The 57,671-nt window shown below is 68.3% G+C and carries 44 protein-coding genes (1 of these 44 running past the window's edge); 18 read left to right on the forward strand and 26 right to left on the reverse strand.

From position 1 onward, the window contains the following. From nuoL to ACE3SG_RS12135, 6 genes are all read left to right on the forward strand, one after another. Positions 1-1,504: NADH-quinone oxidoreductase subunit L (gene nuoL, locus ACE3SG_RS12110; RefSeq protein ID WP_374565270.1), on the forward strand; the 1,504-nt coding region annotated here is incomplete at its 5' end. A gap of 22 nt (positions 1,505-1,526) precedes the next feature. Then, positions 1,527-3,011, forward strand: a complete 1,485-nt coding sequence (locus ACE3SG_RS12115) for an NADH-quinone oxidoreductase subunit M (protein WP_374565271.1) — start codon at positions 1,527-1,529, stop codon at positions 3,009-3,011. A 22-nt stretch (positions 3,012-3,033) separates the two neighbouring features. Next, positions 3,034-4,539, forward strand: a complete 1,506-nt coding sequence (gene nuoN, locus ACE3SG_RS12120) for an NADH-quinone oxidoreductase subunit NuoN (RefSeq protein ID WP_374565272.1) — start codon at positions 3,034-3,036, stop codon at positions 4,537-4,539. A gap of 32 nt (positions 4,540-4,571) precedes the next feature. Beyond that, positions 4,572-4,892, forward strand: coding sequence for a DUF2818 family protein (locus tag ACE3SG_RS12125; protein WP_374565273.1), 321 nt, complete (start codon positions 4,572-4,574; stop codon positions 4,890-4,892). Beyond that, positions 4,885-5,502, forward strand: coding sequence for an NUDIX domain-containing protein (locus ACE3SG_RS12130; RefSeq protein WP_374565274.1), 618 nt, complete (start codon positions 4,885-4,887; stop codon positions 5,500-5,502). Before ACE3SG_RS12125 ends, ACE3SG_RS12130 begins: the two co-directional genes overlap by 8 nt. A 7-nt stretch (positions 5,503-5,509) precedes the next feature. Continuing rightward, positions 5,510-5,974 carry a DUF1178 family protein gene (locus tag ACE3SG_RS12135; RefSeq protein WP_374565275.1) on the forward strand — a complete coding sequence of 155 codons (465 nt, stop codon included), beginning with the start codon at positions 5,510-5,512 and terminating at the stop codon, positions 5,972-5,974. Between the two features lie 24 nt (positions 5,975-5,998). On the opposite strand, the gene ACE3SG_RS12140 is transcribed toward ACE3SG_RS12135, so the two are convergent. Next, positions 5,999-7,405 carry an FAD-binding oxidoreductase gene (locus ACE3SG_RS12140; protein ID WP_374565276.1) on the reverse strand — a complete coding sequence of 469 codons (1,407 nt, stop codon included), beginning with the start codon at positions 7,403-7,405 and terminating at the stop codon, positions 5,999-6,001. Continuing rightward, the gene (locus ACE3SG_RS12145) at positions 7,402-7,809 is read right to left on the reverse strand and encodes a DUF2069 domain-containing protein (protein ID WP_374565278.1); all 408 of its coding nucleotides are present in this window, start codon (positions 7,807-7,809) and stop codon (positions 7,402-7,404) included. Before ACE3SG_RS12145 ends, ACE3SG_RS12140 begins: the two co-directional genes overlap by 4 nt. A 19-nt stretch (positions 7,810-7,828) precedes the next feature. Here ACE3SG_RS12145 and ACE3SG_RS12150 point away from each other — a divergent pair, with 19 nt between their 5' ends. Further along, entirely contained in the window at positions 7,829-9,061 is a 1,233-nt protein-coding gene (locus tag ACE3SG_RS12150; protein WP_374565281.1) for a YihY family inner membrane protein, read from the forward strand. Positions 9,062-9,073: 12 nt separating this feature from the next. Here the strand turns inward: ACE3SG_RS12150 and ACE3SG_RS12155 are convergent, their stop codons facing one another. Next, the gene (locus tag ACE3SG_RS12155; protein ID WP_374565282.1) at positions 9,074-9,649 is read right to left on the reverse strand and encodes a helix-turn-helix domain-containing protein; all 576 of its coding nucleotides are present in this window, start codon (positions 9,647-9,649) and stop codon (positions 9,074-9,076) included. 137 nt (positions 9,650-9,786) lie between these two features. Between ACE3SG_RS12155 and kbl the strand changes: the two genes are divergently transcribed. Together kbl and ACE3SG_RS12165 are read left to right on the forward strand one after the other, a co-directional pair. Beyond that, positions 9,787-10,989 carry a glycine C-acetyltransferase gene (gene kbl, locus ACE3SG_RS12160; protein WP_374565283.1) on the forward strand — a complete coding sequence of 401 codons (1,203 nt, stop codon included), beginning with the start codon at positions 9,787-9,789 and terminating at the stop codon, positions 10,987-10,989. Then, complete coding sequence (locus ACE3SG_RS12165) at positions 10,986-11,942, forward strand: NAD-dependent epimerase/dehydratase family protein (RefSeq protein ID WP_374565284.1); 957 nt, start codon at positions 10,986-10,988, stop codon at positions 11,940-11,942. The genes kbl and ACE3SG_RS12165 overlap by 4 nt, the downstream gene beginning before the upstream one ends. Positions 11,943-12,354: 412 nt before the next feature. On the opposite strand, the gene ACE3SG_RS12170 is transcribed toward ACE3SG_RS12165, so the two are convergent. From ACE3SG_RS12170 to ACE3SG_RS12185, 4 genes are read right to left on the reverse strand one after another with little or no spacing between them, the layout of a single operon-like run. Beyond that, positions 12,355-12,687: an Mpo1-like protein gene (locus ACE3SG_RS12170; RefSeq protein WP_374565285.1), complete on the reverse strand. Its 333-nt coding sequence runs from the start codon at positions 12,685-12,687 to the stop codon at positions 12,355-12,357. A gap of 31 nt (positions 12,688-12,718) precedes the next feature. Beyond that, entirely contained in the window at positions 12,719-13,840 is a 1,122-nt protein-coding gene (locus ACE3SG_RS12175) for an alpha/beta fold hydrolase (protein ID WP_374565286.1), read from the reverse strand. A 29-nt stretch (positions 13,841-13,869) separates the two neighbouring features. Further along, a complete protein-coding gene (locus tag ACE3SG_RS12180; RefSeq protein ID WP_374565287.1) occupies positions 13,870-14,670 on the reverse strand; it encodes an alpha/beta fold hydrolase in 801 nt (266 codons plus the stop codon). Beyond that, positions 14,667-15,968 carry an O-acetylhomoserine aminocarboxypropyltransferase gene (locus ACE3SG_RS12185; protein WP_374565289.1) on the reverse strand — a complete coding sequence of 434 codons (1,302 nt, stop codon included), beginning with the start codon at positions 15,966-15,968 and terminating at the stop codon, positions 14,667-14,669. Before ACE3SG_RS12185 ends, ACE3SG_RS12180 begins: the two co-directional genes overlap by 4 nt. Positions 15,969-16,102: 134 nt before the next feature. Here ACE3SG_RS12185 and ACE3SG_RS12190 point away from each other — a divergent pair, with 134 nt between their 5' ends. Beyond that, the gene (locus ACE3SG_RS12190) at positions 16,103-16,567 is read left to right on the forward strand and encodes a CBS domain-containing protein (RefSeq protein ID WP_374565290.1); all 465 of its coding nucleotides are present in this window, start codon (positions 16,103-16,105) and stop codon (positions 16,565-16,567) included. A gap of 61 nt (positions 16,568-16,628) precedes the next feature. Here the strand turns inward: ACE3SG_RS12190 and ACE3SG_RS12195 are convergent, their stop codons facing one another. Further along, entirely contained in the window at positions 16,629-18,815 is a 2,187-nt protein-coding gene (locus ACE3SG_RS12195) for a putative bifunctional diguanylate cyclase/phosphodiesterase (protein ID WP_374565292.1), read from the reverse strand. Positions 18,816-19,048: 233 nt separating this feature from the next. On the opposite strand from ACE3SG_RS12195, the gene aroC reads away from it, so the two are divergent. After that, on the forward strand, positions 19,049-20,146 hold the full coding sequence (aroC, locus tag ACE3SG_RS12200) for a chorismate synthase (protein WP_374565293.1): 1,098 nt from the start codon (positions 19,049-19,051) through the stop codon (positions 20,144-20,146). Positions 20,147-20,208: 62 nt separating this feature from the next. On the opposite strand, the gene ACE3SG_RS12205 is transcribed toward aroC, so the two are convergent. Continuing rightward, positions 20,209-23,307 carry an efflux RND transporter permease subunit gene (locus tag ACE3SG_RS12205; protein ID WP_374565295.1) on the reverse strand — a complete coding sequence of 1,033 codons (3,099 nt, stop codon included), beginning with the start codon at positions 23,305-23,307 and terminating at the stop codon, positions 20,209-20,211. A gap of 3 nt (positions 23,308-23,310) precedes the next feature. Beyond that, positions 23,311-24,522, reverse strand: a complete 1,212-nt coding sequence (locus ACE3SG_RS12210) for an efflux RND transporter periplasmic adaptor subunit (protein ID WP_374565296.1) — start codon at positions 24,520-24,522, stop codon at positions 23,311-23,313. 351 nt (positions 24,523-24,873) lie between these two features. Here ACE3SG_RS12210 and ACE3SG_RS12215 point away from each other — a divergent pair, with 351 nt between their 5' ends. Beyond that, positions 24,874-26,058, forward strand: coding sequence for an efflux RND transporter periplasmic adaptor subunit (locus ACE3SG_RS12215; RefSeq protein ID WP_374565298.1), 1,185 nt, complete (start codon positions 24,874-24,876; stop codon positions 26,056-26,058). Positions 26,059-26,100: 42 nt separating this feature from the next. Continuing rightward, the gene (locus tag ACE3SG_RS12220; protein ID WP_374565299.1) at positions 26,101-29,355 is read left to right on the forward strand and encodes an efflux RND transporter permease subunit; all 3,255 of its coding nucleotides are present in this window, start codon (positions 26,101-26,103) and stop codon (positions 29,353-29,355) included. A gap of 76 nt (positions 29,356-29,431) precedes the next feature. Here the strand turns inward: ACE3SG_RS12220 and ACE3SG_RS12225 are convergent, their stop codons facing one another. Then, positions 29,432-31,780 (reverse strand): methyl-accepting chemotaxis protein, encoded by a 2,349-nt coding sequence (locus ACE3SG_RS12225; protein WP_374565301.1) that lies wholly within the window; start codon positions 31,778-31,780, stop codon positions 29,432-29,434. 313 nt (positions 31,781-32,093) lie between these two features. Between ACE3SG_RS12225 and ACE3SG_RS12230 the strand changes: the two genes are divergently transcribed. Next, positions 32,094-33,356 (forward strand): sorbosone dehydrogenase family protein, encoded by a 1,263-nt coding sequence (locus ACE3SG_RS12230; protein WP_374565302.1) that lies wholly within the window; start codon positions 32,094-32,096, stop codon positions 33,354-33,356. A 102-nt stretch (positions 33,357-33,458) separates the two neighbouring features. On the opposite strand, the gene ACE3SG_RS12235 is transcribed toward ACE3SG_RS12230, so the two are convergent. The 10 genes from ACE3SG_RS12235 to ACE3SG_RS12280 all read right to left on the reverse strand — a co-directional run bounded on the left by ACE3SG_RS12235 (position 33,459) and on the right by ACE3SG_RS12280 (position 46,544). After that, positions 33,459-35,885: a penicillin acylase family protein gene (locus ACE3SG_RS12235; RefSeq protein WP_374565303.1), complete on the reverse strand. Its 2,427-nt coding sequence runs from the start codon at positions 35,883-35,885 to the stop codon at positions 33,459-33,461. A 69-nt stretch (positions 35,886-35,954) separates the two neighbouring features. Then, positions 35,955-37,235 (reverse strand): AGE family epimerase/isomerase, encoded by a 1,281-nt coding sequence (locus ACE3SG_RS12240; RefSeq protein WP_374565305.1) that lies wholly within the window; start codon positions 37,233-37,235, stop codon positions 35,955-35,957. Positions 37,236-37,276: 41 nt separating this feature from the next. After that, on the reverse strand, positions 37,277-38,350 hold the full coding sequence (locus ACE3SG_RS12245; RefSeq protein WP_374565307.1) for an ABC transporter ATP-binding protein: 1,074 nt from the start codon (positions 38,348-38,350) through the stop codon (positions 37,277-37,279). Positions 38,351-38,377: 27 nt separating this feature from the next. Continuing rightward, positions 38,378-39,514, reverse strand: coding sequence for an ABC transporter substrate-binding protein (locus ACE3SG_RS12250; protein ID WP_374565309.1), 1,137 nt, complete (start codon positions 39,512-39,514; stop codon positions 38,378-38,380). A 12-nt stretch (positions 39,515-39,526) separates the two neighbouring features. Then, positions 39,527-40,384 (reverse strand): carbohydrate ABC transporter permease, encoded by an 858-nt coding sequence (locus tag ACE3SG_RS12255; RefSeq protein ID WP_374565310.1) that lies wholly within the window; start codon positions 40,382-40,384, stop codon positions 39,527-39,529. 8 nt (positions 40,385-40,392) lie between these two features. Further along, positions 40,393-41,271 carry a carbohydrate ABC transporter permease gene (locus tag ACE3SG_RS12260; protein ID WP_374565312.1) on the reverse strand — a complete coding sequence of 293 codons (879 nt, stop codon included), beginning with the start codon at positions 41,269-41,271 and terminating at the stop codon, positions 40,393-40,395. 163 nt (positions 41,272-41,434) lie between these two features. Next, positions 41,435-42,676 (reverse strand): ABC transporter substrate-binding protein, encoded by a 1,242-nt coding sequence (locus tag ACE3SG_RS12265; protein ID WP_374565313.1) that lies wholly within the window; start codon positions 42,674-42,676, stop codon positions 41,435-41,437. Between the two features lie 154 nt (positions 42,677-42,830). Further along, entirely contained in the window at positions 42,831-44,009 is a 1,179-nt protein-coding gene (locus tag ACE3SG_RS12270; RefSeq protein ID WP_374565315.1) for a maltoporin, read from the reverse strand. A 286-nt stretch (positions 44,010-44,295) separates the two neighbouring features. After that, entirely contained in the window at positions 44,296-45,840 is a 1,545-nt protein-coding gene (locus ACE3SG_RS12275) for a sensor histidine kinase (RefSeq protein WP_374565316.1), read from the reverse strand. A gap of 20 nt (positions 45,841-45,860) precedes the next feature. After that, positions 45,861-46,544 carry a response regulator transcription factor gene (locus ACE3SG_RS12280; RefSeq protein ID WP_374565317.1) on the reverse strand — a complete coding sequence of 228 codons (684 nt, stop codon included), beginning with the start codon at positions 46,542-46,544 and terminating at the stop codon, positions 45,861-45,863. Between the two features lie 137 nt (positions 46,545-46,681). Between ACE3SG_RS12280 and ACE3SG_RS12285 the strand changes: the two genes are divergently transcribed. Continuing rightward, positions 46,682-48,115 (forward strand): sensor histidine kinase, encoded by a 1,434-nt coding sequence (locus ACE3SG_RS12285; RefSeq protein ID WP_374565318.1) that lies wholly within the window; start codon positions 46,682-46,684, stop codon positions 48,113-48,115. Here ACE3SG_RS12285 and ACE3SG_RS12290 read toward each other — a convergent pair whose 3' ends face one another. After that, positions 48,116-48,823, reverse strand: a complete 708-nt coding sequence (locus tag ACE3SG_RS12290; protein WP_374565319.1) for a response regulator transcription factor — start codon at positions 48,821-48,823, stop codon at positions 48,116-48,118. A gap of 189 nt (positions 48,824-49,012) precedes the next feature. Here ACE3SG_RS12290 and ACE3SG_RS12295 point away from each other — a divergent pair, with 189 nt between their 5' ends. Together ACE3SG_RS12295 and ACE3SG_RS12300 are read left to right on the forward strand one after the other, a co-directional pair. Then, entirely contained in the window at positions 49,013-50,521 is a 1,509-nt protein-coding gene (locus ACE3SG_RS12295) for a PAS domain-containing sensor histidine kinase (RefSeq protein WP_374565321.1), read from the forward strand. Continuing rightward, the gene (locus ACE3SG_RS12300) at positions 50,518-51,339 is read left to right on the forward strand and encodes a response regulator (protein ID WP_374565323.1); all 822 of its coding nucleotides are present in this window, start codon (positions 50,518-50,520) and stop codon (positions 51,337-51,339) included. Before ACE3SG_RS12295 ends, ACE3SG_RS12300 begins: the two co-directional genes overlap by 4 nt. Here ACE3SG_RS12300 and ACE3SG_RS12305 read toward each other — a convergent pair whose 3' ends face one another. Next, complete coding sequence (locus ACE3SG_RS12305; protein WP_374565325.1) at positions 51,340-52,731, reverse strand: L-serine ammonia-lyase; 1,392 nt, start codon at positions 52,729-52,731, stop codon at positions 51,340-51,342. Between the two features lie 124 nt (positions 52,732-52,855). On the opposite strand from ACE3SG_RS12305, the gene ACE3SG_RS12310 reads away from it, so the two are divergent. Next, complete coding sequence (locus ACE3SG_RS12310) at positions 52,856-53,371, forward strand: hypothetical protein (protein ID WP_374565326.1); 516 nt, start codon at positions 52,856-52,858, stop codon at positions 53,369-53,371. Between the two features lie 37 nt (positions 53,372-53,408). Here the strand turns inward: ACE3SG_RS12310 and gcvP are convergent, their stop codons facing one another. The 3 genes from gcvP to gcvT form a co-directional block, all read right to left on the reverse strand. Then, positions 53,409-56,315, reverse strand: coding sequence for an aminomethyl-transferring glycine dehydrogenase (gcvP, locus tag ACE3SG_RS12315; protein ID WP_374565328.1), 2,907 nt, complete (start codon positions 56,313-56,315; stop codon positions 53,409-53,411). Positions 56,316-56,396: 81 nt separating this feature from the next. After that, positions 56,397-56,771 carry a glycine cleavage system protein GcvH gene (gene gcvH, locus ACE3SG_RS12320; protein ID WP_374565329.1) on the reverse strand — a complete coding sequence of 125 codons (375 nt, stop codon included), beginning with the start codon at positions 56,769-56,771 and terminating at the stop codon, positions 56,397-56,399. 105 nt (positions 56,772-56,876) lie between these two features. Beyond that, a protein-coding gene (gene gcvT / locus ACE3SG_RS12325) for a glycine cleavage system aminomethyltransferase GcvT (RefSeq protein ID WP_374565330.1) crosses the window boundary here: on the reverse strand, positions 56,877-57,671 show its 3' portion. 357 nt of this gene lie beyond the right edge of the window; the window shows 795 of its 1,152 coding nt (coding positions 358-1,152); its start codon lies off the right edge, out of view; the stop codon is at positions 56,877-56,879.

Below are 57,671 nucleotides of genomic sequence, written 5' to 3' on the forward strand. Positions count from 1 at the left end.
CCTGGTCAACCGGGTCGGCGACTTCGGCTTCATCCTCGGCATCGGCCTGATCGTCGCCTTCACCGGCTCGCTCAGCTACACCGAGGTCTTCGGCAAGGCCGAAGAGCTGTCCAAGCTGCCGTTCCCGCTGCCGCTGTTCGGCGGCGAGTGGATGCTGTTGTCGGTAACCTGCATCTGCCTGTTCATCGGCGCGATGGGCAAGAGCGCGCAGTTCCCGCTGCACGTGTGGCTGCCCGACTCGATGGAAGGCCCGACCCCGATCTCGGCGCTGATCCACGCGGCGACGATGGTGACCGCCGGCATCTTCATGGTCACGCGCATGTCGCCGCTGTTCGAGCTGTCGGACACCGCGCTGAACTTCGTGATGGTCATCGGTGCCATCACCGCGCTGTTCATGGGTTTCCTGGGCGTGATCCAGAACGACATCAAGCGCGTGGTCGCCTACTCGACGCTGTCGCAGCTGGGCTACATGACGGTGGCGCTCGGCGCCTCGGCCTACTCAGTGGCCGTGTTCCACCTGATGACGCACGCGTTCTTCAAGGCGCTGCTGTTCCTGGGCGCGGGCTCGGTGATCATCGGCATGCACCACGACCAGGACATCCGCAACATGGGCGGCCTGCGCAAGTACATGCCCATCACCTGGATCACCTCGCTGCTGGGCTCGCTGGCACTGATCGGCACGCCGTTCTTCTCGGGCTTCTACTCGAAGGACTCGATCATCGAGGCGGTGCATGCCAGCCATCTGCCGGGCGCGAGCTTCGCCTACTTCGCGGTGGTCGCGGGCGTGTTCGTGACGGCGTTCTATTCGTTCCGGATGTACTTCCTGGTCTTCCATGGCAAGGAGCGCTTCCATCACAAGCCGTTCCCGGGCGAACACGACCACCATGACGACCATGGCGAGCACCACGACCCGCACGAGTCGCCGTGGGTGGTGACCGCGCCGCTGCTGCTGCTGGCGATCCCGTCGGTGGTGATCGGCTTCCTGACGATCCAGCCGATGCTGTTCGGCGACTTCTTCAAGGACGCGATCACGGTCCACGGCGAGCACCACCACGCGATGGCGGAGCTGGCTGAAGAGTTCCACGGTGCCACCGCGATGGCGGTGCATGCGTTGACCTCGCTGCCGTTCTGGCTGGCGCTGGCCGGTGTGGTCGTCGCCTACGTGTTCTACCTGGTCAAGCCGGGCATCCCGGCGGCCTTCGCACGCACCTTCGCGCCGGTCATCAAACTGCTCGAGAACAAGTACTACATGGACTGGATCAACGAGAACATCCTCGCCGCCGCGGCGCGCGGCCTGGGCCGTGGCCTGTGGAAGGGCGGTGATGTGGCGGTGATCGACGGCATCGTCAACGGCACGGCCAGCACGGTCGGCGCCTTCTCGCGCGTCGTGCGCACCATGCAGACCGGTTACCTCTCGTGGTATGCGCTGGTCATGGTGCTGGGCGTGTTCGGGCTGATGACATGGCAACTGTGGCCCTACCTGCTGGGCTTGATCGCTCACTGACGAATAAGAGCGGAGAACAAGAATGGGTCTTTTGAGCGTTGCCATCTGGCTGCCGATCGCCTTTGGCGCGGTGCTGCTGGCTTTCGGGCGGGACAGCAACCCCGGCGCATCGCGCTGGCTGGCGCTGGTCGGTGCCCTGGTCAGTTTTCTCGTCACGTTGCCGCTGATCTCGGGCTTCGACCCCGGCACGGCCGCGATGCAGTTCCAGGAGAACATGGCCTGGATCGAGCGCTTCAACGTGCGCTACCACCTCGGCGTGGACGGCATCTCGGTCTGGTTCGTGCTGCTGACCGCCTTCATCACGGTGATCGTCGTGATCGCCGGCTGGGAGGTGATCACCGAGCGTGCGCACCAGTACATGGGCGCCTTCCTGATCCTGTCGGGCCTGATGGTCGGCGTGTTCTCGGCCTGCGACGGCCTGCTGTTCTACGTCTTCTTCGAGGCCACGCTGATCCCGATGTACATCATCATCGGGGTCTGGGGCGGGCCGCGGCGCGTCTACGCGGCGTTCAAATTCTTCCTCTACACGCTGCTCGGCTCGCTGCTGATGCTGGTGGCGCTGATCTACCTGTACTACAAGTCGGGTGGCAGCTTCGACATCCTGGCCTGGCACAAGCTGCCGCTGCCGATGAACGCCCAGGCGCTGCTGTTCTTCGCCTTCTTCGCCGCCTTCTCGGTCAAGGTGCCGATGTGGCCGGTGCACACCTGGCTGCCCGACGCCCACGTCGAGGCGCCCACCGGCGGCTCGGTGGTGCTGGCGGCGATCATGCTGAAGCTCGGCGCCTACGGTTTCCTGCGGTTCTCGATGCCGATCGCGCCGGACGCCAGCCGCGAGTACGCCTGGTTCATCATCGCGCTCAGCCTGATCGCGGTGATCTACATCGGCTTGGTGGCCCTGGTCCAGCAGGACATGAAGAAGCTGGTGGCCTATTCGTCGATCGCCCACATGGGTTTCGTGACGCTGGGCTTCTTCATCTTCAACGAGCTCGGCGTCTCGGGCGGCCTGGTGCAGATGATCTCGCACGGCTTCGTCTCGGGTGCGATGTTCCTGAGCATCGGCGTGTTGTACGACCGCGTGCACTCGCGTGAGATCGCCAGCTACGGCGGTGTCGTCAACACGATGCCCAAGTTCGCCGCGTTTGCGCTGTTGTTCGCAATGGCCAACTGCGGCCTGCCGGGCACCGCCGGTTTCATCGGCGAGTGGATGGTGATCCTGGGCACCGTGAAGGTCAATTTCTGGCTCGGAGCGCTGGCCGCCACCGCGCTGATCTTCGGCGCTGCCTACACGCTGTGGATGTACAAGCGCGTCTACTTCGGCGACGTGGCCAACGATCACGTCAAGACGCTGCAGGACTTGAACGCCCGCGAATTCCTGATGATGGCGTTGCTGGCCGTGGCGGTGCTGGCCATGGGCCTGTACCCGAAACCTTTCACCGATGTGATGCACGTGTCCGTGAACGAGCTGCTGCAGCACGTGGCCAACTCCAAACTGCCAAAGCTGCCTTGAGGCCGACGCCGGAGTGCACCCCATGAACCAAATGAACTGGCTCGTCGCCTACCCCGAGATCCTGCTGCTGGTGGCCGCCTGCGTGGTGGCGCTGGTCGACCTGTCGGTCACCGACCCGAAGCGCCGTGTCACCTTCTGGCTGACGCAGGCGTCGCTCGCCGCGGTGGCCTTGATGCACGGCATGGCGCTGCAAACCGGCCTCGGTGCCGAAGGCGCCGCCGCGTCGGTCTACGGCATGCAAGGCCTGGTGGTCTCTGACCCGATGGGCCACATGCTGGCCCTGTGCGCTGCGCTGGCGATGATGCTCACGCTGGCCTACTCGAGCCCCTACGTCGGCGACCGCGAGTTGCTGAAGGGCGAGTTCTTCACGCTGGCGATGTTCGTGCTGCTGGGCATCTCGGTGATGATCTCGGCCAACAACTTCCTGGTCATCTACGTCGGCCTCGAGTTGATGAGCCTGTCGCTGTATGCGCTGGCGGCCCTGCGGCGCGACCATGCGCTGGCCACTGAGGCGGCGATGAAGTATTTCGTGCTCGGCGCGCTGGCCAGCGGCTTCCTGCTCTACGGCATGTCGATGATGTACGGCGCCACCGGCTCGCTCGACCTGTCCGAGGTGCTGTCGGCCATCGCCAAGGGCCAGGTCAACCCGACCGTGCTCACGTTTGGCGTCGTCTTCATCGTCGCCGGCCTGGGTTTCAAGCTGGGTGTCGTGCCGTTCCACATGTGGGTGCCCGATGTCTACCAGGGCTCGCCCACCGCGGTGACGCTGATGATCGCCGGCGCGCCGAAACTGGCGGCGTTCGCGATCGCGATCCGCCTGCTGGTCGAAGGCCTGTCCGGCCTGGCCCACGACTGGCAGCAGATGCTGATTGTGTTGTCGGTGCTGTCGATGGTGATCGGCAACCTGGCCGCCATCGCGCAGACCAACCTGAAGCGCATGCTGGCCTTCTCGGCGATCGCGCAACTCGGCTTCATGCTGCTCGGCCTGACCCCGACGGTGATCGATTCGAACACCTTGCCGGCCGCCAACGGCTACAGCTCGGCGATGTTCTATGTGGTCACCTATGTGCTGACCACGCTGGGCACTTTCGGCCTGGTGATGTACCTGTCGCGCGCCGGTTTCGAAAGCGACGAGATCTCGGACCTGGCCGGCCTGGCCAAGCGCAGCCCTTGGCTCGCCGGCGTGATGACGGTGTTCATGTTCTCGCTGGCCGGTGTGCCGCCGATGGTCGGCTTCTACGCCAAGTTCGCGGTGCTGCAAGCCCTGGTCGTGACGAACGATCCGAGCTACATCACGCTGGCGGTCATCGCCGTGCTGCTGTCGATGATCGGCGCGTACTACTACCTTCGCCTGGTCAAGGTGATGTACTTCGACGAGCCCGCGGGCGGCGCCGTGCCGGTCGAGTCTCGTGGCGGGGTCGGGGTCCTGCTGGCCTGTAACGGTGCCGCGGCGCTGGTGCTGGGGTTGCTGCCCGATGGCCTGATGGCGCTGTGCCGCGACGTCGTCGTGCGCGCGCTCGCCGGTTGAGCGCTCGACAGAGCGCCGGGCAGAAGTAGTTCGTGTCGCAGGCCGCGTCGGTCTGGCTCGTGCTGGTGGTGGCGGTGATGACCGCCAACCTGCCGTTCGTCAACGAGCGTTTGTTCGTCGTCGGGCCACGGCTGCGGCCCGACAAGGCCTTCGGCTGGCGCCTGCTGGAGCTGGCGTCCTACGCGGTGCTGACCTGGGGGCTGGGCAGTGGCCTGGAGGCCTCGATCGGCCAGCGCGCGCCGCAAGGGTGGGAGTTCTACGCCGCCGGCGCCTGCCTGTTCATCACGCTGGCTTCACCGGGCTTCGTCTGGCGCTACCTGCGGCGAGGCAAGCTCGAAACGCCGCATGGCTGATCGCGACTCCCCGGCCGGCGAAGAGAGCCACCTGGTGGAAACCGCCACCGAACGGCGGCAACTGCTGCGCGGCAATTTCCTCGATGTCCGTGGCGACATCGTTCGGCTGCCCGATGGTGACCTGGCCAGCCGCGAATACATCGTGCACCCCGGGGCGGTGGTGGTGGTGCCCATCCTCGACGATGGCCGCCTCGTGCTCGAGCGCCAGTACCGCTACCCGTTGGCGCAGGTGCTGCTGGAGTTTCCCGCCGGCAAGATCGACCCCGGCGAGCCGAGCAGCCGCTGCGCGGTGCGCGAACTGGCCGAAGAGACTGGCTACCGCGCCCGCGAGTGGGCCCTGGCCGCGCGCATGCACAACGCCCCGGCCTATTCGACCGAATTCATCGAAATCTGGTTCGCCCGCGGCCTGACGCTGGGCGAGCGGCAACTCGACCACGGTGAGCTGATCGACATCTGCCTGATGGCCGAAGCCGAATTGGAGTCGCTGGCCGCGCGCGGCGAACTGACCGACGCGAAGACGCTGATTTCGCTGATGTGGCTGCAAAAGTGGCGCTCCGGCGCGTGGGCGCTCGATTGGCGGCCTGCAGAAGCCTGGGCCGGCGGCCGATAATCGGGCCATGAAGGTGCTCGATCTGCGCTGCGCGCACGGCCACGGTTTCGAAGGCTGGTTCGCCTCTGAAGCCGAGTTCGTGCAACAGCACGAGAGCGGGCTGGTCGAGTGCCCGCTGTGCGGCGACAAGTCGGTCGACCGGCTGCCGAGCGCCCCGCGCCTGAACTTCGGCGCCAGCCCGCCGGCCGAGCGCAGCAGCCCGTCGTCGGCCCCGGGCCCCGCCCAGCCACCCAGCCCAGAAGCCGTGACGCTGCAGAACCTGTGGGTCGAGGCAGTCAAGCACGTGATGGAGCGCACCGAGGACGTCGGCGAGCGTTTTTCTGAAGAGGCCCGCCGCATCCACTACGGTGAATCCGAGTCTCGCGGCATCCGCGGCCAGGCCACGCCCGAGCAGCGGGCCGAGCTGGCCGACGAGGGCATCGAGGTGGTGTCGCTGCCGGTGCCGCCAGCCCTCAAGGGCCCCGCCCACTGAGACGGGGCCGCAGGCCCCACCCGTTCAGACCACGCGACCCGGGTTCATCAGCCCGGCCGGATCGAGCGCCGCCTTGATCGCGCGCATCATGCCCAGTACCACCGGCGAGCCACGGCGGGCCAGTTCGTCGCGCTTCAGGGCGCCGATGCCATGCTCGGCCGAGAACGAGCCGCCCAGGCGAAGCACCTCGTCGTAGACCAGCTCGTTGATGTGCGCCTCGTGCGCTGCCAAAAATTCGTCGGCGACGGCGCCTTCGGGTGCCTGCAGGTTGTAGTGCAGGTTGCCGTCGCCCAGGTGGCCGAAGCAGACGATGCGCGCGCCGGGGGTGGCCTGTTGCAGCCGCTTGGCCATGCGGGGCACGAAGCCGGCGATGGCCGACACCGGCAGCGCGATGTCGTGCTTGATGTTCAAGCCTTCTTCGCTCTGCGCCAGCGGGATCGACTCACGCAAATGCCACAGCGCATGCGACTGCGCGATGCTGGCGGCGACCACCGCGTCGTTGACCAGCGCCTGCTCCATCGCCAGTTCCAGCAAGACCGCGAGGCGTTCCCGCTCGGCTTCTTCGGTGTCCGTGCCGGCCAGCTCCAGCAGCACCGTCCAGGGCGCCTCGGGCAGTGGCTTGGGCAACTGCGGGAAATGCCGCTCGACCAGCGACAGCGCAAATCGCTGCATCAGCTCGAAGCCCGTCAGGCCGGGCCCCAGCCGCGCGCGCGCCAGGTTCAGCAGGCCCACCGCCGCCTCGACCGAGTCGCACGCGGCCAGCGCGGTGACGGTTGCGGCCGGTCTCGGAAACAGCTTCAAGGTCGCGGCGGTGATGATGCCCAGCGTGCCTTCGCTGCCCACGAACAAGTCACGCAGGTCGTAGCCGGTGTTGTTCTTGCGCAGCCCGCTCAGGCCAGACCACAGCTCGCCCTGCGGCGTGACCACCTCCAGCCCCAGGCACAGTTCGCGCGCATTGCCATAACGCAGCACCTGTGTGCCACCGGCGTTGCAGGCCAGGTTGCCGCCAATCGTGCAGCTGCCTTCGGCGGCCAAGCTCAGCGGGAACAGCAGCCCACGATCGTCGGCCGCCTGTTGCACGGCCTGCAGCACGCAGCCGGCCTCGGCGGTGAGCGTCAGGTTGTCGGCATCGATTTCGCGGATGCGGTTCAGGCGGGTGAGGCTCAGCAGCACTTGCTGACCGCTGCCGTCTGGCACGCCGCCGCCGACCAGGCCGGTGTTGCCCCCCTGCGGCACCACGGCCACGCCCGCTGCCGCGCAGGCGCGAACGACCGCGGCCACTTCGGCCGCGTCGGCGGGCCGCACCACGGCCAGGGCATGGCCGCGATAGCGCTTGCGCCAGTCGACCTCGTAAGCGTCGAGCCCGTCGCCTTGCAAGACCTGTGCGGCGCCGACCAGCGTGCGCAGCGTGTCGACCAGTGTGGCGCTCATGTTGCTTCCTTGATCGGTGCGCCGCGCTTCAGGCGCCAGCGCACATGCGCGGCGCAGGCCAGGAACAGCGCGATCGACAGCAGCACCTCGCCCAGCGCGAGCCATCGCCCGGTGCCTTGTTCACTGCCCACACGCACCAGGCCTTCGGTGGCGTACAGCCACACGGCCAGGCTCAACCAGCGGTAGGTGTACATGCGCATGCGCAACAGGCCGGGCAGGGCGGGCAGCAGGGGCAACACCTTGATCGCCAGCGTGCCACGCCCGGTGGGGGCGAGCCAAAGTTCCCACGCCAGGCACAGCGCCACCAGCGTCGCCCACAACGCGATGGCGGCGGCGCGCGAGGCCAGCGTCGGCCCGTCGGGCGCGAGCGAAGCCGGCGCAGCGAGAGGGGTCGGTGCGGACATGGATGGCATGATATCCGCCATGATTTCGACTCACGCCCTGCGAAAGGGCTGGCAGCAGATGGTGGCCGAAGCGCTGGACACACTGCGCACCTGGCCCTGGTTCGACACCCTGCGCACGCTGCGGCTGCGCTTTCGCGAAGACAGCCTCGGCCAGACGGCCGGCAGCCTGACCTTCACCACGCTGATCGCGCTGGTGCCGTTGCTGACGGTGATGCTGGCGATCTTCAGCGCGTTCCCGATGTTCTCGAGCTTTCAGGACGCGCTGCAAAAGTACTTCCTGCAAAGCCTGGTGCCCGACACGATCGCCAAGCCGGTGCTTGGGGCGCTGACCCAGTTCTCCAACAAGGCGCACAAGCTGGGCAGCGCGGGCCTGGTCGCGCTGGTCATCAGCGCGTTGGCCTTGATGCTGACGATCGACCGTGCGCTCAATGCGATCTGGCGGGTGCGCAAGCCGCGCCCGATCGCCCAGCGTGTGCTGGTGTACTGGGCGGCCATCACGCTCGGCCCGCTGGTGCTCGGCGTGTCACTGAGTCTGACCAGTTATGCCATCTCGGCTTCGCGCGGGCTGGTGGGTGACATGCCTGGCGGCGTGCGCTTCGTGCTCGACGTGCTGGAGTTCAGCATGCTCGCCGCCACGATGGCCGGCCTTTTTCATTACGTGCCCAACACCCATGTGCGCTGGCGCCATGCGCTGGCCGGCGCGGTGTTCGTGGCGGCCGGCTTCGAGGTCGCGAAGAAGGTGCTCGGCTGGTATGTCTCGTCGGTGGGCTCGTTCTCGGCCGTCTACGGTGCCTTTGCCACTGCGCCGATCTTTCTGCTGTGGATGTACACCGGCTGGGTCATCGTGCTGCTCGGCGCGGTGATCGCCGCCTACGCGCCCAGCCTGCAGATGCGCGTGGTGCGCCACGGCAACACCCCGGGCTACCGCTTCAGCCTGGCTCTGGCCGTGCTGCGCGCACTGGCCGATGCGCGGGCCAGCGAAAGGCATGGCCTGGACGCCGGCCAGATCGCGGCGCAGTTGCGCATCGACCCTCTGCAGATCGAGCCGATCCTCGAAACGCTGACCCAGCGCGACTGGCTGGCGCGCCTGGACGAGGAGGGCGTGCAACGCCATGTGCTGCTGTGCGACCCTGCCACCACCCCCGCCGCACCGCTGATCGACGCGCTGCTGCTGCACCCCGACGCGCGCACCGCGGCCCTGCGCGCGCGCATGCGGCTGGACGCCCTGACGCTGGCAGACGTGCTGGCCTGATCGGCCCCGCGTTCAGGCCGGGTGCACCACCACCAGCAGTGCCTGGGCCGTGGACTTGGCCGGGTTGCGGATCGCGTGCGGCTGGTCCACCGCATAGCGCGCGGTCTCGCCCGCTTTCAGGCGGGTGACGGCCTCGGCCGACTGAACCTCGAGCGTGCCGCTGAGCACGCTCAGGTGCTCGCGCGAGCCCGGCTCGTGCGGCTCTGATTCGAGCGCGCCGCCGGGCTGCACCGTCAACTCGTACCACTCGAACTGGCCGGCCAGCTCGATCGGGCCGAGGATGCGCAGCTCGCAGTGCCCGTCCGGGCTGCGCAGCGACGGCGTGGCGTGCGACGGCACGGTGGCGATCTGCGGCTGCGAAGGCTTGTCGGCCCCCAGCAGCTCAGCCATCGGCACGCCCAGCGCATTGGCCAGGCGCCAGACCACGGCGACGGTGGGGTTGGCCTGGTTGCGCTCTATTTGCGAGAGCATCGACTTCGACACGCCCGCCTGGCGCGACAGCTCGTCCAGCGACAACGCGCGGTCCTGCCGCAGGGCGGCCAGGGTTTCGCCGACGCGGGGCGGTTCGTGAGCGGCAGGGCGGTTCATCGTAAAAGTTGGTGCGGGGGTCTTGACCGGCAATGGCTTGTTTACGATACTGTACGAAATTTCGATATATCGAACTTCGAAAAAAGCATCGAACATCGATTGTGCCCGAAGACGAGCAACAGAAGGACTTTTCACCGATGGCCAGCACCGACGATTTCTACGCCCACCTGCGCACCGAGCTGGACGGCATCCGCGAAGCGGGCCTGTACAAGTCTGAGCGCATCATCGCCACGCCGCAGGGCGCCCACGTGCGCACCGCCGACGGCCGCGAGGTGATCAACCTGTGCGCCAACAACTACCTGGGCCTGTCCAGCCACCCGGCCGTGATCGAGGCCGCGCACGAGGCGCTGCGCACCCACGGCTACGGCCTCAGCTCGGTGCGCTTCATCTGCGGCACGCAAGACATCCACAAGACGCTCGAAGCCCGCATCGCCAGGTTCCTGGGCACCGAAGACGCGATCCTCTACGCCGCGGCGTTCGACGCCAACGGTGGCCTGTTCGAGCCGCTGCTGGGTGAGGCCGACGCGATCATCAGCGACGAGCTGAACCACGCCTCGATCATCGACGGCATCCGCCTGTGCAAGGCGCAGCGCTGGCGCTACAAGCACAACGACCTGGCCGACCTCGAGCGTTGCCTGAAGGAGGCCGAAGAGAAGGGCGCCCGCTTCAAGCTGGTGTTCACCGACGGCGTGTTCTCGATGGACGGCACCATCGCCCAGCTCGACAAGATCCGCGAGATCTGCGACCGTTTCGGCGCGCTGCTGGGCATCGACGAATGCCATGCCAGCGGCTTCATGGGCGCACGGGGCCGCGGCACCCACGAACACCGCGGCGTGTTCGGCAAGATCGACATCATCACCGGCACGCTGGGCAAGGCCCTGGGCGGTGCGTCGGGTGGTTTCACCGCGGCGCGCAAAGAGGTGGTCGAGCTGCTGCGCCAGCGTTCACGCCCCTATCTGTTCTCGAACACCGTCGCGCCGAGCATCGTCGGTGCGTCGATTGCGGTGCTCGACTTGCTGGAAGGCTCGACCGCGCTGCGCGACAAGCTCGAAGCCAACACCAAGTATTTCCGCAAGGCCATCACCGAGGCGGGCTTCGAGATCAAGCCGGGTGAGCACCCGATCGTGCCGATCATGGTGTACGACGCGGTCAAGGCGCAGCAGCTGGCAGCCCGCTTGCTGGAGCTGGGCGTCTACGTGGTCGGCTTCTTCTTCCCGGTCGTTCCCAAGGGCCAGGCGCGCATTCGGGTGCAGATGAGCGCCGGCCATGAGCAGGCCGACTTGGAGCGTGCGGTGGCGGCCTTCCGTCAAGCGGGTGTGGAACTGGGGCTGGTGAAATGACGACGATACCGAAAATCCTGATCATCGGGGCCAACGGCCAGATCGGCACCGAGCTGGCCGAAGAGCTGGCCCGCCGCTATGGCAACAGCGCGGTCGTGACGAGCGACCTGGCGCCCAAGGGCCGCGTGCCTGGCCTGGCGCACGAGGCGCTGGACGTGACCGACGCCGCTGCCCTGATCGCCGTGGCCGAGCGCCATGGCATCACGCAGATCTACCACCTCGCGGCGGCCTTGTCGGCGCGCGGCGAGCAGCACCCGATGTGGGCCTGGGACCTGAACATGAAGGGTCTGCTGAACGTGCTGGAACTGGCCCGCACGCACAAGCTGGACAAGGTGTTCTGGCCCAGCTCGATCGCCGCTTTTGGCCCGACCACGCCGCGCGACCACACGCCGCAGAAGACGGTGATGGAGCCGACCACGGTCTACGGCATCTCGAAGCTGGCGGGTGAGGGCTGGTGCACCTGGTACCACCGCATGCACGGCGTCGATGTGCGCAGCATTCGCTACCCGGGCCTGATCAGTTGGAAGACGCCGCCCGGTGGTGGCACCACCGACTATGCGGTCGAGATCTTCCACGAGGCGCTCAAGTCGCGCCGCTACACGAGCTTTCTGGGCCCGCAGTCGGCGCTGCCGATGATGTACATGCCCGATGCCATTCGCGCGACGCTGGAGCTGATGGACGCACCGGCCGACAAGATCCGCGAGCGCCATGGCTACAACCTGGCAGGTGTGAGCTTCACGCCGGCCGAGATTGCAGCCGCGATCGCCGAGGAACTGCCGGGCTTCTCGATCGACTATGCGCCCGACTTCCGCCAGGCCATTGCCGATTCGTGGCCCCGCTCGATCGACGACTCAGCAGCCCGCGCCGATTGGGGCTGGAAGCTGGAATACGACCTGCGCGCGATGGTGCGGGACATGCTGGCCAATCTGGCGCCGGCGTTGGCTGCGGCGTAAGACGACCAATACGGGTGCCCTGCCAGGGGAATCGCGAGGGGTGGAAGGCCCGGGGCGTTTTCTGCGGCCGGCTCGCGGGGAGCCGTTTGCAGCATGCGGGCCGCGTCTCGGTCTGCTCCGTGTTCTCTTGCCGAGGTTGGGGCGACCGCGAATGAGGCCTCCGAAAACGCCCCGAACCTCCCACCCCAGGCACGACCGTGGCATGCAACGGCGTGCCACGCAACGGGCGGTGCCAGCAGGGCGGTGGTGGTGCCCCCGGCCGTAGGCTTCATTCGCGGTCGCCCCCACGCATCTCAGGCACCTACGGTGTAGATGGGTAGCCCGTGGCTCGCCGAATACAGTGGCCCGCGAGCGTCCGGAGGACGGGGGCACCGCCGCCGCCCTGCCGCCACAACCTCAGCAGGTCAGAGCATCAGAACGGCACCTTCCCCCGCCAGATCTGCCCGTACATCACCCAGTCGCCCATGAAGCTGTAGAGCGGGCGCTTGAAGCTGGCCGGCTTGTTCTTCTCGAAGCCGAAGTGGCCGATCCACGCGAAGCCGTAACCGCACAGCAGGCCGTAGAGCAGGTATGGCCACCGGCCCGTGTACAGCAGCAGCCCCAGGCACACCAGCGACAGCGTCGAGCCCACGAAATGCAGCCGCCGGCAGGTGCGGTTGCTGTGCTCGCCCAGGTAGAAGGGGTAGAACTCGGCAAAGCTGTGAAAGCTCTTCGGGTCGACCAAGGGCGCGGCGGCAGTGTTCATGCGAGGCTCCTGTGCAACGCGCCTGCCAGGGTCAATGGCCGAGTGGATCCGGCGCGGCGGGGGCGGCCAGCGGGCGCACGTATTTCAGCAGGCTGACCAGCATCTTGCCAGGCTCTTCCCACGGAATCATGTGGGAAGAACGCTCGAACCAGACCGCCTGCTTGTACGGCGCCTTCACCGCGTCCAGCCACTTGGCAGTCGGCTCCGAAGGCGTGGTGTAGTCGTGCCGGCCCATGAACATCACCACCGGAATCGGGAAGGTGCGCACCCCGGTGAAGTCGACGTTCAGGAACTCCGGCAAGATCTTGCCCAGCGTGAACAGGTTGCCCTGGTCGACAGCCAAACGGTCCTTGTAGTCGTACTCGGGTGACAGCAGCGGCGCGTCGTAGAAATACGGCGACTCTGCGCGGTAGGCGCTCAAGCCACCGTAGAACTGCGGCCACTTGCGGGCAATGAGGATCCGCTCGCGGGTGATCGGCTGGTCGCCTGGGTAGGGCGCGATCGACTCCAGCTCTTTCACCGCCTCGGCATTGCCGTGCGCCTTGGCCTGCGCCAGCCCGAACTCGAAGCTGACGCGCTCGTTCTCGCGGGTGTTGATGTTCTGCCCGACGCCGACATAGGCGTAGAACAGGTCCGGCCGCTTCAGCACCGCGCCCATGCCGACGACCGTGCCCCAGCTGTGCCCCATCAGGATGATCTTGCGCTGGCCATACTTGGCGCGGATGTGCTCGGCCACCTCGATCGCATCGTCGACATAACGCGGGATGTGGATCGTGTCACTGATCGATTCGGGGTCGGTCTCGCCCAGCGTCTTGCCGGCACCGCGCTGGTCCCAGTTGACGACGGTGAAGAACTCTTCGATGGGCCGCTGGAACTGCCACATCGTCGGCATCAGAGGTGAGGCGGGGCCGCCGTGCACGAACAGGATGATCGGGTTGCTGCGGTCTTGGCCACGCACGCTGAGCCACTGGTCGATGCCGCCGATCCTGGTCTTGTAGGTCTCCTGGACGCCCGTCGGGGCGACGATGCGGCCCAGGTCTTTCACCACCTCACGGGCGGCGCGGTAGCGGGCGGCGTCCTTGGCGTCGTCTTGGGCTGCAGCCGGCAGACCCATCGCCACCAGGGCGGCGAGGGTCGCGAGTCTTGCTTTCAAAGGCAGGGCGGTTCCGGGTTGGGTTGAACTCATGCGAGTGCGGCGCGCAGCGCAGCGAGCGTCGCATCCGGCGCTTCGGCCATCAGCACATGCCCGGCATCCACCGTTTCGACGCGGGCCTTCAAGGCAGCGCCGATTTCGGCCGCGGCCTTGGGGGGCGTCATCTGGTCGCGCCGGCCCAGGATCAGCGTGGCCGGGGCCGTGACCTTTGCCGCGGCGTCGAGTGCACCGGCGTAGGCATTGCAGGCGACGAAATCCTGGTGGTAGAGCTGGTCGTTGCCCTGCTTGGCCAGCACCAGCCGGCACAGCGCCTTGCCGCCACCGCGCACCCACACGCCAGGGCCGGGGTAGCCGGGCTTCTGGGCGATGGACGAATACGACAAGGTGGTGACCAGGTCGATGGCGGCCAGCGGGTCGTTCTTGGACATCTCCAGCAGCGCCGGCGACACCTTCATCGGGTACGCGGTGCCAACCATCACCAGCTTGCTCACACGGCCTGGCGCGCGGCCGGCGGCCTCCAGCGCGATCAGCGAGCCCATGCTGTGGCCGACGAGGGCCGCTTGCTTGACCTCGGCCGCATCCAGCAGCGCCAGCACCCAGTCGGCCATCGCCTCGACGCTGTCCAGCGCCGGGCCGGCGCTCTTCATGTGGCCGGGCAGGTCGACCGCCAGCACCGAGTAGCCGTGGTGCGCGCACCAGCGGGCCAGCAGCGTCCAGACCGTGTGGTCGTGCAGCGCGCCGTGGATGAAGACGACGCAGGGCAGGGCCGGGTCGAATGCCTTGCCGCCGGTGTATGCATAGGCCTCGCGGCCATTGACCGTGAGCTTCATGCTGCGGCCCTCTCTGCCGCCTTCAGCGCGCGCTTCAAGTCGTCGATCAGGTCGTCGGCGTCTTCCAGCCCGATCGACAGCCGAATCGTGCCGGGGGTGATGCCGGCGTGCGCCAGCGCGGCGTCGTCCATCCGGAAATGGGTGGTTGACGCGGGGTGGATCACCAGCGAGCGGCAGTCGCCCACGTTGGCCAGGTGCGAGAAGATTTTCAGTGCCTCGATGAACACCTGGCCCTGCTTGCGCGAGCCCTTCAGGTCGAAGCTGAAGACCGAGCCGCAGCCCCGCGGCAACAGCTTTTGCGCCAGTGCGTGGTCGGGGTGCGATTCGAGCTCCGGGTAGCCGACGCCGGCCACCATCGGGTGGCTGGCCAGGAAGGCGACGACCTTGCGCGTGTTCTCGATGTGCCGCGCCATGCGCAGTGGCAGCGTCTCGACACCCTGCAGGATCAGCCACGCGGTGTGCGGGCTCATGCAGGCGCCGAAGTCGCGCAGCCCCTCGCGGCGGGCGCGCAGCAAGAAGGCGCCGTCGGTGCTCTCCTCGGTGAACACCATGCCGTGGAAGCCGGCATACGGCTCGGTCAGCTCGGGGAAGCGCTGGCTCGCAGTCCAGTCGAAGCGGCCACCGTCGACCAGCACGCCGCCGACCACCGTGCCGTGGCCCGACAGGAACTTGGTAGCCGAGTGGAACACCAGGTCGGCGCCGTGCTCGACCGGCTTCATCAGCCAGGGGGTGGTGAAGGTCGAATCGACCAGCAGCGGCAGCCCGGCCTCGTGGGCGATGGCGCTGATGGTCGGGATGTCCAGCACGTCCAGCCCTGGGTTGCCCAGCGTTTCGCCGAACAGCAGCTTGGTGTTCGGGCGGATCGCGTTGCGCCAACCGTCGACATCTCGCGTCTTGACAAACGTGGTTTCGATGCCGAAACGGGCCAAGGTGTAGTGCAACAGGTTATGCGAACCGCCGTACAAGGCCGAGCTCGCCACGATGTGGGAGCCGGCGCCTGCCAGCGTGGCAATGGCCAGGTGCAGCGCCGCCTGGCCACTGGCTGTGGCGATGGCGCCCACGCCACCGTCCAGCGCGGCCACCCGCTCTTCCAGCACCGCGTTGGTGGGGTTGGAAATGCGGCTGTAGACGTGGCCCGAGCGCTCCAGGTTGAACAGCGACGCCGCATGCTCGCTGGACTCGAAAACGAACGAGGTCGTCAAGTGGATCGGCACCGCCCGCGCGCCGGTGGCGGGGTCGGGTGCGGCGCCGGCATGCAGCGCCAAAGTATCGAAACCGGGGTCAGAGGCACCAGGCATGGCTGTTACCGGGTCTACGGCATCTGTGTGGGGCCACGATTGTGTGCTATGTTGGCCGCATGGGCAGCGCTGCCCATGCCCCCGTTGGGAGTTCGCGAACCCGTGCCAAACCTCGAGCCGAAGGAGTGCCAGCCATGAAAGTCAGCGACATTCTGAGAGTGAAGGGCAATACGCTCTTCACGGTTGGCCCAGACAGCCCGCTGGCTGGCGCCGTGACCACGATGGCCGAGCACGACATCGGTTCGCTGGTGGTGATGACCCACGGCGACCTGATCGGCATGCTGACCTTCCGCGAGGTGATCCGCGCGGTGGTCAAGAACGGCGGCATCATCGGCAGCACCCTGGTGCGCAGCGTGATGGACGACGCGCCGCTGACCTGCACGCCAGAGACCGACATCAACGAAGTGCGCCGCATGATGCTCGGCCGCCACGCCCGCTACATGCCGGTGCTGGACGGCAAGACGCTGATGGGCGTGATCTCGTTCTACGACGTGGCGAAGTCGGTGGTGGAAGCGCAGGACTTCGAAAACCGCATGCTCAAGGCCTACATCCGCGACTGGCCGGTCGAAGAAGAGGCGCCCGGCGAACAAGCCGGCTGAACGCCAAGAGGGGGCCCGCTCGCGGGCCCTCGGTCATTTCGGGGCGCCGTGGCGCCGTTGCTCAGGCGTCGAGCGCCTGCAGCGCCGCGCGGCGCTTGTTCATCCACTCTGCCGCGGCGGCGGCGTCCAGCGGCCGGCAGAAGCGGTAGCCCTGCATCGCATCGCAGCCCTGGGCACGCAGGAACGTGGCCTGCTCGTCGGTTTCCACGCCCTCGGCGATGGTGGTCAGGTTCAGCGCATGGGCCATCTGCACGATGGCCTGCACGATCGCGCGGTCGTCGGCGTCGCTGCCGATGTCGCGCACGAAGCTCTGGTCGATCTTCAGCGTGTGGATGCGAAAGCGCTTCAGGTAGTTCAGCGACGAATACCCGGTGCCGAAATCGTCGATCGACAGGCGCACACCCAGCGCGTGCAGCCGGTCCATCATCGCGATCGCGGCGGTCGGGTTGCCGGTGGCCACGCTTTCGGTCAGCTCCAGCTCCAGGCAATGGGGCGGCAGCTGGGCCTCGTGCAGGATGGCGCTGACCAGCTCGGGCAGGCCCGGGTCGCGGAACTGGATCGCCGACAGGTTGACCGCCACCACCAGCTCGCCCAGGCCGGCGTCGAGCCAGGCCTTGGCCTGGCGCACGGCGGTGCGCATCACCCATTCGCCGATCGCCAGGATCTGGCCGCTGCTTTCGGCCAGCGGGATGAACTCGCCCGGCGACACCATGCCCAGCTCGGGGTGCTTCCAGCGCACCAGCGCCTCGACGCCCAGCACCGCGCCGGAGCGCGCGTCGAGCTGCGGCTGGTAGTGCAGCAGCAGTTCGTCGCGCTCGGTGGCGCGGCGCAAGGCCGCTTCGAGCTGCATCTGGCGCACCGAGCGCTGCTGCATGCCGGCGGTGAAGAACTGGTAGGTGCCGCGGCCTTCGAGCTTGGCGCGGTACATCGCGGTGTCGGCGCAGCGGGTCAGCTCGTCGACCGTGTCGCCGTCGGACGGGTACATCGCCACGCCGACCGACAGTGTCAGGCTCAGCTCATGCTCGCTCACCGTGCAGGGCTGGGCCACGCGCTCCAGCAGCTTGGTGGCGACCTGGGCGGCGCCATCGGCCTGGGTGTTGGGCAGCAGCACGGCAAACTCGTCGCCGCCGATGCGCGCGACCACGTCGGTGTCGCGCAGGTTGTCGCGCAGCCGGTGGGCCATCTGCAGCAGCACGGCGTCGCCGGTGCGGTGGCCGAAGTTGTCGTTGATGTGGCGAAACTGGTTCAGGTCGACGAACAGCAGCGCCAGCGACTCTTTCTGCCGCTGTGCGGCGGCCAGCGCCACGCCGAGCCGGTCTTCCAGCAGGTGGCGGTTGGGCAGCTCGGTCAATGCGTCGAAATGGGCCTGGCGCAGCAGTTTCTGCTCGGCGTCTTTCGAGCGGGTGATGTCGTTGACGATGCCGATCAGGTGGCTGATGTTGCCGTTGGCGTCGCGCCGGCGGTTCAACGACACCCAGGCGGTGAAGAACTCGCCGTTCTTGCGGGCGCTGCGCAGCTCGCCGTGCCACTGGCCGCCACGCAGCAGCGCACGCCGTATGCGGCGCGGCAGGGCGCTGTCTTCGAGCAAGGTGGTCAGCATGGCCGGGTACTGGCCGACCACCTCGTCGGCCTCGAAGCCGGTGATGTTGCTGAAGGCCTGGTTGACGGTGACGATCACGCCGCGAGGGTCGGTGATCATGATGCCTTCGCGGGCCTGCTCGAACACCGCGGCGGCCAGGCGCATCTTGTCTTCGGCGAGCCGGCGCATCGTCACGTCGCGGGCCTCGATCAGCAGGTGGTCGGCGGGAAGGTCGCCGCCCAAGTCCGGCGGGCGGTCGGTTCGGCGGCGCATCGGCCGCACCGACAGCTCCATCCGGCGTGCGCCCACGCCGAGCTCGATGTGCTGGGGGCGGCCGTCGGCGGCGCGGGCCACGGCCAGGCGCAGCTTGTCGGCGTCGGCCGGCGCCTGCAGCCAGGCGGGCAGGTCCCACAAGGCCTGGCCGGCAGCCGCCTCGGCCGCGGGGCCCAGCCATTCCTGGGCGGCGTGGTTCAGCCGCAGCACCCGACCCTGCGTGGACAGCAGGCCGATCAGCTGCGAGCTGTGGTCGAGCATCTCCTCGGTCAGGCTGCCGCCCGCGACGGCCAGCTGGGCCTCGCGGCGCGTGCGCTGATAGGCCCGCCAGCTGGCACTGGCCAGCGCGGCCACGGCTGCGGCCGCCACGGCGAGCCAGGGCCAGGCAGGCAGCAAGGGCGCGGCAAGGACGGGCGATGAAATCAAGGCGGCACGGCAAAAACGGCAGGTCACCACTGTGCCGGCGATCGATCAAGACCATTGCCCGAAGGCGCGCCATAAACACCGGCTTTTTCACGCCTCTGTCACGAACACCCGACAAAAACGGGGTCGCCGATAAAATCAGGCGCGACTTTTCCGCAGCATTGGCGCGCGCCGAACCCTGGCGCAGCGTCGCCACAAGGGTCTTCATGTCCGGCAGCAGCTTTGGCGAGCTTTTCACCGTCACCAACTTCGGCGAAAGCCACGGCCCGGCCATCGGCTGCGTGATCGATGGCTGCCCGCCCGGCATGGTGCTGTCCGAAGCCGACATCCAGCCCGACCTGGACAAGCGCCGGCCCGGCACCTCGCGCCATGTGACCCAGCGCAACGAGCCGGACGCGGTCGAGATCCTGTCCGGCGTCTACGAAGGCAAGACCACCGGCACGCCGATCTGCCTGCTGATCCGCAACACCGACCAGCGCAGCAAGGACTACGGCAACATCGCCCAGACCTTCCGCCCCGGCCACGCCGACTACACCTACTGGCACAAATACGGCATTCGCGACCCGCGCGGCGGTGGCCGCAGTTCGGCCCGGCTGACGGCGCCAATGGTCGGCGCCGGCGCCGTGGCCAAGAAGTGGCTGCACGAGCACCACGGCATCTCGATCCGCGGCTGCATGACGGCGCTGGGTGAGCTCGAGATCCCGGTCGAAGACTGGTCGCAGGTCGGCCAGAACCCCTTCTTTGCGGCCACGGCCAGCGGCATCGCCGAGCTCGAAGACTACATGGACGCGCTGCGCAAGGCCGGCGACTCGGTCGGCGCACGGCTGTATGTCGAGGCGTCGGGCCTGCCGCCGGGGTGGGGCGAGCCGCTGTTCGACAAGCTCGACGCCGACATCGCCTACGCGATGATGGGCATCAACGCGGTCAAGGGCGTCGAGATCGGCGCCGGCTTCGGCGCGGTGCGCCAGCGCGGCAGCGAGCATGGCGACGAGCTGACACCCGAAGGGTTTGCCAGCAACCACGCCGGCGGCGTGCTGGGTGGCATCTCCACCGGGCAGGACATCCGCGTCTCGATCGCGATCAAGCCGACCAGCTCGATCCGCACGCCGCGCCAGTCGATCGACCTGGATGGGCAGCCGGCGACGGTCGAGACCTTCGGCCGCCACGACCCTTGCGTGGGCATCCGCGCCACGCCGATCGCCGAGGCGATGCTGGCGCTGGTGTTGATGGATCACGCCTTGCGACACCGTGCGCAGTGCGGCGACGTGCGCGTCGCCACGCCGGTCATCCCGGCGCGACGCTGAGCGGCGCCCCAAGAAAAAACGGCCACCCGAGGGTGGCCGTCTTCATTTCAGCGATCGGCAGGTCAGGGGGCAGCTGGCGACCGGGTTGCCTCGCGCGTGACCAGGCGGCGGAACAGCCTCATGAACTGGTCGCGCTTGATTTCGATCGAGTCGTAGAAGCTCGGGATGACCAGCAGCGTCAGGAAGGTCGAGGTGATCACGCCGCCGATGATGGCCACCGCCATCGGGCGGTAGAACTCGCCGCCTTCGCCCACGCCGATGGCCACCGGCAGCATGCCCGCGATCAGCGCAAAGGTGGTCATCAGGATCGGGCGCAGCCGCATGCGCCCGGCCTGCATCAGAGCTTCCTCGCGGTCCATCCCCGCCGCCTCGCGCACGCGCGCCGCGTCGAGCAGCAGGATCGCGTTCTTTGCCACCAGCCCCATCAGCATGATCACGCCGATCAGGCTCATCAGGTTCATCGTGCCGCCGGTGGCCAGCAGCGCCAGCACCACGCCGATCAGCGACAGCGGCAGCGACAGCATCACCGGCAGCGGCGCGGTGAACGAGCCGAACTGCATGACCAGCACCAGGTACATCATGCCGATGCCCGACAGCAGCGCGATCCCCATGTCGGTGAAGACCTGCTGCTGGTCCTTCGAGGCGCCGCCCAGCTCGAGCCCGTAGCCCGGCGGGTAGCTCATCGCGTTGGCGATCTTCATCGCGTCGGCCGTCACCTCGCCGGCCGAGCGCCCCTGGGCGTTGGCAGACACGGCGATCATGCGCTTGCCGTCGGTGTGCTGGATCTGCGACGGGCCCTTGCCCATGGTCACGGTGGCGATCTGGTCCAGCGGCACCACGGTGCTGCTGCCGGTTACGGCGATGGGCAGGCGCTCGATGTTGGCGGCGTCCACCCGGTCTTCCGGGGCCAGCCGCACCGCCACGTCGCGGGTTTCGCCGCTGGGGTCGACCCAGTCGCCCACTTCGACGCCGGCGAACGCCACGCGCAAGGCCTGCGCCGCGTCGTTCACCGAAATGCCCAGCGCGTTGGCCAAGCCGCGGTCCAGCTCGATCTTCAGCTCGTTCTGCGGATCTTGCTCGGACAGTCCGACGTCCACCGCGCCAGGTACCTTGCGCAGCTTTTCCATGAACTCGTTGGTGATGGCCTGCAGCTTGCGCGAATCGCTGCCGTGGAAGCGGATCTGCACCGGCTTCTGCGCCCCGTTGTTCAGGTCGTCGAGCACCACGTATTCGGCGCCGACCAGGCGCTTGAGCCGCTCGCGCAGGTCTTTGCCCACGTCGATCGCGCTGCGCTTGCGCTCGGTGCTCTTGCCGATGTCGACATAGATGCGGCCGCCGGTCGGGTTGACGTAGCTGTTGGTGGCCTTGGTCTCCTTCATTTCACGGGCCAGCTGCGCCGCGTTCTCCAGTTTCAGCCGGGCGTATTCGAGGCTGCTGCTGGGCGGGGTGCGTACCTCGATGGCCAGGGTGCCGTAGTCAGAAGCCGGCAGGAAGCTCGAGCCACCCACCGTGGCCTGCAGCGCGATCGCCGCCACGAAACTGAGGAAGGCGAACAGGAACATCCAGATCCGGTGGTGCAGGGCCCACGCGATGATGCGGCCGTAGCGGTCGGCCTGGTGGTCGAACCAGACATTGAACCGACCCAGCACGGCAGAGATGCCACGCTTGGGCGCGTGGTGGTGCCCGGGCGGGTCGCCCCAGAAGGCCGAGAGCATCGGGTCGAGCGTGAACGAGATGAACAGGCTCACCATCACCGAGGTGACCACGGTCAGCCCGAAGGGGCGGAACCATTCGCCGGACACACCCGGCATGAAGCCGACCGGGATGAACACGGCCACGATCGAGAACGTGGTCGCCGCCACCGCCAGGCCGATCTCGGCCGTGCCGCGCAGCGCGGCGGTGCGCCGGTCTTCGCCGGCCTCCATGTGCCGCACGATGTTCTCTCGCACCACGATCGCATCGTCGATCAGCACGCCGATGGCCAGCGACAGGCCCAGCAGGCTCATGAAGTTGAGCGTGAAGCCGCACAGCCAGACCGCGATGAAGGCCGCGATCACCGAGGTGGGCAGGCTGAGCGCGGTGATCAGTGTCGAGCGCCACGAGTTCAGGAACGCGTAGACCACGAAGATGGTCAGCCCGGCGCCGAAGAACAGCGCGTGCACGACGTTGTTCAGGCTGTTCTGGGCGTCCTTGCCGCCGTCCTGGGTGATTTCGAGCGTGGTGCCTTCGGGCAGGGTCTTGCCGATCTCGGCCACCAGCTTGCGCACCTCGTCGGCCACGCCGACGGTGCTGGACTCGCGCGAGCGGGTGATCGACAGGCCCACGTTGGGCCGGCCGTTGCGCACCGACAGGTTGCCGACCTCGGCGAACGCATCTTGCACCGAGGCCACCTGGCCCAGGCGCACGATCTGCTCACCCCGGCGCTGCACCACGATCTGCTCGAACTCGGCCGGCGACTCGAGCCGACCCACCAGCCGGATGCTCTTGTCTTCGAGCTCGCCGCGCACCTTGCCCACCGGGGCGGTGGCGTTCTGCAGGCGCAGCGCGTTGACCACCTCGGCCACCGAGACGTTGAACTCGCGCAGCTTCTCGGCCTTGAGCAGCACCGACAGTTCGCGGTGCAGCGCGCCGTTCACATTGACCACCGCCACGCCGGGAATGCCGCGGAACTTGTCGGCCAGCTGGTCTTCGGCCAGGCGCGAGATTTCGGCGTGGCTCTGCTTGGCCGACGACAGTGCCAGCTGCATGATGGGCTGGGCCGAAGGGTCCAGCCGCTGCAGCACAGGCTCGCGCATTTCCACCGGCAGCTTGTAGCGCACCGTGCCGATGGCGTTGCGCACCTCGTCCGCCGCCTCGATCATGTTCTTGCTGAACTTGAAGATCATGACGATGTTGGCGTAGCCCTCGCTCGCGGTGGAGCGCACTTCGTCGACACCCGAGATGCTTTGCAGCGCCTTCTCGACCCGGTTGACGATCTCGCGCTCGACAGTGTCGGGCGAGGCGCCGGGGTAGGTGATGCCGACCACCATCACGGGCTGCTGCACGTCGGGGATCTGGTTGACCCGCAGCTTGTTCAGCGCGAGCAGGCCCAGGCACATCAACGCCAGGATGATGACGACCGTGGCGACCGGCCGCTTGATGCTGAAGTCTGAAAGGAACATGGCTTACTTCCCCGCTATGGAGGTGGCCGATGCCGGCTGGGCCGGCGCGGCCACGGTGGCCGGCTTGGCGCGCTCGACGTGCTGCCCGTCGACCAGGGCCGCGCCCGGTGCCCGCAGGATCTGGTCGCCCGCGGCCAGGCCCGAGCGCACCACGTATTCGCCGCTGCGCAGGTCGCGCTCGCCGAGCTGGACCTTGACCTTCTTCAGCGCGCTGCCCTCGAGCCGCCAGACATAGGCGTTGTCGCCTTCCTTCGTCAGCGCGCCCTCGGGCAGCATCAGCGCCTGCTCGCCGCTGGTGGCCACCTGGCCCTCGGCATACAGGCCGGCCACCCTGGGCACCGCGCCGCCGTCGATCGACACCTGCACCGCGACCTGGCGCGTGGCGGCGTTGGCCGACGGGTCGACCCGCTTGATCTTGCCGCTGAAGTCGCCTTCGGTCGCGCCATTGACGCGGAAGCTGACCGACTGGCCGATCTTCAGCTCGCTCATGCGGTCGGCCGACACCAGCCCTTCGAAGCGCATGCTGGTGGGGTCGATCACCTTGACCAGCTCTTTGCCGACCTGGGCGGTGTCGCCGGCCGAGGCCTTGCGGTCGCTGACGACGCCGTCGAACGGTGCGCGCACCTCGGTCCGCTGCAGTTGCTGGCGCGCCGCCACCGCGCGCGAGCGGGCCGCCACCAGGTCGCTCTGGGCGTTGTTGCGGCGAACCTCGGCGTCGTCCAGCGCCTGCATCGAGCTCATGCCCTGGGCTTGAAGCGTCTTCAGGCGCTGGAAGGTGCGCTCGGCCTGGTCGGCCGATTGGGCCGAGGCGCGGGCCGCTTCTTCGGCCGAGGCCAGGCTGTCGCGGATCGCGGTGTCGTCCAGGCGGATCAGCAACTCGCCCTTGCGGACCGCCTCGCCGTTCTCCTTCAAGACCTGCAGCACCACGGCCGGTACCTCGGCGCGCAGGTCGGCCCGGCGCTCGGGCTGGATCGAGCCGGTGATCACCGGGCCCATGGCGTGCAGCCCGCTGTTGGCAGTGCGCAGGTCTTCGGCCGACAGCAGCAGCGTCGGCGGCGCCGAGGCGGCGGTGCCCGGCTTGGCGGCAGCCTGGGTATCGCCACCGCCCTTGTTGCATCCGGCCAGCAACGCGGCCAGCGCGGCCACGGCCACACCCACAGCCAATCTGTTAGGCAGGCTGGCCATTTGGGCCACGGACGAACGACGACGCAACATCGGAAAACCTCCTGGGTATTCGAAGAATCATGGCGGGCGGTGGCCGCCAGAAAAAGACGCGCGAGCTTATCGTGAACGGGGCGGCGATAGCCACTGCCTGCGACGAATTGCGGGCTGGCACGGGCGAACGGCGACCGGGCGGCGCGGGCTGCAGCCGGTGCGCCGCGATCGGCGGCGGCGGTGGGGCAGGGCGGCGCCTGGCCGCCCGCGGCGGGGTGCCGCTCATCCGCCCCGGGTGCATTTCGTCGTCGCCCAACTGCGCTTCGTCGGCACCGGGGTGATCGCCCAGGCGCACACTCCTACACTGCGCTGCGCCTGACCAAAGGCGGATGATTATTTGCAGGAGCACGCATGAACAAGCGCTGGGTAGTTGGAGGAGTGGTGGTTGCGGTGTTGGCCCTCGGCGGCGGCGCCGCAGCGGTCATGACCGGCCGCAAGGGCGGCGACAAGCCCGATGCCAAGCCCGAAGACAAGGTGCTCGACTTCACCGCCAAAGAGGTGGTGATGCCCCGCACGCAGCCGCTGGCCGGCTCGGTCGAGTTCTCGGGCCCGCTAGTGGCGCCGAACACCGCGGTGGTCCGCGCTAAGGCGGCCGGCACGCTGCTGAACCTGGCGGTGGCCGAAGGCAGCCGGGTGACGGCGGGCCAGAAGCTCGGCTCGGTCGACCTGGCCGACCTGAACGCCCGGCTGAACGAGCGCCAGGCCCAGGTCGAGGCGGCGAGGGCGCAGCTGGTGCAGGCCGAGCGCACCCATGCGTCGAACCAGCGCCTGGCCGAGCAGTCGTTCATCTCACCGAACGCGCTGGAATCGTCGAAGGCGGCGCTGGACAGCGCCCGCGCCAACCTGACGGCGGCCCAGGCCCAGACCGAAACGGTCAAGATCAACCTGCGCGAGGCCAATCTGGTGGCGCCGATCTCGGGCATCGTCGCCAAGCGCCACGTGGTGCCTGGCGAAAAGGTCTCGAACGAGCAGCAGATCGTCACCATCGTCGACCTGACCAAGCTCGAGATGGCCGGCAGCGTCGGCACCCACGAGGTCGGCATGCTGCAGGCCGGCATGCCGGTGACGGTGCACGTCGAAGGCGTGGCCGAGGCCGTCAAGGGCAATCTGGCGCGCATCGCGCCGGCGGCCGAGCCGGGCACCCGCTCGATCGGCGTGGCGATTGCGATCGCCAACCCGAAAGAGCAGCTGCGCGCCGGCCAGTACGCCCAGGCCCAGGTGGCGATGGCCGAGGGCACGCCGCGGCTGACGCTGCCGGTGGCCGCGATCGGCACCGCGTCGGGCCAGGAATACGTCTGGACGATCGAGCAGGGCAAGCTGCTGCGCCGCTCGGTCACCACCGGCCGGCGCGACGACGCCAAGGGCTTGGTCGAGGTGAAGGAGGGCGTCAAGCCCGAGGCCCAGGTGCTGGCGATGCGCTTCGACAACCTGCGTGAAGGCGCCGCCGCCCGGGTGGTGGCCCCAGCCCCGTCCACCGCGGCGTCGGCCTCGAAGCCGTCGTCCGCGCTGGCCAGCGTGGCGACCGCCTCGAACTGAACCGCGCCAGATAGCCAGATATAGAAAGAGCAGAGGTTCACCATGTGGATGACCCGAGTCGCCATCAACAACCCCGTCTTCGCCACCATGGTGATGGTCGCGTTGTGTGTGCTGGGGCTGTTTTCGTACAGCAAGCTGGGCGTCGAGCAGATGCCCGACATTTCGCTGCCCGGCGCCTGGATCGACGTGCGCTACCCCGGCGCGTCGCCTGAAGCCGTCGAGCGTGAAGTCGCCAAGCCGCTGGAAGAAGCGCTGAACTCCATCGCCGGTGTCGACCGGGTGCAGTCGCGCAGCTTCGAGGGCCGCGTGCAGGCCAGCGTCGAGTTCACCCTGAACACCGACATGAGCCGCGCGATGCAGGACCTGCGCGACCGCATCGCCGCCGCCCAGGCCGCGTTCCCGAAGGACGTGAAGCAGCCGAGCGTGTCGCGCTTCCAGGCCGACAACGCCCAGCCGGTGGTCGTGATGGCGCTGATGAGCAAGACGCGCTCGGCGCGCGAACTGTCGACACTCGGGGAGCTGACGATCGCCAAACGCCTGGGCCGCGTCGAAGGCGTGGCCAAGGTCGACGTGGGTGGCCTGGTCTCGCGCGAAGTGCGCATCGACCTGGACCCGCTGCGCCTGAAGGCCTACGGCGTGACGCCGGCCGAGATCTCCGCCGCGCTGGCGGCAGCCAACACCGACCAGCCGGTGGGCCTGGTGTCTGACCGCGTGTCGGACGCGATCCTGCGCGTCGAAGGCCGGGTCAAGGACCCGAAGCAGTTCGCCAACATCGTGGTCGCCCACCGCGGCAACCTGGTGCTGACGCTGAACGACCTGGGCACCCTGGTCGAGCGTGAGCGCGAGCCCGATTCGATCGCCCGCACCAACGGCCAGCCGGCCATCAGCTTCTCGGTCTTCAAGCAGCAAGACGCCAACATCGTGGCCACCGGCGACGCGGTGAAAGAGGCGATGGAAGAGCTGAAGAAGACGCTGCCGGCCGACATCGAGCTGAACCTGATCTATGCGTCGAGCGACTTCGTCAAGGGCTCGCTGACCGGCCTGCGCCACACGCTGATCGAAGGTGCGCTGCTGACGGTGGCGATCGTCTTCCTGTTCCTGCACAGCTGGCGCTCGACCATCATCACCGGCCTGACGCTGCCGATCGCGGTGATCTCCAGCTTCATCGCCGTCTACGCCTTCGGCTTCACGCTGAACTTCATGACGATGATGGCGCTGAGCCTGTGCATCGGCTTATTGATCGACGATGCGATCGTGGTGCGAGAGAACATCGTGCGCCACATCGGCATGGGCAAGGACCATCACCGCGCGGCGGAAGACGGCACCAACGAGATCGGCCTGGCGGTCATGGCGACCACCTTCGCGATCTGCGCGGTGTTCGTGCCGGTGGCGTTCATGGGCGGCGTGATCGGCAAGTTCTTCTACCCCTTCGGCATCACGGTGGCGGTGGCGGTGATCGTGTCGCTGTTCGTCAGCTTCACGCTCGACCCGATGCTGTCCAGCGTCTGGCGCGACCCGCCGAGCGCCAAGCTGCGCCACCTGCCGGTGATCGGCCACATGATCCGCGGCACCGACCGTGGCATGGACTGGCTGCACGGCGTCTACGGCCGCCTGATCACCTGGGCCTTCTCGGGCCGGCGCTACCGCGTCTTCGTGCTGCCGATCCCGGCTTACGGCCGCCCGTTCGACGCCCAGGGCCAGCGTGACCGCAGCCAACCGCGACGCTGGCGCCTGATGACGCTCACACCGCGCGGCATCGTCGCCTGGAGCGGGTTCATGAGCTTCGTCGTCGCGCTGGGTCTGTCGGGCCTGGTCGGCAGCGAGTTCGTGCCCCAGACCGACCAGGGCTTCACCCAGCTGAACCTGCGCTTCCCGGTGGCATCGAGCCTGGACCGCGGCAACGACAAGGTGCTGCAGGTCGAGACCATCCTGTCGGCCAAGTACCCCGAGATCAAGACCATCCAGACGGTGGTCGGCTCGACCGGCGAAGGCCTGGCGACCGGCCGCAACCAGGCCTCGCTGAACATCGCGCTGACCGACCGCAAGGACCGCAAGCGCACCCAGAAGGAGATCGAAGACGCGATCCGTGCCGACATCGCCGGCATCCCCGGGCTGGAAGCCAGCGTCGGCTTCGATCGCCCGATCTGGATCACCATCCTCGGCTCGGACGGCGTGCAGCTGACCAAGGTGGCCAAGGACTTCGCCGAGAAGCTGAAGACGATCAAGGGCGCGGTCGACGTGGACACCACCGTCAAGCCCGGCCTGCCGGCCTTCGCGGTGCGGCTGAAGGACTCGGCGATCCGCGAACTCGGCCTGACCGGCCCGCAGGTGGCGTCTTCGCTGCGTGCCTACGTGAACGGTGACGTGGCCACCTACTGGACGACGCCCGACGGCAACCAGGTCGAGGTGCTGCTGCGCCTGCCGCAAGGCCAGCGCGAGCGCATCGAGCAGATGAGCAAGCTGCCGGTCGCCTTTGCGAAAGACGGCTCGCCGATCGCGCTGGACCAGGTCGCGACCATCGAGCAAGTGTTCAACCCCGAGGTGATCCGCCGCCAGAACTTGCAGCGCCGCGAGGCGGTGTACGCCGGTGTCGAAGGCCGCCCGTCGGGCGACGTGAATGCCGACGTGCAGAAGCTGATCAAGGAGACCCAACTGCCCCCGGGCGTGAGCTTCATGGTCGACGGCGCCGGCAAGCAGCAGGCCGAGGCTTTCGGCGGCCTGCTCAGCGCGATGGCGCTGGCGGTGATCTTCATCTACATCGTGCTGGCCAGCCAGTTCGGCAGCTTCCTGCAGCCGATCGCGATCATGGTGTCGCTGCCGCTGTCGCTGATCGGCGTGATGCTGGCACTGCTGCTGTGGCGCTCGACGCTGAACGTGTTCTCGATGATCGGCCTGGTGATGCTGATGGGCCTGGTGACCAAGAACGCGATCCTGCTGGTCGACTTTGCCAACCATGCCCGCAAGACGGGCGCCACGGTGCGCGACGCGCTGATGCAGGCCGGCCAGATCCGGATGCGGCCGATCATGATGACCACCGCGGCGATGGTCTTCGGCATGCTGCCGATGGCGATTGCGCTGAACGACGGTGGCGAGATCCAGGCGCCGATGGGCCGCGCGATCATCGGCGGCGTGATCACCTCGACCTTGCTGACGCTGGTGGTGGTGCCGGTGATCTACAGCTACATGGACAACCTGGGCGCCTGGTTCAAGCGCCGCTTTGGCAGCAAGCACGCGGTGGCGGCCGAGGCGTCTGGCCTGCCCAGCCACGGGCCGCTGGGCGCACCGGCCGACCGCTGAGTCGGGCGGAAGTCCAAAACGAAAGGCGGGGCACGAGCCCCGCCTTTTTACATGGGTGCAGCCAAGCTGCGGGCGTTCAGGCCGCCAGCCCCGCCTGCGCCTTGGCAGGCAAGGTGTAAATGCCGCAGCCGATCAGCAGCTTGTCGTTCAGCGCGACCACGTAGCTGGCTTTGGGTTGGATCTTGCCGGTCTGCTGGTTGATGATCGAGTATTCGACCCAGTGGCTGTGGTTCACGGCCTCCCATGATTCGCGGGCGAAGCGGTCACCGTCGATGCCGGGCACCTCGTGCACCAGCTTGCCTTCCATCGCCGGCTTGGCGCCGTGCACGTGGTAGCGGGCGTCGCGGTCGGTGACGAAGATGTAGAGGTCGCGGTCGAGGAAGCCGCCCTTGGGGTCGCGGAACACCGCAGACGCCGCGTGCAGGCCACGTTCGCGGACCAGTTCGACAGCCCGGTCGACCAGGGTGCGCGCTTCGTCGGCGCTGCCTTGGCGAAGGCGAATGGCCGCCACCGCGTCGCTCAGGATCGTGGCGCGGTTGACCAGCTCGCCCGAGGCGCGAGACGACTCTTCGACCATCGTGGCGTTCTGGTGGGTGATCTCGTCCAGCGTGCCGACGCTGCGCGACACCTCGCCGAGGCTGGCCGACTGCTGGGCGCTGGCCTGGGCGATGCCGCGCAGCTTGTCCGACACGTCGCGCACGCCGTGCACCACCGAATCGAGCGTGCCATTGGTGTGCTGGATGCGGGTGACCGACTGGCTGACCTGCTCGGTCGACTGGCCGATCAGGTGGCGGATCTCGGCGGCGGCCGAGCCGCTGCGCTGCGCCAGCTGGCGCACCTCGGTGGCCACGACGGCGAAGCCGCGGCCCGACTCACCCGCGCGGGCCGCCTCGACCGCCGCGTTCAGCGCCAGGATGTTGGTTTGGAAGGCGATGCCGTCGATCACGCTGACGATCTCGGCCACCTTGCGCGAGCTTTGTTCCAGCGTCGTCATCGCCTGCACGGTTTCGCGCATCGCGGCACCACCGGCCTCGGCCTGGTTGCGCAATTGGGCGGTCATCTGGTCCAGCTCATGGGCGGCGCCCGCGTTGGCCGACACCGCATCGCTGAGTTGGCCGACGGTGGCCACCGTTTCGCGCAAGTTCTGGGCCTGGGCTTCGGTGCGCTGCGACAGCGCGTCGCCACTGGCCGCCAGCTGCTTGCCCGAGATGCCGACTCGGACCGCGCTGCTGCGGATCTCGGCCACCATCACCGACAGGCCTTCGCTCATCCGCTCGACGACCTTGCCGATCTCGGCCAGCTCGTCGCGCCCCTCGACTTGCACCTTGTGCGCCAGGTCGCCCGCGGCCATCGCGGTGACGCCTTTTTGCAGCACGGCCAGCGCATGGCTGAAGCTGGCGTAGAACGCCAGGCCCAGGTAGACCATCAACGCCAAGCCCAGTGCCGAGACGCTCAGCTGAAGCCACATCTGGCGCTGCAACCGCTGCTCGCGGCCCTGCAACTCGCCGACCAGTGCGTTGTTGACCTGTTGCTTGAATGCCAGCACCTTGCCGATCGCTTCGGTGCCCTGGGCGAAATAGGCCGGCGCTTCGCCGCTGATCGTCTCGGCGGTGAAGATTTTGCGCACCGCCTCTTCGAAGGCTTGCGAGGTGGCGACGGCGGCGTCCCAGCCGGCCGGCGGCTGCACGCCCGAGCGCTTGAGCGCCTCGATGCGAAAACCCATGTCGACCAGCGCGGCGCGCAGCGCGTCAGCCCGGCCGACGAGCGAGGCGCGCTCGGCGTTGCTGGCATCGCCGCGGGCCAGCAGTGCAGCCCCCTGGCCGCGGGCCTGGCCCAGCGACTCGGTCCACGGGATGACGCGCTCGACCGCCAGGTCCATCAAGAAGAAGCTGGAGGCTTCCGGGTCCAGCAGCAGGCCCGAGCGTTCGCCGACCAGCAGCGTCAACTGGCGCAGTTTCTCGATGTGCTGGCTGTGCTCGGCGAAGGCTTCGGCGCGCTTGTCGGCGTGCTGGCCGCTGGCCAAGGCCAGGGCGGCATCACGCGCGGGCTTCCACACGTCGTCGATCGCGAAAGGCTGCGGCGTGGCCAGGTGCTTGTCCATCGCGGCGATGGTGGCCTTGATCTTCTCGCGCATCGCATCGCGCTCGCCGGCCGCGGCGGTGTCGCTGGAGAGCACTCGGTTCGTCAACCCGCGGTGGGTTTGCATCTCGGTCACCAGCTCGGTCAGCTGGTCCACCACCAGGGCGCCGGCAACCTCGGCGCGGGTCACGCCCAGGTCGGCGCGCGCATGTTGCGCGCTGTAAAGAATCAACAGCAGCAAGGGCACCAGCAGCATCAGGCCCATCAAGGCCATCTTGGTGGGCATGCGCAGCTGGCGCATCAGGCGGGCGCCTGGCTGCAGGATCTTGGTGCCGAATGTGGACATTGCGTCTCCCGGCGTGGGCGCCATGGACAGGCACCGCGCCCGCCGCAAACACACATTCCCACGTACCCCGACATGTTCGGCCGCCGCCCACCGCCGAGAAAGGCCAAAAAGCGCCAGTTCGCCGTGGCAGATCGCCGCAACCGCACGATCCAAAGCGTTACGTGTTCGGGCCCCGGGTGGCCGGGCTTGCATCGAGACTCCGGCGCTGGGAGGCGAACTTGCCCGCGCCCGCTGCCCCGGCGCGGGCGGCGCTGTTCTCTTCCCGGTGACGGGATCAGCTCAACCTATTTTTCTCTCCAGAGGAGACGCATTCATGAAGAACTTGCAGCATTTGCGCGTTGGGCTGGTGGCCTGCGCGCTGGCATGGTGCGCGGTGCCGGCCCTGGCGCTGGACGGCCGGGTCGTGGCCACCGGCTTTGACGGGTCGCTCTACCTCACGGCGCCCAAGGGCGACGGGCGGCTGTTCGTGGTCGAGAAGGGCGGCGTGATCCGCGTCATCAAGAACGGCACGACGACCAAGTTCCTGGACATCTCCAGCCGCGTGGGCACCGCCGGCGAGCGCGGCCTGCTGGGCCTGGCGTTCGACCCCGATTACGCCACCAACGGCCGCTTCTACGTCGACTACACCAGCTCGACCACGGGTGCGACCACGATCGATCGCTACACCGTGTCACCGCCGACGGCCAACAAGGCCGACCCGGCGACCCGTCAGCAGATCATCTCGATCACCCAGGAAAGCTTCGACAACCACAAGGGTGGCTGGGTCGGCTTCAGGCCGGGCGACAAGAAGAACCTCTACATCTCGCTGGGCGACGGCGGCGACAGCTACGACCCGCACGACAACGCCCAGAACGGCCAGGTGCTGCTGGGCAAGATGCTGCGCATCGATGTGAGCGGCACCGGCACCGGCTACAAGATCCCGCCCGACAACCCGTTCGTCAATTCAAGCTCGGTCAAGCACGAAATCTGGGCGCTCGGCCTGCGCAACACCTTTCGCGCCAGCTTCGACCGCAAGACCGGTGCCTTCTGGCTGGGCGACGTGGGCCAGGACACCCGCGAAGAGATCGACTTCGAGCCCGCCGGCGACCCCGGCGGCCACAACTACGGCTGGCGTCTGCGCGAGGGCAAGGTCAAGACGCCGGGCAACGTCGGCGGCGACAAGCCCGGCCTGACCGGCCCGGTGTTCGACTACCCGCACCTGGGCAACCAGGGCAGCCTGGGCAACTGTGTGACCGGCGGCTACGTCTACCGCGGCCCGTCGATCACCGACGCGAACGGCCGCTACTTCTTCGGCGACTGCGTCAGCGACCGCGCCTTCTCGATGACCTTCAACGCCGACGGCACCCCGATCGAGCGGCGCGAAGACACCTCGGCCCTGCTCGGCGGCACCGGCCTGGGCACGCTGGCCTCCTTCGGCGAAGACGGCAAAGGGCGCCTGTACCTGGTCGGCTTCAACGGCGTGATCGTGGCCGTGTGCCCGTCCGCCCAAGGCCAGGCCAAGCCGCCGGTGCCGGCCTCGGTGCCTGGGCAGGTGCAGGTGCTGGCCGATCTGGCCAATCCGTGTGCGGCGCAGTGACCCCTGCGTAGCCGCTGAGCGGCCCAGGGAGGCCTGGTCATGCACCGACTGCTGGGTGGACAAGGCGCCCGGGCGCTGCCGTCCGCAAGAGACTGCAGCCGGCTATTTCGGATTGAGCACCAGTGTCTCCCGCGTATGGCTCGCCACGTCCGCCGAGTCCAGGTACTGCGGGCGGGTCTGGCCGTTCGCATACGCCTGGGCTTGGTCGCTGTAGTGGGGGTCGCCCCAGACGCCGCTCTGGCCAGTCGGCAAGATGCCGCGGGCGGCGGCGGGGCGTGAGAAGTCGATCACCCGGCGGGTCGACGGGCCGTAGGTCACGGGGATGGGCACTTCGGCCAGTGGCCCGCTCAGATTGTTCGGTGTTTCGCGGCCGCCGGCAGCTGCGAACGGGCCGATGTTGAACACCTTGTCCAACGGGGGCTGTTTGCCCAGCGGGTGCTCGTGCGTCAGCCGGTGCGCGCGGCCCCAGGTCCAGCTGCCGGTGTCGGAGCCGAGCGTGGCCTTCAGGTGCGCCAGCGTCTTGTGCCAGGCGGCATCGACGATCTGGGCGCGCGTTTCCTTGTCGGGCGTGCTGCGCCGGTCCCACCACGGTGAGTCGGCGTTGAGGGCCAAGCGGGGCAGGGCATGGTCGAGCGCGCGGGTGCGGCGCAGCACGGTGTAGGCGTCTTCGCCCAGCTCGTCGGCCAGCGCCTCGTGCGCCAGGTCGAACAGGAACTGGTTGAACAGCGTCGGCGCCACCGCGTCGACCGGGTGCTCGCCGTGCCAGGCGGCCAGTTGCTCGACCAGCGCCTTCTCGCCGGGGTCGGGCGAGGCGGCGCGCAGGTCGGCCAGCAGCGGGGCCAGCACGCGCGGGCCGTAGCCGGTTTGCGTGTCCAGTTGCAGCGCCTGCATCGCCGGGGTGTCCCAGCCGGTGGCGCGGGCGGCCAGTTGCTGGTCCAGCCGCTGGGCACGGTCCCACAGGTTGTAGTAGCCGGGCACGGGGGCCGCGCCGGATGGCTGGTGGTTGGCCGAGACGATGTAGCCGCGGGCAGGGTTCTCTTCGTGCGGGTTCTGCTCGAAGGGCAGGAAGCCGGTCTTGTCGGCCTCGGTGCTGCCGCCATCGAGCAGGAAACTCGGGTTCACGCCATAAGGGCGCAGCGGCAGCTTGGCCGCGGCCCACCAGGCGATGTCGCCGGCGGCGTTGGCCCAGACCACGTTCAGCCCGGGCGAGTGGATCTTGCTGACGGCCGAGCGGGCCTTGTCCAGCGTTTCGGCACGGTCGAGCTGGTAGAAGGCTTCGAGGATCGGGTTCTCGGTCTGCAGCAGCGCCCACCACATTGCGATCGGCTGGGTGCCGGCGGTCTTGTCCAGCGCGTCGTTGATGATCGGGCCGTGCGGCGAGCGGCGCAGCGTCAGCGTCACCGGTGGCTGGCCCTTCACGTTGATCGTTTCCTGCCGCTCTTGCAGGTCGGCCCACTGGCCGTTGGCCCAGACCTGTTTCGGGTTGTCCGGGTTGACCTTCTCGGCGACCAGATCGATGTCGTCGTTCTGGAACATCGTCAGGCTCCAGCCGAACTGCGCGTTATGGCCCACCAGTGCGAACGGGTTCAGCGCCTGGTGCAGGCCATACAGCTCGATGCCCGGGGCCGACAAATGCGCCTCGTACCAGACGGCCGGCACCGAGAACGCGATGTGCGGGTCACCGGCGAGGATCGGCTTGCCACCAGCCGAACGGGCGCCCGAAATGACCCAGGCATTGCTGCCCTCGAACAGCGGCACGCCGGCGATGTCCAGCGCGTTCTGGCTCATCGAGGCGACCTTCTCCAGGTCGCGCCAGTCGCCGGCCTGCAGCGTCGGGCCGGGGCTGCTGGCGGGTGACGTGGGCGCGGCGGGCTGGCCTTGCGTCACACCGTCCGGGTACCAGCCCAGGTCGAAGATGCCAAGGTAGTCGGGGCCGAGCTGCTGCTTGATGCGGCTCAGCGCCGGCTCGGTGCGGAAGGCTGCCGCGAAGCTGTAGGCCAGGTAGCCGCCGACGCTGGCGGTGTCGGCCACGGTGAACGGCCGCTTCGGGATGCCCAGCAGCATGAACTCGATCGGTGCCGGGTGCGTGGCCTGGAACTGGTTGACGCCATCGAGGTAGGCCTGCAGCGCCTGCGTGGCCGGAGCCGCCGGGTCCATCTTGGCGGCAAACGCGTCGGCGTACTCGCGAATCGTCAGCGTGCGAAAGAGCCGATCCGTCTCGACCAGCTTCGGGCCCAGCACCTCGGCCAGTTCACCCCGCGCCAGGCGCCGCAGGATCTCCATCTGGAAGAGGCGGTCCTGCGCATGCACATAACCCAGCGCCCGGTACAAATCGCCTTCGCTCTCGGCCCGGATGTGCGGCACGCCGGATTCGTCGTAGCGCACCTGCACCGGTGCCTTCAAGCCGGTCAGCGACATGGTGCCGGAGCGTTGCGGCAGCCGCGCGTGCCACATCAGCGCCAGCACGGCAACGGCGATGACCAACAAGCCCAGCAGGGCGTAGGCGAGCAGCTTGGACAGGCGTTTCATGCGGCAGATGGGCGGTGTGGGAACCGCCGAATTCTGCCGGTCACGCGGGCTCTGTGTCGCGCGGGTTTGTCAGCGTGGGCTGTGGTCGACGGCGACGCCCCCGTTCAACCTCTCCATCGCCCCCAGCACCTCGTAGCACGCCCCCATGTTGTGGTAGTCCACCTTGCCGGCCGGGCTTTTCTGGTCGGTGAGTTTGCGGTTGTCGTGGGTGAGGATGCGGAACCAGGCGCCGTGTTGGTGGTCGACGAAGTATTCCCAGGCGTAGGCCCAGATGCGGTCGTACCAGTCCCAGTAGCCGCCGTCGTGGGTGCGCTCGGCCAGCGCGGCAGCGGCGGCCATGGATTCGGCTTGTACCCAGTGGTACTTGTCGCCGTCGCAGACCTTCATGTGGGTGTCGGTCGCCGGGTCACCGTCGGGGGCGAAGCCGTAGACGAGGCCGGTGTGGTGGCGGTCCCAGCCGTTGTTGACCGCGGCGGCGAACAGGTCTCGCGCATGGTGCAGCATCCAGCTGTCTTCGGGCGCGTTGGGGGTCATCCGCTCCAGCGTCAGCAGCAGCTTGGCCCATTCGGTCAGGTGGCCGGTCTGGAAGCCCCAGGGGCGGAAGATGTTGCTGCGGTCGTGGCGGTTGTAGTTCCAGTCGGGCGTCCAGTCGGCGTGGTAGTGCTCCCAGACCAGGCCGTGGGCCTGCGCGGCGAGCCGGTGGGTGACCGATTGGGCCAGCGTGGTGGCGCGGCGCAGGCAGAAGGCATCGCCGGTGGCTTCATAGGCCGCCAGCATCGCCTCGCAGGCGTGCATGTTGGCGTTCTGGCCGCGGTACGGGCGCAGTTGCCAGTCGGGTGCGGCTTCGTCGGCGTACAGGCCGGCGTCGGGCTCCCAGAAGCGCTTTTCCATCAACGACAGCGTCGCGTCGATGCCGGCGCGGGCCTCGGTGATGCCGGCGCGCAGCGCGTGCGACTGCGCCAGCAGCACGAAGGCCAGGCCGTAGCAGTGCTGCGTGGCGTCGATGACCTGCTTCTTGCCGCCTTCCCAGTGCAGCAGCCAGGTGTAGCCGCCGCTGGCCGGGTCTTTGTGGACGTTTTCGACGAAGGCCAGCGCGTGGCGCGCGGTGTCCAGCCACTGGGCGGCGCGCGGGTGCTCGGGGAACGTGCGCGCCGCGTTGGCGAAGGTGAAGACGTAGCGCGTGCTGCTGACGAGGTGGCGCGTGTGGCGGTCGTAGACGGTGCCGTCGTCGCGCAGAAAGTGGTACAGGCCGCCGGACGGGTCGAGGGCCCGTTCGTCGTAGAACGCCATCGTCTGCAGCAGGTGCTCGCGCAGGAACGCGGGGCTGCGGAAGTCCGGGAGGTGCTTCATGTGGTCCATGCTACGCCGCACGTGCCCGAGTTGCAGTAGCCCTATGCAACACGTCGGTCATCTGCGCCGAACAGGTGCACGGTGCCCGGCAACCAGGCCAAGGCGACCGCTTCGCCCACATGTTGGGCGACCTTGCCGGGCACGCGCGCTGTCCAGGTGCCCAGCGGGGTGTCGACCATCGCGTAGGTCTCAGGGCCGGTCGGCTCGACCATGGCCAGCGTACCGGGCAGGGCGGCCGCGGTGCCGGGGGCGGCCAGCGTGATGTCTTCGGGCCGCACGCCGTAGCTCAGCTCGCTGCTGGTGCTGTTGTTCAGCGCGGCGCTCTGGGCGTCGCTCAACGGCAACGCCAGGCCGTGCGCGCTGACGCTGCCGCCGCTGCGCTGGGTGGTCACGATGTTCATCGCCGGCGAGCCGATGAATTCGGCCACGTAGCGGGTGGCCGGGCGGCCATAGATGTCGTCGGGCGTGCCGAACTGTTCGACCCGGCCGTCCTTCATCACGGCGATGCGGTCGCCCAGCGTCATCGCCTCGACCTGGTCGTGGGTGACGTAGACGGTGGTGGTCTGGGTGCGTTGATGCAAGCGCTTGATCTCGGCGCGCATCTCGACGCGCAGCTTGGCATCGAGGTTCGACAGCGGCTCGTCGAAGAGAAACAGCTTGGGGTCGCGCGCCAGGGCACGGCCCATCGCCACGCGCTGGCGCTGGCCGCCGGACAGTTGCCCGGGCTTGCGGTCGAGCAGGTGGCCGATCTGCAGCATCTTGGCGACGCGGTCGACGGCCTTGTCGCGTTCGGGCTTGGGCACCTTGCGCATCTCGAGGCCGAAGGCGATGTTCTGCGCCACGTTCATGTTCGGGTACAGCGCGTAGCTCTGGAACACCATCGCGATGTCGCGGTCGCGGCTGGGCGCGTGGGTCACATCGCGATCGCCGATGTGGATGCTGCCGTTGGTGGGCACGTCCAGCCCGGCAATCATGTTGAGCAGCGTCGACTTGCCGCAGCCCGAGGCGCCGACCAGGATCAGGAACTCGCCAGCTTCGATCTCGATGTCGATCCCTTTCAGGATCTCGACGGTGCCGAAGGTCTTGCGCACATTGCGGATGGACAGGGCTCCCATGGGGGAAGGACTCCAGGTGAAATCAGTTCAGAAAAGCAGCTGGCCGTTGGGGCCGATGACCGACATGTTGTGGTACTGCGGGCCTTGCCGTTTCAGGCTCAACGGCAAGCCGGCCAGCTCGAATGCCTTGGGCGCACCGGCCAGGGCTTGCTGCACCGCCGGCCCGTTGGCCGAGGCGCCGCCGCGCTGCAACGCGTCGATCAGCACGCGCGCGGCGATGTAGGACTCGGTCATCGCCAGCGTGGGCGCGATGCCGGCGGGGCCGAAGCGCTTGTAGGCGGTGCCGAACTCGCGCATCAGGCGCAGCTTGGGGTCGCGCGGGTGGGGCACCAGTTGCGAGACGAGCAGGCCGCGCGCCGTGTCGGGGCCGACCACCGCCGACAAGTGCGTGGCCTCGGCCGACGACAACACGATCAACCGGCCGCGGCCGCCGGCCGCCGCGTAAAGCTTGGAGAAATAGGCCACCGCCGCGGTGTTGGTGGCCAGCACCACGGCGTCGTGCGGCACGCGGGTGATCGCCGCCACGGCGTCGGCCACCTCGGCGGTTTCGGCCAGGTGCTGTTGCACGCTGGCCAGCGTCACGCCCAGCAGCGGCGCGCGCATGCGGGCGATGGCGGTGATCTCCTGGCCGTCTTCGTCGTTGCCGGTCAGCAGCGCGATGCGGCGGGCGAACGTGGTCTCGGCGTGGCGGAAGACCTGGTCGATCTCGTCGGCCACGCTGCCACGAGTGGCAAACAGCCACGGCGAGCCGAAGCCGGGGGCGGTCAGGCTGCCCGACATCACGCCCAGCATCGGCAGGCCGGTCTCTTCGAGCAGCCGGGCGCGCGACAGCTCGCCCACGCTGCGCCGGCCGTGCCAGGCCAGCAGCGCGACCGGGTTGTCGCTGCGCAGGCGCTCGCGCACCTGGTCGGCGATGTGGCCGGGTTCTTCGTCCAGCGTCACCAGCCGCAGCGCCCGGCCGTGCGGCGGGCCGCCGGCGTTGGCCTGGGCGAACGCGACCTGCGCGCCGACGCTCAAGTGCCAGCCCACGCCCCCGTTCACGCCGGACAGGGGCACGATCTGCAGCGCGGTCCAGTCGCCGGCGGGCGAGGGGGCCGCGGCGGCGGGGCCGGTGGCCAGTGCCGCGGCGGCGGCCAGGCTGAAGTGGCGGCGGTGGATGGCCATGGCGGTGCCCGCTCAGCCCTTGACGGCGCCGGCCGTCAGGCCGCGCACGAAGTATTTGCCGGCCAGCACATAGACCAGCAGCGTGGGCAGCGCGGCGATCATCGCGGCGGCCATGTCGACGTTGTATTCCTTGACCGAGCTGGAGGTGTTGGCCAGGTTGTTCAGGCCCACGGTGATCGGCTTCGAATCGGCGCCTGAGAACACCACGCCGTAGAGAAAGTCGTTCCAGATGTTGGTGAACTGCCAGATCAGCGTGACGACCATGATCGGCGTCGACAGCGGCAGCACGATGCGCACGAAGATCTGCCAGAAGTTGGCGCCGTCCAGCATCGCCGCCTTGACCAGCTCGTCGGGCAGGCCGACGTAGTAGTTGCGGAAGAACAGCGTGGTGCTCGGGATGCCGGCAACCACGTGAACCAGGATCAGCCCCCACACCGAGCTGGCCAGGCCCAGCCAGCCCAGCACCTGGCTCATCGGCAGCAGCACCACCTGCATCGGCATGAACACGCCGAACAGGATCATCGCGAACATCACCTCGCTGCCGCGAAAGCGCCACTTGCTGAGCACGTAGCCGTTCAGCGCGCCGATCAGCGTGGACGTGGCGACGGCCGGCAGGACCATCATCACCGAGTTCATGAAGAAGGGCTTCAGGCCGCCGCAGTCGGTGCCGGTGCAGGCCTCGGACCAGGCCTTGGCCCAGGCGGCGAAGCTGGGGCTCATCGGCATCGACAGCAGGGTGCCGTTGCGGATCTCGTCCATGCTCTTCAGCGAGGTCACCACCATCACGTAGAGCGGCGTGAGGAAGAAGACGGCGAACAGGCCCAGTGCGCCGAACAGCGCAAGGCGGTGCCAGGTAAGACGATGGGTCATGGCGCCGTTCACTTCTTCGTCCTCAGCTCGGAATACAGGTAGGGCACGACGATCGCGGCGACGGTCGCCAGCATGATCGTGGCGCTGGCGGCGCCCAGGCCGATCTGGCCGCGGCTGAAAGCCATCGTGTACATGAAGGTGGCGGGCAGGTCGGTGGCGTAGCCGGGGCCGCCGGCGGTCAGCGCCATCACCAGGTCGAAGCTCTTGATCGCGAGGTGGCTCACCACCATCAGCGTCGAGAAGAACACCGGCCGCAGCGACGGGATCAGGATGCGCCAGTAGATGCGCGGCAGGCTCGCGCCGTCGACCTGGGCCGCCTTGACGATCGATTCGTCGATGCCGCGCAGGCCGGCCAGGAACAGCGCCATCACGAAGCCGGCGCTCTGCCAGATGCCTGCGATGACGATGCAGTAGATGGCTTTGTCAGGGTCGACCAGCCAGCCGAATTCGAAGTTCTCGAAGCCCCATTGGCGCATCAGGTGCTCGATGCCGAGGCCGGGATTCAGGATCCACTTCCAGGCGGTACCGGTGACGATGAAGCTCAGCGCCATCGGGTACAGGTAGATGGTGCGCAGCACGCCTTCGGCGCGGATCTTCTGGTCGAGCAGGATCGCCAGCAGCAGGCCCAGCGCCATGCCGCCGCCGATGAACAGGCCACCGAAGATGCCGAGGTTCTTCAGCGCGACCCACCAGCGTTCGCTCTCCCACAGCGTCACGTATTGCGTGAGGCCGGCGAACTCGTAGTTGGGCAGCAGCCGCGAGACCGACAACGACAGATAGCCGTTCCAGGCGATCAACCCATAGATGAAGAAGAACGACAGCGCGAACGAGGGCGCGACCACCAACTTGGGCAGCCAGGGCGTTCGCAGTGCGGACGGGGCGGACATGGGATCGATGACGGCCGGTTCGGGAAAAAAGCCCCCGCGCCAGAAGCGACGCGGGGGTGGAAAAGTCCGCTGGTGTGTGTGTCAGCGGCTTGAGGATCGGCCCCGCGCCCCAACTGCTGGCGCGGGGGGATCGACGGAGATCAGACTCTCGGAAAACCCCGGATCACTTGGTCTTGGCGGCGGAGGCGATCTTTTCCATCGCTTCCTGGGCCGTCATCTTGTCGGTGTTCCAGAACTGGCTGACCGCGTCCTTGATCGCGCCTTCTGCGGCGGACGGAACCGCCATGCCGTGGGCGATCGAGGGCAGCAGCGTGCCGGCCTTGGCGGTGTCGACGAAGTCCTTGGCCGAAACCTTGGCGCATTCGTCGAAACGGTCCATCGACATGCCCAGGCGCACCGGGATCGAGCCCTTGTTGAGGTTGAACACCTCTTGGAACTCAGGCGCCATGATCTGCTTGGCCAGTTCCTTCTGCGCCGCGATCTTGCTTTCGTCCTTCAGCTGGAACAGCGCAAACGAATCGATGTTGAAGCTGTAGGACTTGGCGGTGCCCGGAGCCGGCGTGCAGCCGAAGTCCTTGCCCGGCACCTTGCCGGCGGCCAGGAACTCGCCCTTGGCCCAGTCACCCATGATCTGCATGCCGGCTTCGCCCTTGATCACCATCGCGGTGGCCAGGTTCCAATCGCGGCCCGGGGCGTTCTTGTCGGTGTAGTCCTTGACGCGCTTGAACGTCGTCAGCACCTTCTCCATCGTCGGGCTCTTCAGCGTGCCTTGGTCCAGCTGCACCAGGGCCTTCTTGTAGAAGTCAGCCCCGCCAACGCCGAGCGCGACCACTTCGAAGGTGGTGAAGTCTTGCCAGTTCTGGCCACCGTGTGCCACCGGCACCACGCCGGCCTTCTTCAGAGCCTCAGCGGCGGTGAAGAACTCGTCCCAGTTGGTTGGCACCTTGGCGCCGGCCTTGGCGAACACCGCCGGGTTGGTCCACAGCCAGTTGATGCGGTGCACGTTGACCGGCACGGCCACGTAGCTGCCCTTGTACTTCATGATGTCGGACACGACCGGCGGCAGCAGATCGTTCCACTTCTCGGCCTTGGCCACATCGTCGATGTTGGCCAGCACGCCTTCACGCGCCCATTCCTGGATCGACGGGCCCTTGATCTGCGCGGCCGACGGGGCATTGCCCGACACCACGCGCGACTTCAGCACCGTCATCGCCGAATCGCCGCCGCCGCCGGCGACCGCGAAATCGCGCCAACGGTGGCCGCTCTTCTGCAGCGACAACTTCAGCGCGGTGGCCGCCTTGGCCTCACCGCCCGACGTCCACCAGTGCAGCACTTCGATTTCGCCAGCGTTGGCGACGGCAGCGCTGGCGGCCAGCGCCAGGGCAGTGATCGTGGTCTTCATCATTCGAAAGTCTCCTTACGAAGCAAGTTTTGCGCTTCAGCGCGGCGCCCGCCAGGGCCGCCGCTATTCAAGTGGCGTGCGCGGATCCGGCTTGGCCGGTCCGCTGCGCGAGCCCCCTCGGGGGGCAGGCCCCCGGAGGGGCCGTGGGGGCGCTACTTCAGAACCACCATTCGACTTGGGCACCATAGCTGGTGCCGTTGGTCTTGTCAGCAAAGGCGGCTTGACCCGTCACGTTGCCGGCCGGCGCGTTCCACTTGGCGGTGGTCACGTACAGGCGGAACTCGGGGCGGCTCCAGAAGTCGGGGCCGGTGGCCAGCGTCGGGGCGATCGTCAGCTTGGCCAGCTTCGCGGTGGGCGCGCCTTCGGTCTTGTACTGCGAGTAGCCCGCTTCGGTGACCAGCTTGAAGTTCTTCGTGAAGGCGTACGACATGCGGCCGCCGGCCGACAGCGACGTGGTGCGCACGCCGGCGCCGTCGGTCTCGCTCGCGCCCAGCAGCATGGCCTGGCCGCCGAGGACGCCGCGCTGCCAGTTCACGCTTTCGACGATGCGCCAGCCCTTGGCCTTGGAGCCCGCGGTCAGGTCGCCGAAGTTCATGTTCAGCGCGGCCGAGCCTTGCGAGGCTTGCACGAACAGCACGTTGTTCAGGCCGGTCATGCCGAACAGGTCGGTCTGGTCGTGGCGCAGGGTCAGGCCGCCGCCGCTCTTGCCGTCTTCGAAGTCACCCTTGGTGATCGAGGCGAACAGGTTGATCTTGCCGTTGGCGTTGGCCGCCACGTCGACCCATTCGGCGTTGAAGCGGTTGCCGGGGTGCACGGCGTCCGAGTCGGTCTTGTAGAACGCGACGCCGAACTTGCCGGTGCCGGCGGGCAGGCCCTTCATGCCGGCGCCCACGCCCATCATCTCGACGAAGAAGGTGTCGACGATGTGCACGTCGCCGCGGCGACCCCGCTCCTTGCCGATCCAGAAGGTGGCGTTCGGCGCGATGTCGAAGCCCTTGGCCTCGGCCCACATCTGCTCGATCTTCAGACCTTCGCTGCTGTTGTCGGTGGCGCCGGTGTAGTGGTTGACCATCAACACCGCCTTGGTGTCGATGCCGTCTTTCGAGAAGCCCTGGGCGAGCTGGAACTCGCCATAGAAGTCGCACTCGTTGCCGAGGCGGTACTTCATGCCCTTGCTGCCGCCGTTCAGGCCGTAGCAGGCGCGCGATGCATCTTCAGAGGTCAAACCCGGGCCGGCGCGGAAGTAGCCGGTGTAGTCCAGGGCCTGGGCGCTGCTGGCGCCGAAGCCAAGGGCCAGCACCAGGGCGGCCGGGGTGAAGGGAAGCTTGTGTTTCATCAACGTGTCTCCTGGGGATCGATCTGCCTGGAACTCGCGTTGGGGTGGCACAAGCCGCGGCAGATGTTCATCTTGCGTTCATGTACCTTGCGAGTGGCGAGATTATTAAAGACACATTAATGTTTGATTGATAGGTACTTTCCTTAGTTGGTGCAAGGGCTTCACCACAATGTTGCATGGGCGCGACAAGGCGGCGGTGTGCGCCCAAATGCGGTGCGTGGGGCGGCCAACGGTGCCGCCGAGGGCCGAAAACGCTTGAACAACGGGCTAGGCAGCCCGCCGTCGCTCAGCCCCCGCGGGCCAGGTTGCGCAGGGGCCGCTCGGCAAGCGGCAGCAGGATGCGGGTGGTCAGCCCGTGCGGCGCCGTGTCGGCCAGCTCGACGTGGCCGGCGTGCCGCTCGACGATCTCCTTGACGATGGCCAGGCCCAGGCCGCAGCCATTGCCCTCGTGCGTGCCGCGCACGAAACGCTCGAACACGTCGGCGTGCAGGGCCGCCGGGATGCCCGGGCCGGTGTCGCGGACCTCGATCAGCGCCTGCTGGTGCTCGGCCGCCACGCGCACCGTGACCTCGCTGCCGCGGCCGGCGTAGCGCAGCGCGTTGTCCAGCACGTTGGCCAGCGCCTCGCGCAGCAGCAGCGGGATGCCCAGCACCTCGACCGCCGGCTCGGCGGCTTCGTCGCCGGCACTGCCGTCGTGGCCGGGCTCGTAGCCCAGGTCGATGCCGGCGTGGCGGGCGCGCGGCACCAGCTCGGCCGTCAGCTCGCGTGCCAGGCGGGCCAGGTCGACGCGGGTGCGGGCCTGCACCGTGGCGGACTCGGGCTCGGCCCGCGCCAGTGTCAGCAGCTGGTTGACCAGGTGGGCACTGCGCGTGGCGCTTTCGTGCACGCGTTGCAGCCGGGCCTGCAGTGCCGGGTCCTGCGCGTCTTTCAAGGCCAGCTCGGTCTGGCTCTTCAGGCCGGCCAAGGGTGTGCGCAGCTGGTGGGCCGCGTCGCTGATGAAGCGCTTTTGCGAGACCACGTTGTGCTGCACCGCACCGAGCAGGTCGTTGATGGCCTGGGCCAGGGCGCGCACCTCGCTCGGCGCGGAGTGCAGCTCGATCGCAGTCAGGTCGTTCGGCGCCTTGCCCTCGACCAGGCTGCGCAGGCGCGCCAGCGGCGCCAGCCCGGCGCGGATGCCGGCCCAGACGATCATCGTCATCAGCACGATCAGCGCCGACAGCGGCAACACCGTGTCGACCAGGATGCGGCGCGCCAGCTCTTCGCGGTTGGCACTGTTGCGGGCCACCTGCACCAGCATCGTCTGCATCGGCTCGGACTCGTCGCCATAGCTGAGGTACAGCGCCGCCACCCGCACACGCTCGTTGCCGCCGCCGCTGGTGGCCGCGATCTCGCCGTTGTAGAAGTAGGGCTCACCCAGTGCCGGCTGGGCCGGGATGCCGCGCGGCGGCGGCAGGTTGCGGTTGCCGAGGATGAACTCGCCCGGCGGCGAGCTGACCGTGTAGAGCACGCGGTCGTTCGGGTCGGCTTCGAGAATGTCCTGCGCGGCGCGCGGGAAGTCGATGAACAGCCCGTTGCCGATCGGCTTGACCTGGCGCGCCAGCGAGCGCGTGGCCTGCGACAAGGTCGCGTCCACCGCGGCGTTGGCATAACGCGCAGCCAGGTTGTAGGTGACGAAGGCGCCGCCGATCCACAGCACCAGCTGCGGCAGCAGCAGCCAGATCAGCAGCTGGCGATGCAGCGACTGGCCGCCCGCGGCACGGGCGGGGGCGCCGTCGCCGCGCCCGGGCGAGCGGGCGCCGGCATGGCGCCACCGGGTCAGCCAGCTGAGCACGCCGTGTCCTGATGGGGCGGTCAGGACACCTGGTCGGCCTCGGCCTCGAGCAGGTAGCCCAGGCCGCGCACCGTGCGAATCGCCAGCGCCGATTGCTCCAGCTTGCGGCGCAGGCGGTGGATGTAGACCTCGATCGAGTTGGTGCCGCTGGCGGCCTCGGTGCGGTCGAGCGCCCAGGCCTGCTGAATCTGGTCTTTGGTGACGACCTTGTCGCGCTGCGACAGCAGCAGGTCGAGCAGCATCCACTCGCGCGGGCTCAGGTCGAGTGTTTCGCCGCGCACGGCGGCGCGGCGGGTGTCGCGGTCGAAGCTCAGGTGGCCCAGCTCGGCCGAGTTGCCCAGCGGCCGGGTGCGGCGCAGCAGGGCGCGCAGGCGGGCCTCAAGCTCGGGGAAGTCGAAGGGCTTGGTCAGGTAGTCGTCGGCGCCGGCGTTCAGGCCCGCCACGCGGTCGTCCAGGCTGTCGAGCGCGGTCAACACCAGCACCGGCAGCGCCGGCTTGGCGGCGCGCACGCGCTTGAGCACCGTCAGCCCATCGACCAGCGGCAGCCCCAGGTCGAGGATGGCCAGGTCGAACGGCTGCTTCAGCAGCAGGTATTCGGCCACCGCACCATTGGGCGCGTGCTCGACTTCGAAACCTGCCTCGCGCAACTGGGCGGAGAGGGCGTCCGACAGGATCGCGTCGTCTTCAGCGAGCAACAAGTTCATGTTTGAAAGCTTAACGTGTCGCGGGTGCGCCGGCCATGTGGGCTCACCCCAGGGCCGTGTGCCCGGGGCGGCCCCAGAATGCCCCTGCCTTTGGTTTCTCGCCGCCGCGGCGCCGCACCTTGTTCGAACCCCTCGTCATGCCCCTGGTCCCGCTGGACACGCACACCGCGCTGTACCTGCTGGGCGTGGTCTATCTGCTGATGTCGGGCCTGGTCTGGATGATCCTGCGGCCGCACCACGAAGCCACGGCCATCGGGCTCTGGTGCGGTGGCGGTGTGATCATCGGGCTCGTTTATCTGATGTTCTCGATGCGCGGCAACCTGCCGATCTACTGGACCACGCTGGTGCCGGTGGCGTTGGCGCTGTTGGGCCTGGGGCTGCGGGTGTGCGCGCTGTTCCGCGAGAACGGCCGCGGCGACCGCTGGCCGATGGTGATGCTGGTGACGGCGCTGGCGATGCTGATGTCGCTGCTGGCAGGGTGGCCCGGCCCGGCCTGGCGGCGGCCGGTGACCAGCTTGCTGATGGTGGGGGCCTCGGCCTGGCTCGCGCTGCTGTCGCGCGAGCTGGGGCGCCAACCGCATGGCCGGGGCGCCGAGCTGATCGGCATCTCCTACGCCTTCTACGGCGCGACCTATCTGCTGCGGCTGGTGGGGGGCCTGTTCGCGCTGGTGACGGGCACCCATGTGCCGCCGACGCTGGCCCCCACGCTCGACCTGGTGCTGGTGCTCACCGGCGGGCTGGCCGCCGGGATCTTCGGCAACGTCGGCTACGTCGGCATGGCGCTCGAGCGTGCCCGCATCCGCCGAGAGGCCCAGGCGCGCGACCTGGCGCAGGTCCAGGCGCAACGCAGCGCCGCTGAGGCGCAAGCTGCGGCGTTGGCCGAGCGCCTGGCCGAACGCGAAGAGTTCGTGCGCGTGCTGGCCCACGAGGTTCGCCAGCCCTTGAACAACGCCTCGGCCGCGCTGCAGAGTGCCGACGCCGCGCTGCACGCCGACGCCCTGGCCGACCGCGGCGAGGTGCAGGCCCGCCTGCAGCGGGCGCAAAAGGTCATCGGCCACATCGTCGGGTCGATCGACAACACGCTGGCCGCCACCACCGTGCTGGCCAGCCGGCAGCCGCTGGCGCCGCGCGATGCCGACGTCAACATGCTGGTCGAGCTGAGCCTGGGCGATCTGGACGCGCGGCAGCGCCTGCGCATTCGCCAGCAGAGCTCGGCCCACGCCCGCACCGCGGCGATGGACATCGGCCTGATGCGCCTGGCCTTGCGCAACCTGCTGGCCAACGCCTTGGCCTACTCACCGCCCGACTCGACGGTGACCCTGCAGGTGAGCGACAGCGACGAGCCGCTGGGCCTGGTGTTCGAGGTGCGCGACGAAGGGCCGGGCGTGTCGCCGGCGCTGCGCGATCACCTGTTCGAGCGCGGATTCCGCGGCGACCACGGCCTGCCCGGCCACGGGCTGGGGCTCTATGTGGTGAACCAGATCATGCTGCGCCATGGCGGGCAGGCGAGCTGGTCGCCGAATGAGCTCACTGGCAGCGTGTTCAGGCTTTGGCTTCCACTGGTGGACTGATCAGACGCTTCTCAGCGGCGCACGAAACACATAGCCCACGCGCGACTGCGACTGCATTGGCACGACCACCGGCGTGGCGCGCTCGATGCGGCGGCGCAGGCGGTAGAGCGTGGCGCTCAAGGTGTTGTCGGGTTCTTCGCTCACCGGCCGGCCCAGGCGGCGGCACAGCAGCTCACGAGTGACGGTTTGGCCATCGGCTTCGACGAAGCACTCCATCACCACCAGGTCACCTTCGCTCAGGTCCACCCGCACGCCGTCTGGCGCGACGAGCTGGCCGGCATGGCGGTCCAGCACCCATTCCTTGGAGCCAGACTCGGTGGCCACCACACGGCGATGCACCGCGCGGATCGCGACCACCACTTGGTCAAAAGTGACGGGCTTGGCCAGGTGCATGTCGGCACCGGCATCGACCACCGACGAGAACACGTCTTCGGCCACGCGGCCCGACACCACCAGCACGCCGGCATGGGTGCGGCGGCGCAGCACGCGGATCAGCTCGACGCCGTCGATGCCGGGCAGCATCAGGTCGACCAGGTAGAAGCCGTAGCTGAAGGGCGCGGTGTCGGCGAGCAGCTCGTTGCTGTCGGCGAAGCGGTGGACCTGGATGCCCAGGCTGCGCAGATGCTGGGCCAGGAATTCGGTGTACTCGACATCGTCATCGATCAGTGCGATCGACGCGGGCAGGGCATTGGGCTCGGTGTGGGGCATGGGCGGCCGATGACTGCTGAGGGGAAAGTCAGATTGATTCTAGGCATGCAAGAAAAATCAGGCAGCCACCTCGGGCAAACCCCTCGTGCAAGCCCCTACCTCAAGTCCGGACAAGCCACACGCTCGAGCGGGGAAAGGACAAGAATCAAGCAGCGCCTATAAACATAACCGGCGCAAGGGACGGCACAAATGATCGACGCGGCATTGTTTGAATGCATTGCCGAAGACTCGCCCGACGGCATCGTCTTGTTGGGCCCCGACGGCTTGATCCAGTTCTGGAACCGCACCGCGGAGGCCATGTTCGGCCACCCCCGCAGTGCGGCCCTGGGCCAGCGCTTGTTTGACCTGATCCTTCGCCCCGAGCATGACGAAGAGGCGGGCGAGCACCAGCCGTTGGCGGGCGGCGACGCATCGTTCGACACGATCGCCCGCTGCGCCGATGGTGCGCTGCTGTACATCAACGTGGCCTCGCGCCGCCTGCGGGCGGGCGATGGCCAGCTGCTGGGCGAGGTCTACAACTTGGCTGATGTGACCCAGCTGCGCACCCGCCGCGACGCGCAGCTGCTGGAGGCCCGCTACCGCGAGCTGCTCGATTCGATGCCCGACGCGGTGGTGGTGGTCAACGAGGTGGGCCGCGTGGCGCTGGTGAACCGGCAGGCCGAGGCCATGTTCGGCTACCAGGCGCGCGAGCTGGTCGGCGGGCCGCTCGAGATGATGCTGCCCGAGCGCTTTCGGCCCGGCCATGGGCGCCACCGCGAGCGCTACATGAGCCGCCCGCACACCCGGCCGATGGGGCAGGGGCTCGATCTCTACGGCCGGCGCAAGAGCGGCGAAGAGTTTCCGGTCGAGATCAGCCTGAGCCCGCTGCGCACCGATGTCGGCCAGTTCGGCCTCAGTGCCATCCGCGACATCAGCGAGCGGCGCCGGGTCGAGCGGGCGCTGGAAGAAAAGAACCTCGAGCTGGAGCGCGCCAACAAGGCCAAGGACCGCTTCCTGGCCACGATGAGCCACGAGCTGCGCACGCCGCTGAACGCGATCATCGGCTTCACCGGCATCTTGCTGATGCGCCTGCCGGGCCCACTGACGCTGGACCAGGACAAGCAGCTGAACATGGTGCAGTCCAGCGGCAAGCACCTGCTGTCGCTGATCAACGACCTGCTGGATCTGGCCAAGATCGATTCGGGCGGCATGCAGATGCACCTGGTACCGATCGACTGCAATGCGCTGGTCGAAGAGGTGGTCACCACGCTCGGGCCCAGTGCCAGCAGCAAGGGCCTGCAACTGCAGACCAGGTTGCCGGCGGGCGAGGTCATGGTGATGGCCGACCGCCGTGCGCTGCAGCAGATCCTGATCAACCTGGCCAACAACGCGATCAAGTTCACCGAACGAGGGCGGGTCGAGGTCTACGTCGAGCAGGGCCTGGGCGCCGATGGGGCACCGCGCGTGGTGCTGGGCGTGGCTGACACGGGGGTCGGCATGTCGGCCGACGACCTGGCCCAGCTGTTCCAGGCGTTCACCCAGGTGGGCGATTCGAGCAAGCGCGCGAGCATCGAGGGCTCGGGGCTGGGCCTGTACCTGTGCCGCAAGCTGGCCGAGTTGCAGGGCAGCACGATCGAGGTGAGCAGTGAGCCGGGCGTGGGCAGCCGGTTCTGGCTCTCGCTGATGGGGGCCGGCCCGGCCGCGGAGGTCACGCCATGAGCAAGCCCTGCCTGCTGGTGATCGACGACAACGCCATCAACCTCGCGTTGATCGGCTACCTGCTGACGAGCGCGGGCTGGGAAACCTGCCCGGCCGAAAACGGCGCACAGGCGCTGAAGCTGCTGGCGCAGCGCCACGACTTCGCCGCGATCCTTTGCGACATCCAGATGCCGGTGATGGACGGCTACGAGTTCGCGCGGCAGGTCAAGGCGCAGCCGGCCTGGGCGGCGGTGCCACTGGTGGCCGTGACGGCGCTGGCCATGGTGGGCGATCGCGATCGCATCCTGGCCGCAGGCTTCGATGGTTATGTGTCCAAGCCGATCGAGCCGGTGGAGTTCATCGCGGCGTTGAAAAACATCGTGCCCAGCCTCGAGACACCACCGCCGCAGGCTGCACCGGCGCCCGCACCGGCGCCGCTGCCACCGCCGCCGGCGGGGCAGACGATCCTGGTGCTGGACGACACGCCGTCCAACCTGCAGCTCAAGCGCGACCTGCTGCAGCCGCTGGGCTACCGGGTGCTGACGGCGCAGACACCGGCCGTGGCGATGGCCCTGGCGCAGGCCGAACGGCCGCACCTGATCATCAGCGACGTCGGCATGCCCACCGGCAGCGGCTTCGACTTCATCGCCGAGGTCAAGGCCGACCCGGCGTTGCGCGACATCCCGTTTCTGTTTCTGTCGGCCACGCACTGGGACGAGCGTGCCCGTGCCCGCGGCCTGGCGCTGGGGGCCAGGCGCTACCTGCGGCGCCCGATCGATTCGCAGACCTTGCTGTACGAGATCCGGCGCTGCCTGGACGACAGCGTCAGCGCGGCCTGATCAGCACTCGACGATGTTGACCGCGAGGCCGCCGCGCGCGGTCTCTTTGTATTTGGTCTGCATGTCGGCGCCGGTCTCGCGCATGGTCTTGATGACCTTGTCCAGGCTCACGTGGTGGGTGCCGTCGCCGTGCAGCGCCATGCGCGCGGCGTTGATCGCCTTGACCGAGGCGATCGCGTTGCGCTCGATGCACGGGATCTGCACCAGCCCGCCGACCGGGTCGCAGGTCAGGCCCAGGTGGTGCTCCATGCCGATCTCGGCCGCGTTCTCGGCCTGCTCCGGCGAGCCCCCGGTGACGGCGGCCAGCGCGCCGGCGGCCATCGAACAGGCCACGCCCACTTCGCCCTGGCAGCCGACCTCGGCGCCCGAGATGCTGGCGTTTTCCTTGTAGAGGATGCCGATCGCCGCCGCGGTGAGCAGAAAGTCCATCACCCCGGTGTCGGTGGCGCCGTGCACGAAGCGGCTGTAGTAGTGCAGCACCGCCGGCACGATGCCCGCCGCACCGTTGGTCGGCGCGGTCACCACGCGGCCACCGGCGGCGTTTTCTTCGTTGACGGCCAGCGCGTAGAGGTTGACCCAGTCCATCACCTGCAGCGGGTCGCGCAGCGCAGCCTCGGGGTTGGCCGTGAGGTCGCGGTAGAGCTGGGCCGCGCGGCGCTTGACCTTGAAGCCGCCGGGCAGGATGCCGTCTGTCTTCAGGCCGCGGGCGACGCAGTCTTGCATCGCGCGCCAGATGCGCAGCAGGCCGGCGTCGATCTCGGTGTCGGTGCGCCAGTGGCGCTCGTTGACGCGCATCACCTGCGCGATCGTCAGCTTCTCGCGCTCGCACACCTCGAGCAGCTCGGCGCCCGAGCGGAAGGGCAGTGGCAGCACGGTCGCGTCCGGCGCGATGACCTTTTGCTTGCTGCCGTCGGCGGCCACCTCGTCGCTGACGACGAAGCCCCCGCCCACCGAGTAGTAGGTGCGGTTCTCGATCTCGTGGCCTTCGGCGTCGTAGGCGACCAGCCGCATGCCGTTGGCGTGGAAGGGCAGGGTCTCGCGGCGGCGGAAGACCAGGTCTTCGGGCTCGTCGAACGCCACCTCGTGCTCGCCCAGCAGCGCCAGGCGCTTGCTGCTGCGGATGGTGTCCATCAGCGCGGGCACTGCGTCCACGTCGACCGTGTCCGGCTCGTGGCCGGCCAGGCCCAGCAGCACCGCCTTGTCGCTGCCGTGGCCCTTGCCGGTGGCGCCCAGCGAGCCGTAGAGCCAGCAGCGCACACGCGCCGTCTTCGTCAGCAGCCGCTCGCTGCGCAGCCGCACTGCGAACAGGCGCGCCGCGCGCATCGGCCCCACGGTATGAGAGCTGCTCGGCCCGATGCCGATCTTGAAGAGGTCGAAGACAGAGACGGCCATGGGGTCACTCCGGGCTGCACGGCAGCAAGCATTGGTTGATTTCGAGCAAGCCGGATGGTGGTGATCCGGTGCTCAATGAAAAGGGGGCGCGGCCCCCTTGCATCGATTTAACGAGGAGATTGTGATGAGCGTGATCCGCAGATTTCGTTCGCCGCGGCCGATGGCTGCCGCCGGCATGGCCTGCTGCCTGTGGCTGGGTGCCTGGGCGCTGCCCGCCGGTGCCGAAACCCTGACCTGGCGCCAGACCTCGGTGCAGGCCGGCAGCGAAGGGCGCAGCGCGCTGCGCCGCGGCGTGGTGATCTTCGGCACCGGCGAGCCGGCGCTGATGACGGTTCGCCTGACCCCGCTGGCCCCGCCACAAGACGGCCAGATGACGGTGCAGAACGACTTCAACTACCGCTTTGAAGACGGCTCGACCCTGGTGCTGCAGGCGCGCACGGTGGTGCGTGTGACGCCGGAAGGGCGCGCCGCGCGCGGCGAGTACCAGGCCGAAGGGCAGGTGCTGTCGGGCACCGGCCGCTACCAGGGGGCGACCGGCCGCTTCAAGATGCGCTCGCGCACCGACCTCGACGCGTTGGCCGACGGCGCCCTGGGGGACTACTTCGCGGCGTGCGAGGCCGATATCCAGCTGCCGAAGTGAGCGAGGGCGGGTCGACCACACGGCGTTGGCCAACCGCTCAGTCGGCGGCGAACTCGCTCATCGGCACGCACGAGCAGAACAGGTTGCGGTCGCCGTAGACGTTGTCCACCCGGCCGACCGGCGACCAGTATTTCTGCTGGCGCAGCTCGGCCACGGGGTAGGCGGCCTCTTCGCGGCTGTAGGCATGCGGCCACTCGGCCTTCAGCAGGCTTTGCGAGGTGTGCGGCGCGTTCTTCAGCGGGTTGTCTTCTTTCGGCCAGGCGCCGGTCTCGACCTTGCGGATCTCTTCGCGGATCGAAATCATCGCGTGGCAGAAACGCTCGAGCTCGACCAGCGGCTCGCTCTCGGTCGGCTCGACCATCAGCGTGCCGGCCACCGGGAAGCTCAGCGTCGGCGCATGGAAGCCGTAGTCGATCAGGCGCTTGGCCACGTCTTCGGCGCTGATGCCGGACGTTTCTTTCAGCGGCCGCAGGTCGAGGATGCACTCGTGCGCCACGCCGCCACCCTTCACGCCGGCGATGCCGCCGCTGTAGTGGATGTCGTAGTGGTCGGACAGCTTCGCCGCCACGTAGTTCGCGCTCAGGATCGCAACCTCGGTGGCCTGCTTCAGGCCTTCGGCGCCCATCATGCGGACGTACATCCAGCTGATCGGCAGCACGGCGGCATTGCCCAGCGGCGCGGCAGACACCGCGCCCACGCCGCCTTCGCGCATCTGGCCGGCCGTAGCGTGGCCCGGCAAGAAGGGCACGAGGTCTTCGACCACGCAGACCGGGCCGACGCCGGGGCCGCCGCCGCCGTGCGGGATGCAGAAGGTCTTGTGCAGGTTCAGGTGGCTCACGTCGCCGCCGAACTGGCCCGGCGCGGCCACGCCGACCAGCGCGTTCATGTTGGCGCCGTCCACGTACACGCGGCCACCGTACTGGTGGACCATCGCGCAGAGCTCCTTCACCCGCGGCTCGAACACGCCGTAGGTGGAGGGGTAGGTGATCATGATGCAGGCGAGATCATCCTTGTGCTGCTCGCACTTGGCCTTCAGGTCGTCGAGGTCGACGCTGCCGTTGGCGTCGCACTTCACCACCAGCACCTGCATGCCCGCCATCTGGGCCGACGCCGGGTTGGTGCCGTGCGCCGATTCGGGGATCAGGCAGACCTTGCGGTGGCCTTCGCCACGCGACTTGTGCCAGCCGCGGATCGCCAGCAGGCCGGCGTACTCGCCCTGCGAGCCGGCGTTGGGCTGCAGGCTGATGCCGGCGTAGCCGGTGGCCTGGCAGAGCCAGCCGGTGAGCTGCTCGTTCAGCAGCGCGTAGCCCTTCAGCTGGTCGGCCGGGGCAAACGGATGCACGTGGGCGAACTCGGGCCAGGTGATGGGGATCATCTCGCTGGTCGCGTTCAGCTTCATCGTGCACGAGCCCAGCGGGATCATGCTGCGGTCCAGCGCCAGGTCCTTGTCCGACAGGCGGCGCAGGTAGCGCAGCATCTCGGTTTCGCTGTGATGGGTGTTGAAGACCGGGTGCGTTAGGAAGGCGCTGGTGCGGCGCAGCGCTTCGGGCAGGCGCAGCGCGATGCCGGCAGCGTAGTCGTCGACCTTCGGCAGCGCCTGGCCGCCGGTGGCGAACCAGCTCCACAGCGCGGCCACGTCTTCGCGCGTCGTCGTTTCGTCCAGCGTCACGCCGACGTGCCTGGGCGACAGGCGGCGCAGGTTGGCACCGCCGGCCAGCGCACGGCCGATGACCTCTTCGGTGTGATCGCCGGTTTCGATCGTCAGCGTGTCGAAGGCGTAGGGGTTGGTGACCTTCAGGCCCAGCTTGGCCAGGCCCTCGGCCAGGATGGCGGTGAAGCTGGCCACGCGGTTGGCGATGCGCTTCAGGCCTTCGGGGCCGTGGTAGACGGCGTACATGCTGGCGATGACGGCCAGCAGCACCTGCGCGGTGCAGATGTTCGACGTGGCCTTCTCGCGGCGGATGTGCTGCTCGCGCGTCTGCAGCGCCAGGCGGTAGGCCGGGTTGCCGTGGCTGTCGACGCTGACGCCGACCAGGCGGCCGGGCATCGAACGCTTGAACTCGTCGCGGCAAGCCATGAAGGCGGCGTGCGGGCCGCCACCGCCCATCGGCACGCCGAAGCGCTGGGTGTTGCCGATCACGATGTCGGCACCCCATTCGCCCGGGGGCGCCAGCAGCGTCAGCGCCAGCAGGTCGGCGGCGACGATGAAGGCGGCATTCTTCGCGTGCGCCTTCTCGACGAACTCGCGCATGTCGTGCACCAGGCCATCGGTGGCCGGGTACTGGGCCAGCACGGCGAAGTAGTCGTGCTCTTCCATCAGCTTCGGGGCGAAGCCGACGATCACCTCGATGCCCAGCGGCTCGGCGCGGGTCTTGACGACCTCGATCGTCTGCGGGTGGCAGTCACCGGCGACGATCAGGGTGTTGCTCTTGCTCTTGACGCTGCGCTTGGCCAGCGTCATCGCCTCGGCGGCGGCGGTGGCTTCGTCGAGCATCGAGGCGTTGGCGATCGCCATGCCGGTCAGCTCGGCGACCATGGTCTGGAAGTTGACCAGCGCCTCCATGCGGCCTTGCGAGATCTCGGCCTGGTAGGGCGTGTAGGCGGTGTACCAAGCCGGGTTCTCGAGGATGTTGCGCAGGATGACGCCCGGCGTGTGCGTGCCGTGGTAACCCTGGCCGATGAAGCTCTTCTTGACCTGGTTCAGCGCCGCGACCGCGCGCAGCTCGGCCAGCGCCTCGGCTTCACTCGCCACCGTGGGCAGCGCCATCGGCGTGGCCCGGGCGATCGAGCGCGGCACGATGGCGTCGATCAGCGCCTGGCGCGAGGCCGCGCCGATCACGCTCAGCATGTGCGCCTCGTCGGCGGCATCGGGGCCGATGTGGCGAGCGACGAATTCGCCGTGGTTTTCGAGGGCGTCGAGAGGGGTGTGGGCGTGCATCAGCATGGCGCGGGAGAAACAGCAGGGGCCAGACGGGCGCGGCGCACAGGCGGCGCCGGCCGGCAACAAGAGCGGAAGAAGGGCGGCTTAGAGCGTCTTCAGCAGGGCGTCGTAGGCGGGCGGGTCCATCAGCTGGTCGAACTCGCCCATGTTGGTCACGTGGACCTTGAAGAACCAGCCGTTGCCCATCGGGTCGGTGTTGGCCAGCGCGGGGTTGGCGCGCAGCTCTTCGTTGACCTCGACGACCTCGCCGGTTACCGGCATGTAGATGTCGGCGGCGGCCTTGACCGACTCGACGACACCGGCGATCTCGCCTTTGTTGTAGGTCTTGCCCACTTCGGGCAGGTCGACGAACACCACGTCGCCCAGCGCGTCTTGCGCGTGCAGCGTGATACCGACCACAGCAGCTTCGTGATCTTCGATGTTGATCCACTCGTGGTCGGCGGTGAACATGGTCGTCATGGGCAGGGCTCCTCTTGGGGAATGTGTACTGGGAAGCGAAGGTTGATTCAGGGCCGGCCGGCGGTCAAGCCCGCAGACCCTGGTTGGCGGGCTGATCTGCCCGGCTCAGCCGCGGAAGTAACGGTGCGGGGCAAACGGCATGGCGGCCACCTTCATCGGCAACCGCTTGCCGCGCACCTCGGCGAACACCTCGGTGCCCACGGCCGCGTGCGAGGCGGGCAGGTAGCCCATGGCCACCGGCTGGTTGACGGTCGGGCCCAGCGTGCCGCTGGTGACGGTGCCCAGCTCGGCGCCGTCGGCGGCGACCAGCTTGGTGCCTTCGCGCACCGGGGCGCGCTCCAGGCCGACCAGGCCGACGCGCTTGCGCTTGGCGCCTTCGGCCAGCTGGGCGTCGATCACGGCCGCACCGGGGTAACCGCCGGCACGGGCGCCACCGGCGCGGCGCACCTTCTGGATCGCCCAGGTCAGCGCGGCTTCGACCGGCGTGGTGCGGGTGTCGATGTCGTGGCCGTACAGGCACATGCCGCCTTCCAGGCGCAGCGTGTCGCGCGCGCCCAGGCCGGCGGCCTTGACCTCGGGCTGGGCCAGCAGCTCGCGGGCCAGCTGGATGGCCTGGTCTTGGTGGACGGAGATTTCGAAGCCGTCTTCGCCGGTGTAGCCCGAGCGGGTGACGAAGCATTCGGAGCTGGCCAGCGTGAACACGCCGCCGGTCATGAAGGTGAGGGCGGTCACACCCGGGTTCAGCCGGGCCAGCGCCTGGGCGGCCTGCGGGCCTTGCAGTGCCAGCAGCGCGCGCTCGGGCAGCGGGCGCACTTCGCAGCGGTGCCCGATCTTCGACTTCAGGTGCGCGATGTCGGCATCTTTGCAGCCGGCGTTGACGACGACGAACAGGTCGCCGAA

This window comes from Ideonella sp., from assembly GCF_041914305.1.
In the GTDB taxonomy this organism is placed as follows: Bacteria; Pseudomonadota; Gammaproteobacteria; order Burkholderiales; family Burkholderiaceae_C; genus Ideonella.

Bases quoted from the DNA above. Each gene is read 5' to 3' on its own strand.
- kbl (WP_374565283.1), top strand. From the start codon at position 9,787: ATGGCCAGCACCGACGATTTCTACGCCCACCTGCGCACCGAGCTGGAC.
- ACE3SG_RS12270 (WP_374565315.1), bottom strand. From the start codon at position 44,009: ATGAAACACAAGCTTCCCTTCACCCCGGCCGCCCTGGTGCTGGCCCTT.
- ACE3SG_RS12145 (WP_374565278.1), bottom strand. From the start codon at position 7,809: ATGTCCGCACCGACCCCTCTCGCTGCGCCGGCTTCGCTCGCGCCCGAC.
- ACE3SG_RS12215 (WP_374565298.1), top strand. From the start codon at position 24,874: ATGAACAAGCGCTGGGTAGTTGGAGGAGTGGTGGTTGCGGTGTTGGCC.
- gcvP (WP_374565328.1), bottom strand. From the start codon at position 56,315: ATGCTGATGCACGCCCACACCCCTCTCGACGCCCTCGAAAACCACGGC.
- ACE3SG_RS12285 (WP_374565318.1), top strand. From the start codon at position 46,682: ATGCCCCTGGTCCCGCTGGACACGCACACCGCGCTGTACCTGCTGGGC.
- ACE3SG_RS12265 (WP_374565313.1), bottom strand. From the start codon at position 42,676: ATGATGAAGACCACGATCACTGCCCTGGCGCTGGCCGCCAGCGCTGCC.
- ACE3SG_RS12260 (WP_374565312.1), bottom strand. From the start codon at position 41,271: ATGTCCGCCCCGTCCGCACTGCGAACGCCCTGGCTGCCCAAGTTGGTG.
- ACE3SG_RS12295 (WP_374565321.1), top strand. From the start codon at position 49,013: ATGATCGACGCGGCATTGTTTGAATGCATTGCCGAAGACTCGCCCGAC.
- ACE3SG_RS12235 (WP_374565303.1), bottom strand. From the start codon at position 35,885: ATGAAACGCCTGTCCAAGCTGCTCGCCTACGCCCTGCTGGGCTTGTTG.
- ACE3SG_RS12115 (WP_374565271.1), top strand. From the start codon at position 1,527: ATGGGTCTTTTGAGCGTTGCCATCTGGCTGCCGATCGCCTTTGGCGCG.
- ACE3SG_RS12185 (WP_374565289.1), bottom strand. From the start codon at position 15,968: ATGCCTGGTGCCTCTGACCCCGGTTTCGATACTTTGGCGCTGCATGCC.
- ACE3SG_RS12165 (WP_374565284.1), top strand. From the start codon at position 10,986: ATGACGACGATACCGAAAATCCTGATCATCGGGGCCAACGGCCAGATC.
- ACE3SG_RS12310 (WP_374565326.1), top strand. From the start codon at position 52,856: ATGAGCGTGATCCGCAGATTTCGTTCGCCGCGGCCGATGGCTGCCGCC.
- ACE3SG_RS12140 (WP_374565276.1), bottom strand. From the start codon at position 7,405: ATGAGCGCCACACTGGTCGACACGCTGCGCACGCTGGTCGGCGCCGCA.
- ACE3SG_RS12135 (WP_374565275.1), top strand. From the start codon at position 5,510: ATGAAGGTGCTCGATCTGCGCTGCGCGCACGGCCACGGTTTCGAAGGC.
- ACE3SG_RS12305 (WP_374565325.1), bottom strand. From the start codon at position 52,731: ATGGCCGTCTCTGTCTTCGACCTCTTCAAGATCGGCATCGGGCCGAGC.
- ACE3SG_RS12250 (WP_374565309.1), bottom strand. From the start codon at position 39,514: ATGGCCATCCACCGCCGCCACTTCAGCCTGGCCGCCGCCGCGGCACTG.
- ACE3SG_RS12205 (WP_374565295.1), bottom strand. From the start codon at position 23,307: ATGTTCCTTTCAGACTTCAGCATCAAGCGGCCGGTCGCCACGGTCGTC.
- ACE3SG_RS12155 (WP_374565282.1), bottom strand. From the start codon at position 9,649: ATGAACCGCCCTGCCGCTCACGAACCGCCCCGCGTCGGCGAAACCCTG.
- ACE3SG_RS12255 (WP_374565310.1), bottom strand. From the start codon at position 40,384: ATGACCCATCGTCTTACCTGGCACCGCCTTGCGCTGTTCGGCGCACTG.
- ACE3SG_RS12280 (WP_374565317.1), bottom strand. From the start codon at position 46,544: ATGAACTTGTTGCTCGCTGAAGACGACGCGATCCTGTCGGACGCCCTC.
- ACE3SG_RS12230 (WP_374565302.1), top strand. From the start codon at position 32,094: ATGAAGAACTTGCAGCATTTGCGCGTTGGGCTGGTGGCCTGCGCGCTG.
- ACE3SG_RS12240 (WP_374565305.1), bottom strand. From the start codon at position 37,235: ATGAAGCACCTCCCGGACTTCCGCAGCCCCGCGTTCCTGCGCGAGCAC.
- ACE3SG_RS12225 (WP_374565301.1), bottom strand. From the start codon at position 31,780: ATGTCCACATTCGGCACCAAGATCCTGCAGCCAGGCGCCCGCCTGATG.
- ACE3SG_RS12170 (WP_374565285.1), bottom strand. From the start codon at position 12,687: ATGAACACTGCCGCCGCGCCCTTGGTCGACCCGAAGAGCTTTCACAGC.
- ACE3SG_RS12210 (WP_374565296.1), bottom strand. From the start codon at position 24,522: ATGTTGCGTCGTCGTTCGTCCGTGGCCCAAATGGCCAGCCTGCCTAAC.
- ACE3SG_RS12220 (WP_374565299.1), top strand. From the start codon at position 26,101: ATGTGGATGACCCGAGTCGCCATCAACAACCCCGTCTTCGCCACCATG.
- gcvH (WP_374565329.1), bottom strand. From the start codon at position 56,771: ATGACGACCATGTTCACCGCCGACCACGAGTGGATCAACATCGAAGAT.
- ACE3SG_RS12130 (WP_374565274.1), top strand. From the start codon at position 4,885: ATGGCTGATCGCGACTCCCCGGCCGGCGAAGAGAGCCACCTGGTGGAA.
- ACE3SG_RS12290 (WP_374565319.1), bottom strand. From the start codon at position 48,823: ATGCCCCACACCGAGCCCAATGCCCTGCCCGCGTCGATCGCACTGATC.
- ACE3SG_RS12245 (WP_374565307.1), bottom strand. From the start codon at position 38,350: ATGGGAGCCCTGTCCATCCGCAATGTGCGCAAGACCTTCGGCACCGTC.
- ACE3SG_RS12150 (WP_374565281.1), top strand. From the start codon at position 7,829: ATGATTTCGACTCACGCCCTGCGAAAGGGCTGGCAGCAGATGGTGGCC.
- ACE3SG_RS12190 (WP_374565290.1), top strand. From the start codon at position 16,103: ATGAAAGTCAGCGACATTCTGAGAGTGAAGGGCAATACGCTCTTCACG.
- ACE3SG_RS12180 (WP_374565287.1), bottom strand. From the start codon at position 14,670: ATGAAGCTCACGGTCAATGGCCGCGAGGCCTATGCATACACCGGCGGC.
- ACE3SG_RS12300 (WP_374565323.1), top strand. From the start codon at position 50,518: ATGAGCAAGCCCTGCCTGCTGGTGATCGACGACAACGCCATCAACCTC.
- aroC (WP_374565293.1), top strand. From the start codon at position 19,049: ATGTCCGGCAGCAGCTTTGGCGAGCTTTTCACCGTCACCAACTTCGGC.
- nuoN (WP_374565272.1), top strand. From the start codon at position 3,034: ATGAACCAAATGAACTGGCTCGTCGCCTACCCCGAGATCCTGCTGCTG.